This is a genomic window from Chitinophaga pollutisoli (assembly GCF_038396755.1).
Taxonomy (GTDB): Bacteria; Bacteroidota; Bacteroidia; order Chitinophagales; family Chitinophagaceae; genus Chitinophaga; species Chitinophaga pollutisoli.
Genome location: NZ_CP149822.1, coordinates 1787176 through 1844846, shown reverse-complemented (window position 1 = coordinate 1844846; position 57671 = coordinate 1787176). Strand labels below are relative to the sequence as shown.

Below are 57671 nucleotides of genomic sequence, written 5' to 3'. Positions count from 1 at the left end.
AAATGGAATCCGGGCGATCGGCGCAAGCTGTTCTGCCCGGATTACGCTTATTTAAAAATGCTCTTTACGGTCCGGCCGATCCAGCTCTGCGGGGTCTTCAGCCCGAAGATATACGCGATCGTTGCGGCCGTATCGTACGTCATCACACTTTCTTTCACTTCCTGGTTCTTTTTAATGCCTCTCCCCATGAAAATCCAGGGTATTTGCATTTCGACCATCGTTTTCCCGCCATGGCCCTTGTTGATGCCGCCGTGGTCGGAAGATAAGATGATTACGCTGTTTTCCCACATACCGGCGTCTTTTACCGCCTGCAAAATCTTTCCCAGTAAAACGTCGTTTTTATGCACTTGTTCATAATACGGTGGTATGTTATGACCAATTTCGTGCCCAACTCCGTCCGGCTGGTCAAAATGCACGAACAGGAAGTCGGGCCGCTTCTCTTTTATGTATGCAATGGCCGTTTCGGTGGTGGCGCTGTCGGTAGGACAATTCACATCCTTGTTCACGGCTTGTTTCGGGAACAGGTAGCCGATGCCTCCCCAGGAATAGATTACCCCGGTTTCCGCGTTCGGTTTTTGTTCGCGGAGCAGGGTGAAGAGGGAAGGGAAGAGGCCGTATTGGTCCAGCTCCAGGGGCTCCAGTTCCGGCGTTTTGCTGCCCCATTCCGTGAAACCGTGCAGCTCCGGCCCTGCACCCATGATCATCGACGACCAGTTCACCGCGCTAGACGAAGGCAATACGCTGCGGGCTTTAAGCGTCCAGCTTCCCTCGGCCATCATCCGCTTCATAACGGGATTGTCGGCTTTTTCCATGGCATAGGCGCCCAGGCCATCCATCCCGATCAGGATCACGTGTTTCACTCCTTTTACCTGCGCGTTCGCCGCGAACGCCATACACAACAATAATACTAAGTAGCGGGCTTTTTTCATGTTTCGACTAATTTAAAATTTATTTAATGTATCAGCAATGTTGCTTTCTTCACATACTGTGAATGTGGATAAAAGTAGTAAATAACAGCATGGGAAGTTTAATATTTATATACATGGAAGGTGTTTTATATAGCCGGTGTATACAAATGGACAAAAAAGAAGGGAGGCGTAGCCTCCCGGGGGTGAAAATATCAGCTGTTAAGTCCGGCTTCGGCGCCTTCGCGTATCGCGCGGACGATGGGGGCCTGCGTCACCGGAATTCCGTATTCGGGCACGCCGGGGATGCCACCCATGCTCACGTCGGGATTGCGGTACACCATGCCGCTTTCCACGTAATCGCGGGCGGTGGAATGGTACTCCGGCGCCCCGGAGGCTTTGGCGAGGGCTTCGGCGTTATGGGGGCGCAGGCCGGAGCCTGCCATGATACGGATACGGCCGCCCGCTTTGTCCACCAGTTCGCGGATGAGAGCCGCGCCTTCCATGGCGGTGTTGCGCTGGCCGGAAGTGAGAATGCGCTCACAACCGCTGGCAATTACGTCTTCCAGCGCCTGTAACGGATCGTCTGTCATATCAAATGCCCTGTGAAACGTAACCCCCATAGGTTTTGCGAGGTTTACCAGCTCGGTGGTGCGGGGCAGGTCTACTTTTCCGTCAGCCGTCAGCAATCCGATCACGACGCCGTCGCAGCCCAGTTGTTTGCAGGTTTCGATGTCGCGTTTCATGATATCGAATTCGGCGTCGTCGTAGAGAAAGTCGCCGCCGCGCGGGCGGATGATCGGGTAGATTTTCAAATTACACTTTTCCCGCACCGCGGCGATCATGCCGTAACTGGGCGTGGTGCCGCCTTCCAGGAGATTGTCGCAAAGCTCGATGCGGTTGGCTCCGCCTTCTTCAGCGGCAACGCAGGATGCCACAGAAGTGGCGCATATTTCAAGTGTGATGGTTTTCAACGTACTGATTTTGTGCAAAAATAAGGATCGGCTACCAGCAAGCGCCGATAGCCGATCTAGTAATTTGATGATAACTTATTGAAAGTAGTATTTCCCTTTGATGAGGACTTCTTCCTTTTCACCCACGCCGGTGGTGCAGGCATAGCTGAACCCGGGATGCAGGCAATATGCGCCATGCTCGCCTTTTTTGTTGAGCGCCAGGAACCCGATCTGGATTTCTTTCGCCTTGGCGGGTTTTTTCTTTACAATGCGCATCACCGCTTCTTTGCAGGCGGCTTCGGGCGGGTAGCCCTGGCGCATCAGTTCCACCACCAGGAAGCTTCCCACCACGCGGATCACTTCTTCGCCGACGCCCGTTGCCGTGGCGGCGCCTACTTCGTTATCCACATACAATCCCGCACCGATGATAGGTGAATCGCCCACACGCCCGTGCAGCTTGAACGCCATGCCGCTGGTGGTGCAGGCGCCGGACAGGTTGCCTGCGGCATCGAGCGCCACCATACCGATAGTGTCGTGGTTCCAGGCGTTGCCGGGGAGGCGCAGCGGGTTGTACGCCGTGGCGCCGGTGCCCTTGCCTTCGTACGACTGGTTCTCGATATTGATGACGGGTTTATATTCCGCTTTCTTCAACCACTCTTTCCAGGCTTTTTCGGATTCGGGGGTGAGGAGGTTTTCTTTTTTGAAACCGTTCTCCAGCGCAAACTGCAGCGCGCCGTCACCCACGAGCATCACATGCGGCGTTTTCTCCATCACCTTGCGGGCCACGGAGATCGGGTGTATGATGTGCTCCAGTCCGGCTACGGAACCGCAGTTCCCCAGCTCGTCCATGATGCAGGCGTCCAGCGTTACGTGGCCGTCGCGGTCGGGATAACCGCCATAACCTACGGTCACGTTCTTCGGGTCGGCTTCGGGCACATGCACGCCGGCTTCCACGGCATCCAGGGCACGCCCGCCTTTGGCGAGCACTTCCCACGCTGCACGGTTGGCGGCGATACCGAAGTCCCAGGTGGATACCACGATCGGCTTACGGCCGGTACCGCGGGCTGCGGCCGCTGCGGGGATACCGTCCAGCGAAAGCGTGGCAGCGCCCAGTGCGGCGGTTTTTAAAAAGTTCCTTCTGCTTTTCATACTACACAAGATTATTCGGTATTAATCTTTCATTTCCCAGGCCATGGCGCTGGCGCCGAGGATGGCGGCGTCGCTTTCCTTCAGTTCGGAGAACAGCAACTTCACTTTATTCTGGAATATGGGCAGCAGGTTGGCTTCCATGTGCTCGCGAACGGGGCGCATGATGAGGTCGCCTGCCTGGGTAAGGCCGCCGAACAGCACGATGGCTTCGGGGCTGGAGAACATCACGAAGTTGGCCAGCGCTTCGCCGAGCACCTTGCCGGTGAACTCGTAGATCTCGATCGCCAGTTTGTCGCCTTTGATGGCGGCTTCGTAGATGAGCTTGGAATCGATCTCTTCGCGGGTGTGGTCGCGCAACATGGATTCCAGTTCGGGATGCGCTTCCAGCAGTTCCAGGGCGGTATTGGTAACGCCGGTGGCGGAAGCGTAGGATTCGAGGGAGCCGCGCGCGCCGGTTCCGGGATGGAGGCGGCCGCCGGGCACCACGATCACGTGGCCCAGCTCGCCGGCGAAGCCGTCGTGACCGTAAATCAGCTGTCCGTTTGCGACGATGCCGCTGCCTACGCCGGTGCCGAGGGTGATGGTGATAAAATCTTTCATGCCGCGGGCGGAGCCGTAGGTCATTTCACCAAGGGCGGCCGCGTTGGCATCGTTGGTCAATACGGTAGGGAGGCCGAAAAGGTCTTCCAGCATTTGCGCAAGGGGCACGATGCCTTTCCAGCGCAGGTTGGGAGCGTATTCGATGTTACCGGTATAGTAGTTGCCGTTGGGGGCGCCTACGCCGATACCGCGTATGTTTTCAATGCCGCCGACCTGTACGATCAGCTTGGAGAGCCGATGGTGCAGCTCTTCAAGAAACATGGTAACTTCTTCGTGTGCTTTGGTTGACATGCGGTCCTGGCACAGGATGTTGCCACGACGGTCTACAATACCGAATTTAGTGTTCGTTCCACCGATATCAATGCCCACCGCTAGTTGCTGACTCATAGTCTATTCCTTGGGAGTTTAAAATTGATTTTACACGTAATGCGAAGAATGCCAGGTAAGCGAAGCAAACCACGGGCACAATATAAGACATATGGATGCCGATGCTGTCGGCGATGCCACCTTGCAAGGGGGGCACCAGTGCGCCGCCGAGGATCATCATGATGAGGAAGGAGGAACCCTGGCCGGTATATTTACCGAGGCCGGCAATGGAGAGGCTGAAGATGCAGGGCCACATCACGGAGCAGAACAGGCCGCCGCTGATGAAAGCGAAGGTAGCTACCACGCCGGTGGTGAACAGGCCGATCACCATGGCCGCCACACCCATCACGCCGAAGGTGAGCAGTGTTTTGGTGGGTTTTTCCTGGCCGTAAAAGAAGCCCGCAATCTGGATCACGATGCAGATCGCGAAGGGATAGAGCGCAGTGATATCGTTGCCTTTCCAGGCGTTGGCGCCGAGGATCACGCCGTAGGCGATGAAGGGCACTACTACAGACAGCACCTGGCGGGCGGTTTTGGAAATGTTGAATACGGAGATGGCGCCTGTCCAGCGGCCGATCATCAGGCCGCCCCAGAAGATGGAGATATACGGGCTGATTTCGGATTCATGCAGGCCTTCCAGGGTGAGGAAGCCCGGTGTTCTCAGGAGCTCGCCGAGGTTGGAGGAAGCGCTCACTTCCACGCCTACATACACGAAGATGGCGATCATCCCCATGATAAGCTGCGGATATCTCATGGCGCCCCAGCCTTCGCCGTTGCCGCGCGCGCTGAACTGGCTGTAGAACAGGATCACCAGGATGCCTACGATGCCCGCGATGAAGTAGGGGAGCGGGTGCGTGGTTACGCCCGTTCCGATCGCGATCACCACGAACATCAGCGTGATGCCCAGCAGGGAGCGGGTGGCCTTGGGGGAAGATTCGAAGTGATCGTCTTCCGTGCCCTTCGGCATTTTGGTGGCTGCGAAGATACCCGCGGCAGCCAGGAAGAGGCCAACGAGGGTAAGGTATAATACGTTGATCTTGGAGATATCGGTGTCGCCTTCGGCGCCGCTTACTTTAGCCGAACCGAAAAGCAGGATGCTCACGATGATAGGCCCGATGGTGGTGCCGAAGGAGTTCACGCCGCCCGCGAGGCTGAGCCGGTGCGCGCCGCCCGCCGGATCGCCGAGGAGCACGGCGAAAGGGTTGGCCGCGGTTTGCTGCAGCGAGAAGCCCAGGGCCACGATGAAGTAGGCGCCGAGGATGAGATAGAAAGCGGCGGTTTTGTCGGTCATGCCCAGTCCGAGGTTCACCGCGCCGATGGTGGCGGCGGCGCCCACGCCGGAGATGAGCAGGCCGTATATAATGCCTTTTTTAAATCCGATGCGGTTGAGGATATCCACCCCTTTCATGGCGGAAAGGAGGTAGAGGATGAGAGATCCTACGAAATAGGCGCCGTAGAACGCGAAGTCGATCAGCTGCGATTGGATCTGCGTCAGCTCGAAGTGCGATTTACAGAAGGGGATGAGTATACTGTTGGAGGCCGCTACGAAGCCCCAGAAAAAGAAAACTAATACCAGTACGGAGAACGATGGGTGCGTACCCTGTTTGCTAGGCGTGGACATATACCGTTATATTTTGGTAAAATTTAGGGTCTAAATGTATAATTATTTTTTTGAGAAAAGGGCAAAAAGAAACGGGATGACCGTATTTTTTTACATTGCTCAAACGTTTTAGCTAATATATTTATGAATTTAGCGAATTGTTCATTATGTTCGTGGCTCATCTTTGAACAATCAACCTTTGCAGCTCATGAGTAGCCAATCTATTCCAATGACCGCTCCGCAGGAAGGAGGGTACAAACAAGCCATGCTAATTATTGGCGGACTTTTCGCAGTATTCGGGTTCGTGACTTGGCTGAATGCATCCCTTATCCAGTTTCTGCAGCTTTTGTGCGATTTGACTGATTCCCAGGCCTTAATGGTGACTTTTGCTTTTTACATTCCCTATTTCCTCTGGTCGTTGCCCTCTTCAGTGGTATTGAAGAAGCTTGGATTCAAGAATGGCATGGCAATCGGCTTGGTAGTGATGGCCATGGGCTCACTTGTGTTTATTCCTGCGGCCAACAGCCATAGTTTCATACTTTTCCTGGTGGGACTGTTTATCCAGGGCGCTGGCCTTTCACTGCTCCAAACAGCTACCAACCCTTATGTGAGCATCCTCGGACCAATCGAGAGCGCGGCGAAGCGTATCTCTATCATGGGTATCTGCAATAAATTGGCCGGTGTGATCAGCCCCCTAATCCTTTCGTCTATCCTCCTGAAAAACGCGACAGAAGTTGAGGAGAAAATCAAAACTACGACTAATGCCGTGGTGAAAAGCCAATTGCTCGACGAACTGGCTGGACGTGTAATCATGCCTTACATCGTACTTACCCTCTTTCTTCTGGTAGTAGCATTCCTTATCCGCCGCTCCAATTTGCCCGAAATCGAAGCGGAAGAAACCGACGCTTCCGGAGCTTCAGTTCCGGCCCGCAGTTCTCTCAGCAAGTATCCTTACCTCTGGCTGGGCGCTCTCTGTATTTTTGTATACGTAGGTGTGGAAGTTATGGCCGGTGACGTAATTGGAACTTACGGTAAAAGTGTTGGTCTGAGTGCCGATGCTGCTAAATACTTTAGCTCGTTCACCCTTGGTTCCATGCTGGTGGGTTATGTTATAGGTATCTTTACGATTCCAAAATTGATTTCCCAGGATATGGCACTCCGGGCTTCCGCTGTACTCGGCATCCTTTTCACGCTTGGCGCTTACTTTACCGATGGCTCGACTGCGGTGACGTTCATTGCACTGCTCGGTTTTGCAAACGCCCTGATGTGGCCCGCTATCTTCCCGCTTGCTATCGAAGGTCTAGGTAAATATACCAAGATAGGCTCCGCCATTCTCGTTATGGGTATCGCTGGCGGTGCCATCCTGCCACAGATTTACACAGGTCTGTACGAAGAGAATTCCTTGCTCGGTTTTGCGTTGCATTCCGACGGAGTGACATTCAAATCGGCTTTCCTTTACGCAATGGTACCCTGCTATGTTTATATCTTGTTCTTCGCCCTTAAAGGGCACCTGATCGGTAAAACACGTGCTGCTAAATAATTTGATCCGTATAACACCAATAATAAAAGACCGGCATTGACGCTGGTCTTTTTTTATTGGTCAAGTCGGATGAACATGTGACCGTATGGCGAGAGAATCCGCAAAGGGCCGTCAGCAATGACGGCCCTTTGCTTTAATAACACTTCTGAGAATATACTATTGAAATCGGCCTGTTCGCCTTTCGCCCATCCTTCGTCCATCCTTCGTTCATCCTTCGTTTGCCTATAGGTAAATACGGACTTTGAACGAAGGATGAACGAAGGATGAACGAACAATCAGTTAACTGTCAATATGTTGTGTAAGCGGTGAAAACCGGCCCAAATCGAGGGTTTTGATAGTAAATTAACGTGTAGAATACCCGCCGGTTTACACTACAACTTTTTGTTTCCTCCGGTTTTTTACTATTTTTAGGTGTAAAATTTACCCTTATAATGATTTCCACAGCCATAGCGGAGTTTCGCAAGCGTTTCAACCGGGAGCCACTGATCGTGAGCTCGCCGGGCAGGATCAACCTGATCGGGGAACACACCGACTACAACGAGGGCTTCGTATTGCCCGCCGCCATCGATAAGCGCATTATCTACGCCATCGCCCTCAACGGCACCGATACCTGCAACGCCCACGCCCTGTTCAGCGGCGAAACCGCTTCCTTTGCCCTGGAAAATATCGTTCCCGGCGGCGACTGGATCAATTACCTCAAAGGCGTGGTGTTCCACTTGCAGCAAAAAGGATACGAAGTGAAGGGGTTCGACTGCGTCATCACCGGTGATATCCCCATCGGCGCCGGCATGAGCAGCTCCGCCGCTGTGGAAGGAGGCCTGGCCGTAGGGCTCAGCCATCTCCTCGGTTTCAATATCTCCCGCATGGAAATGGCCCGCATCGGCCAGCTGGCCGAACATACCTTCCCGGGTGTGAAATGCGGCATTATGGACCAGTTCGCGAACCTGCACGGTAAAAAGGACAGCGTCATGCTGCTCGATTGCCGCAGCCTGGAATACCAGTATTTCCCCTTCCGCTTCTCTGAAGAAGTGAAAGTGGTGCTCGTCAACTCGATGGTCCACCATTCCCTGGCTTCTTCCGAATACAACGTCCGCCGCGAACAATGTGAGGAAGGCGTGAAGCTCCTCCGCGCGGTGTACCCCGGCATCAACAGCCTGCGCGACGTCACCTCCGCGCAGGTACAACAGCAGCAACACTTGCTGCCCGCCAAAGTATACGACCGTTGCCTCTATGTGACCCAGGAAAACGAACGCGTGGAAAAAGCCTGCGCGCACCTGCAGCGTAACGAACTGAAAGCAGCCGGCGCGCTCATGTTCGCATCGCACCAAGGGCTGAGCAAATTGTATGAAGTTTCCTGCCCGGAGCTGGATTTCCTGGCCGAGCTGGCCTCCCAACGCCCCGAAGTAGCCGGCGCGCGCATGATGGGCGGCGGATTCGGCGGATGCACCATCAACCTCGTGGAAACCGGGAAAGTGGAGGATTTCTGCAATTTCGTGCAGGAACAGTTCCGCCAGCGATACGGCGTTGTCCCGGAAATCTATATCACTTCCATTGAAGACGGCGCCAAAGTGGAACTCGCCACCGAAGCCGTTGCATAACGTATTTACCGAACGGAAAAAGCCGGCTGCAATCGCGCCGGCTTTTTCATTTTAGAAGCAATTATCCCGTTATCGCTGCGCTGCAAGATCGACGGTGAGGCCGATGCGCAGGGTGTTTGACAGCGGATTGCGGTTGGCGCCGCTGCCGGTGGGCACCATATACGAAAGGTTCATCGCCACCATGCGGTAACGCCCGCCGATCCCGGCTGTCATCTCCTGTATCCTGCCTTCCTGCCGGTTGCCGGAAACGTATCCCAGCCGCGCGCTGAAAGCATTGCGATACGAATATTCCATTCCGCCCGATGCGCGCCAGGTATTGTGGCTGAACGACTTGAACCAGGCCGCCATCGCGCCCGTTTCATAATATTCCTTCACATCCTTCATCTCCGGCACCATCAGTTTATTCCCTTCCACACCCAGCATCAGCCGGTGATCTTCCTGCATGACGAATGTGTATGCCACACCCAGCCCGAAGTTGGCGGGCAGGAATTCTTTCTGGTCGGAATCGCCGCGATAAGCGATGCGTGAGCCGAGGTTGCTCAGCGCCAGGCCTGCCGTCAAACCCTGGCCATCTTCATTCAAACCGGAATAATACATCGAAATGTCGCCGGCTACGGCTGTGGCGGGTTTGTAGCGTACCTCGTTGAGGTTGCCCCGCACCAGGCTCGAATGGATGTACCGGAACGCCACGCCGATGCCGAACCGGTCGGTCAGCTTGCGGGCATAACCGATATCGAACGACATCTCCCGGGGGTAGGAGGTTTTGATGAGCTGGCCGTTGTAATCCGTCAGCGGCAAATTGCCCAGGCTGAAATACCGGATATTAGCCGAAATCGCCTGCTCGTCCCCGAGTCTGTAGTACCCGCCGGCATGCAGCAGGTAAACGTCTTTGGTGACATCCCGCATCCAGGGGCTGTAATTCACCGCCAGCGAACCGGTGCTGTCGGCGAAGGGCGTTTTGGAAAGGTTCCAGAGACCGCTGTTGGCATCCGGACTGGTGGCCAGCCCCATGTTGCCCATGCCCGCCGCGCGCGCGTCGGCAGGGATGCGCAGGAACGGAACGGCGGATGAAGTGATGTTCACGGGTTCGGTGGTTTGTCCGCTGGCGGCGCCTGCGCTGGTCAGCAGCATGACGGCGATGGAAGCGCGGAACAGGTAAGTCTTTTTCATGCGTATCTTTTTGAAGCCGGGCCACGCGGGCCCGGCTATTATTTTTAGTTAATCGCTATGTTTTGGGAAAGTTTGGTTTTGTCGCCGTTGATATGCAGGATGTACATACCTGTCGGGATGTTCGACACGTCAATCTGGATGGTGTTGCTCCCTGCGTTCAGCTGGCGGAAGAAGGGCGAAACCTGCTGGCCGGAAGTGGTGTACAGGAAGATGTTCGCCCTTTGCGCCTCCATCACGAAAATCCTTACCTGGAGCGTGCTGCGGCTGCTGCACCAGGCTTTCACGTTGTCGGTGATTTTCGGGGTTACGGTCAAAATGCCGTTCACATAGCGGAAATGATAGTTGGCCGCTGCGCCTCCGCCGGGGATAATGGGATATTTACCCGGACGGCTGTATTCGTTGGCGGGCGAGGTAAACGTAACATCCCGCGTGAGCACATGTGCCGCCTCATTCAACACGAAACCGGTAATGGCAAGGGAGAACTGGGGATTGGGGGTGCCCGCTTCTTTTGTTTTGTTGTGCGCCGTAGCGGTCAGCCAGGCTTTTTCCACGGTGAATGTGCGGCTCACCGGCGCTGCGGCCAGCCAGTCGTTATTGCCTGCCTGCCGCGCGGTAATGGTGGTGGTACCCGCACCAACGATATGGATATTCCCGTTTACGATACTGGCCACATCCGGGTTCGAACTGGCGTAGGTAACGGCGAGGTTAGATGAAGCGCTCGCGCCCGGTGCGAAATCCGCTGCGCCGTAAGTGCGCGCGGCCAGCGCGGGGAATGTAATCGTCTGGGGCTTCGTCTGTACCGCGGGTGTCACGGTGAGCGTGCCTTTCACATATATAAAGCGGTAGTTGTCCGCGGTTCCGCCGGCAACCGTGATGTCGTAATTACCCGGTTGCGAATTGCGTGTAGCCGTTGTGGTGGCCAGCGGCTGCGTCTGGATATCGCCGGCGTCATCACCGTTCACGAAACCGGTATAACGCAGGGTGAACGCCGGGTTATCGGTTCCTTCCACACGGGTTTTGTTGTCGGCCGTAACGGTCAGCGGCGCCTTACTGATATCGAAAGCCCGCGTAACAGGAGCGGCAGCCTGCCAGTTATTGTTGCCGGCCTGCGTTGCGCGGATGCTCGCGCGCCCGGCTTTGAGGATGCGTACTTGCGTGCCGGTGATGGTGATGATATCCGGCGTTTCGTTGACGTAAGTCACCGCCAGACCGGATGCTGCGGTGCCCGCAAGCGCGAAATCCGCATCGCCGTATTGCTTGCCGGCAAGCGCGTCGAATGTGATGGTTTGTGAGCGGGGCGTAATGTCCAGCTTGCCTTCGCGGAAGCTGAACTGGTAATTTTCATCCGTTCCCCCCGACAGCCAGATCTCATAATTGCCCACGTCTGATGTAGCAGTGGCGCGGGTATTGACCACAGGCGGCGTCTGGATATCCGCGGCATCGTCTCCGTTCACAAAACCGGTATATGCGATCGTGAACACCGGGTTCGGATCGCGGTAAACTTTCGACTTGTCGTCGGGTTTGGCGTTCAGCGTGGCTTTGTTGATCACGATGTTGCGCGACACGGCCGTAGCGGGCCGGTAGTCGTTGTTGCCGTCCTGTTCGGCGCGGATGGTGGCCGTGCCTGCTTTCAGGATGTGGATTTGCCCGTTGATGATCGTGGCTACCGCCGGTGTGAGGGAAGTGTAACGTACCTCCAGCCCGGAAGACGCCTGCGCGCCGCCCGCAAAATCGCCATCGCCGTAAGTTTTGGCGGCGGGTTGCGGGAATGTGATGGTTTGCGCCTGGCGCGGCTTCGCCGTTACCGTCAGCTTTCCGTTCACATAGTTCATCGTGTAATTGGCGGCGGCTGCCGATCCGGGGAAGATGTCGTATTCACCTGCCGGAGTGGATTCGGTAACGGCGGTGGTAGGTGTGGCGCGTTGGGTGAGCACGCTTACCGTTTCACCGTTCACAAAGCCGGTGTAAGTAACTGTCAGCGTGGGGTTCGCCTGTCCTTCGACTTTCGTTTTATTGTCCGCTTTTACCTGGAGGGGAGCGCCCTGCACGGCAAAGGTCCTGGTGACTTCCGGCGCGGCTTCATAATCGTTGTTGCCTGCCTGGCTGGCGGTTACGGATGCGTTACCTGTTCCTACAATCTTCACCCTTCCGTTCACGATTTCCACGACTGTGGGCGTTGTTGTGTGGTAGGCAACGGTGAGTGTTGAAGTGGCGGTGGCGCCGGGAGCGAATAGCGCGTTGCCGTAAGTTTTGCCGGTGATCGCCGGGAAGTCGATGGTTTGCTGCAGTTTGGGCCGCGGCAATACGGTCATCGTTCCTTTCACGAACGTGATGGCGTAGTTCGGCGATGTGGCGCCGGTGATGGTGATGTCATATTCTCCCGGCAGGGAATTGCGCGTGGCGGTGGTGGTGATACGCGGCTGCGCGGTGAGCACGTTTTCCTGTTCGCCGTATTGGAAACCAACGAATCGCAGGGTGAGCGCGGGTAACACATCGCCCTGCGTCATCGATTTATCGTCTGCGATGATGCTGAGATCGGCTTTGTTGATGTTGACGGTAATTTCCACGGGCGGTGCATCTTCCCAGGTCTGATCGCCAGGGCAATACGCCGTGATTTTTACCGTGCCGGCCTTCACGATCTGGATCTGCCCGTTTACCACCTGCGCGATGGCGGTGTTGGAACTTTGGTAAACGATTGGCAGGTTAGATGTGGCGCGGGCGTTCAGTGTGGTGTGGCCCATCCCGTAACGGAGGTCTGCCAGCGGCGGGAAGTTGATGGTTTGCGGTGTGCGCGGCGGCGGCTGGATGGTCAGGATGCCGGATGCGTGTGTGATATCGTAGTTGGTGGCGGTGGCGCCGGTGATATTGATGGTATAGTCGCCCGAGGGGTCGCCTTTTTTCGCGTCGGTGCTCAGCGTGGGTAGCTTGCTCAATGCCGCTTCCGTTTCTCCCAGCACAAATCCGTCATAAGTGGCGGTGAGCGCCGGGATATCGTCGCCGAAGGCGATGGTTTTATTTGCTGCGCGGATGGTCAGCGCTTTTTTTGCGATGGTCAGATCCTTCGAAACGGGAGTTGCCGGTGCGTAGATGGCATCGCCGGGTTGGCGGGCCGTAACGGTGACGGTTCCGCTCCGGATGATATGGAATTTGCCGTTCACGACTTCCACATAATTGCTGCTGAAGTCATACGAAATGGGCAATCCTGAACTGGCCTGCGCCGGCAGGTCGAAATCGGCGTCGCCGTATGTTTTGGCAGTGAAGTCGGGGAAGGTGATCGTTTGCGTGGCGCCCGTGGTGGTGGTCTGGCCTCTTAACGGATCGGGTGTATAGAAGTAATACGTGGGCGTGATTTCATATACCGCGAAGTGGTAATTGGTACCCGCGGTAAGGCCTGTGGCCGTTAACTCGTCGGACGTCGTATATCCCGCCACGATATTGCCGTTGCCTAAAGCTGATCCGGCGCCATATCCGGCACCGTTAGCGGGGTTCGCGTCCACGGGCCCGCCGGCTTTATAGATTACAAGCCTTCTCGTGCCTCCGCCTGCGTCAAATTTCAGTTTGACGGATGTATGTTGAATCTCCGGGAATGTGAGGTTGCTGGCCTGCGGCCGGGCGTAATCGATGGTGCTGCCGCTGCCGTCTGTCATCGGATCGGCAGTGTAGTAGAAAGGTTCGCCGTTTACTTCGTTGTAGTTAATCACGCGGAAGTGATAGGTGGTGTTGGGTTCGAGGTTATTTACCGTCGGCGCGTTCCAGGTGCCGGAATGGATCACGAATTCGCCGGGTGCGATCTCATCTCCGTCTTCAAATTTCCAGCTGCCGGTGTAGATTTCCTTGTCTACGGGGACTGCCGTCACGGGGGAACCTTTCTTCCCGATAACCAATAGTTTCGTGCCATTCCCCATATTGCAATACACCCGCAGCGAGTTGATCATCCTGCTGTCGATGCTCAGGCTGTTCGGGTGGGTGGTGGGTTTTGGATTGGTGGTGGCGCTGGCGGTGATGCCGGGTTTCAGGTACATGGGGGCTACGGAGCCGTTGGCCTCCAGCAAAGCGAAGTGATAGGTGACGCCCGCTGTCAGCTGATAAATCGTTACCTGGGTTTGATTGCCTTCTGACAATACAAAATTGCCGTTCCCGATTTGCGCGCCGGTGCCAAAATTACCGCTGGCGGAATAAGCTTTAAAATCTTCAGGGGTAATGTCTACTGGGCCATTTGCTTTGCCGATGAGTATCCTGCTGTTACCGTCTCCTTTATCCCAATTGGCAGTCATCTGGAACGCCCGGATGTCGGAGAGCTGCAGGATTGTGGGGCTTGCAGTAGGTGTGGTGAGGGTGGTGGCGGAGCCTTCGCTGAAAGCGGAGGTGAGATAATCCGTTGTATTGGCTTCGTTATATTCGAATGTCCGGAAATGATAGGTGGTGCCGGGTTCCAGACCGGTAATCAGTTTCAGCCATTCTGTTCCTGCATATACGACGAATTCATCGGTACCCAGGCGAGTACCCTTGCCAAATTCACTATCGGCCGTATATACGGTGCCGTCTGTAGGAACGGAGGTGACAGGGCTACCCTTTTTCCCGATCACCAGGCGATGGGTGCCATCGCCCGCGGGGAACAGCATCCGGAACTGCCGGGTGTCGCGCGAGTCCGAATACATGGCGCCGGGAGGTTTGGACGGTTCGGAAGGCGTGTTGAAAGTGGCCGTGGCGGCGGGCCGCGTAAACGCGGGGCCGTTCCAGCCGTTGAATTCGTATGCGGCTATATGATAGGTGGTGCCGTTCTTGAGCCGATATACCGTTTGCGTGGCGCTGCCGCTGTACCAGTTGTATACGACGTAATTGCCGGTGCCGATCTGGGCGCCCACCCCGAAGTTGGCGTTGGCGTTATAGTTCACGAATTCTGTGGGCTGCGCATCCACCGGACTGCCTTCGCGCATTACGAGCAGTCGGCCATAGCCGTTCCCGTTCGTCCACTTTATTGTGGCTTTGCTGCCGGTGATGTCGCTGATCTGGATGTTTGAAACCTGTGTCACCGGCGGTTTCTCCGTAGCCTTGTTGGCGGTCATGAAGGCGGTAGTCAGGTACTCGGTGGTGGCGTTGTCACCATTGAACTCGAATACGGCGAAATAATATGTAACGCCGGAAGTAAGGCCGGTGGTGGTCAGCTGGCTGAGGTTGCCGTAGCCGATTACATATTCGCCGGCGCCTACTGCTTCGCCCTGGCCGAAGGCCGGGTTGGGCGTGTACGTTCTGCCATTCACTGGCCTGGCCTGTACTGGCCCGCCGGCTTTCGCGATGACGATGCGCTTCGCGCCATCGCCTCTCGTCCAATAGAAACCTAGATGATTGCCTTCCACCGTGTTGAATGTAATGCCGGAAGAAGGAAGCGTTGGGGTGGCGGCCCTTGCGCCCCTGATACCGCACAGCAGTAAAAAGAGCCAGGGCAAAATCCGTAGATAATGCTTCATGAGAGATGGTATTTGTATGTCTGGGGTTATGGCAGAAGGCTGCACAGTGGCAGCCTTCTGGTTATTCAAGATTTATCGCAATTGCTTATACACCTTGCTCGGAAAGCGGGATAGGTAATTGCGGGAAGATATCGTCGTCTACACGGTCGATAGGCAGCGTATTCAGCCTGTTGTACCGGCGGACGTCGATCCAGCGGTGGCCTTCGCCCCAAAGGGAGTAGCGGCGCTGTTTCAGGATTTCGTCGATCAGCTTGTCTTTCGTATCCAGGTCCAGCCGTGCTGCCAGGCCATGCCGGGTGCGGATGAGGTTAACAGCATCAGCAGCGGCGGGAAGCGCATTGTTTTGTGCACTTGCTTCGGCGAAAATGAGGATCAGCTCTTCGTTGCGGATAATTGAGAACGGAGACGTCTGACTGTTGAAAATGCGCATTTCATGTGTGCCGGGCAAAGTGGGTATGGCAATCCCGCCCGGGCGCAGACGCGCTTTATTGATCCGGTCGTCGCCGGCTTCGATTTCGGTGATGTACAGCGGATGAGCCATCTGCAACTCGTCTGTATTATCGGGTTCCAGGAACAATTGGTTTGTCTGGTCGTTGGTGGCCAACGAGAAGATATGTTTGGGCCCGAGGTACAGGTCAGCACCCGCAGCCTGTGAAATGAAACTGCCCTGCAGGAAGGTCAGCGCTTCTGCCCAGCGTTCACGATAAATCGCGACGCGTGCTGCGATAGCGCGGTTAAATTGACGGAAACCAGCGGGATTGTTGAATCCGGCAAAACCTTCAGACAATGTGAAACTGAATGTTGCATCATCGAGCAGCGCATCCGCATCATCCAGTAGTTTGGCGATACCCTCGAGCGCGGTCGCGCGGTTTACGATCGGGCCCGGTTTTAAGGGATCCGAAACATCGAGCCTTATGCCATTGTCATGCGTGCCGGTCAGCACCAGCAGCATCTGGTAAGCTTTAATGGTATTGGCGAAAGCGATGTAACCGTTTTTTGCATTGGCGTTGGGGAGGAATTTTGACTTATCTACGCCTTGCAGCAGGAGGTTGCAGTTTTTTACCACATTGTAGCGGGCGTCCCAGGGTATGGTCGCATAGAAACCGCCCGCGGGAAGCGTGGTGGCCGCGCCGGATCCCAGGATGGCGCGCCTCCACCGGGGATCAGCGCCGGAATGGCGGTAATATTCACGGCCCAGTGTACTCACGACATCGATGTAGATTTCCATGCGTGTGCGCATACTGCTTTCCGTACCGGTTACAAGGCTGTTCAGCTGATTGATTGTCGGATTTTTGATAAGCTCCTCCATCGAAGGCGCGTTAGGATTGGCGATTGGTTCGTTCTTACAGGAAGCCAACATCCCTAATCCTGCTATGGCTATAATTGTACTTGCTATTTTCAGATTCATTTTCTGCTACTTTAACGGATTAAAAATTCACGGACAGGTGGAACTGCAGGCGTTTGGTCGCAGCATACGGCGCTACGTCGATTCCGGTGCCGAAAGTGGAACCGAAGTTGGAAACTTCCGGATCATAACCGCTGTATTTCGCCAGTGTGAAGTAGTTGTTTGCGGATACGCCGATCTGGATGTTGCTGATACCGCGCGGGCGAACCGGAAGCTGATAGAACAGCGCCACTTCGCGAAGACGGAGGTAAGTAGCATCTTCAGTGTACTGTGATACGTCGTTTCCGCGTGCTTCCGCCAGGTATTCCCCTTTATCGTTTTTGTCGCTGAAGTCGGAAGAAAGTCCGCTGCCATCACGCAGGTACCGGGTGAGGTTCACGTTGGCACCGCCTTTTTTGTAATGCAGCATGGCGCGGAAGGTCCAGTTTTTAAAGAAGTTCACATCGTTGAACCAGCTCAGCTGGAATCTCGGTTCAATGTCGCCCAGTACGCGTAATCCTGCCGCTTCTTCGATAACCAGTTGTGTCGCAGATTTTCCTTCTTCGATCCAGATAGTACCGAGGCCGGCACCGAAGCTGTCGCCCTGGTCAAATGCGGGAACATTAAGCTTCAGGACTTTAGAACGGTTCAGCCAGTAGTTGACAGTCGTATTCCAACGAACATTGCGGTTGTTGAAAGGCGTAGCGCGAAGGCTCAACTCCACGCCGCGGTTGCGCAGCTCGCCGGCGTTCACCCACCTGCTGTTAAAGCCTGTAGAGCCCGGCCAGTCAGCCGCAACCAGCAGGTCCCTGATTACTTTATTGTAAACGGTGGCTTCGAAATTCAATTTTCCATTGAACAAACTCAGGTCGAATCCACCTTCCAATTCAGTTTGACGCTCGGATTTGATATTGGGATCTCCGAGAGAAAGGCTAACGATAGATCCGGGAAGGCCGCCGATAACGGAAGGCGCCATGTTGGTGAAGCGGGAGTTGAACGTCGGGAAGCCGCTGCTCTCGCCATAGGCGATGCGGAATTTCAGGTCGTTAACGAGCGCGCCGTCCCACTGGCCCATTTTGGTGATGTTCCAGGATGCGTTCGCTTTCGGATAGATGTTGAATTTTTTATAGTCGCCGTTGTTGGTGGACCGGTCGAAACGTGCGCCAACCGTAAAGTTCAGGAACTCCTTGTAAGCGAGCTCTTCCTGGAAGAAGAGGCCGTCGTTACGATAAGAACTGCGGGTCTGCGTCACGCGGATCGCAGCCGCCTGGCCCTGGCTGGTTTCGTCACCAACAAGACGGGATGCAATATTCAGCAATTGGTCGTAGTCACCCGCCTCATGAGTGATACCGCCGGTAGTGGTGAATGTGAGGTTCCCCTGGCCGGGTGTGAACGTGTTAACAAGGAAACCTGCCCAGCTGGTGTTCATTTCATATGTATTGCCACGGATGTTCCGTCCGCCGGTTACTGCTTCGAAATGCAGCATGGCAGGGAAAAGCGCCAGTGATTTGGTATGATAGAAATCCAGGCCGGCACGGCCCATCAGGCGGGTAGTGGAGGTGGGGGACTGCTGTAAGACGAACTCAGCGGTACCGCCGGTCAGCACGCGGTTTACTTTTTCGCTGTTTTCTGAATGCGCGATGGTTTGAAGGATGTTCGCACCATTACGGGGATTGGGATAAATACCGTTCGCGTCAGGATGCAGATCGATCCAGGGCGAAGTAGCGATGATGCCATAACCTACCGTGTTGCCGGAGTTCTCGTTGCCGAACAGCCCGCGGTCGGCATTGGTGTTCATGTAAGCGCTGGTGAAACCAAATTTCACGCGGTCGGAAACCTTGTGGTTGAGGTTCAGACGCACATTGGCATTGGAGTACCCTGTATTCCTTACAATTCCTTCTTCGTCTTTCAGGCCGGCCGACAAGTGGAAAGTAGTTTTTTCGCTGCCGCCGTTCATGCTGACAGTCGTATTGCGGAGAAATCCTTTCCCGCCAAATACTTCTTTTTCATAATCGAAAAACTTGCCGCTCGCCTGGGCTGCGCGTACGGTAGGGATATCCCAGTCTCTTGCCTCAAGATCTTCGTCGGTGAGGTCTTTTTTCATACCGAGCAGTTTCCTGGCGGTAGCCACGCCGAGGTCCTGGTTAACGGCAAAAGATGTTTTACCGGAACGGCCTTTCTTGGTGGTGATGATCACCACACCAGCAGATGCCTGGGAGCCATAGATGGCGGAAGCGGAGGCGCCTTTCAGGATTTCTACGTTCTCGATGTCGTTGGGGTTGAGGTCAGCGATACGGGAAGCAGGGTTATCCTGCCCGGAAGTGGCATTGGTAGGGCCGCCGGCCTGAGATACCACGTTGATACCCGTGGAGGTTGCTCGGTTGGATACGATCACGCCATCAATCACGAACAACGGCTGTATGGTACCGTAAATGGACGATACGCCGCGCAGTTTGATGGAAAGGCCACCACCCGGCGCGCCGGAGTTGGCCGTGATGTTTGCGCCGGTGATCTTGCCGCTCAAAGCAGCGTCGAAGGTTTGGGCAGGCGCGGCGCCTGCCAGTTCCTTGGCGGAAATGGTGGCCACCGAGTTAGCGGCGTTCCTTCTTTTTACCGTGGTGGCCAGGCCGGTCACGATCACTTCATCCAGCTTGGCGATGTCATCTTCCAGCACGACCTGCAGCGGAGCGGAAGGGTCGGCGATAACGGTGGCGGATTTGTAACCCGTAAAGTTGATGGTGAGTTTAGTGCCGGGCGCCACATTAATTTCGAACCGGCCTTCGGCGTTGGTAACGGCACCGGTACGCCCTTTCTGCACGGCGATGCTGGCTCCCGGGAGCGGATTTCCGGTCACATCCGTGACCCTTCCCTTAACGGTTTGATTTTGTGCTTGCATAACAAGCGGAAGTAACAGGCATAAGAGTGATAGGATGCCTTTGAGCTTTTTTCTCATTTGCGTTTTTTTTGATTGAAGCGATGAATCGTGTACCAGTGTATGGTATGTGTGATTGCATTATTTATCAGGAAGCATGGTCCTTTCGAATTGGCTGATATTTTATCCTTCAGGGTCAGATTAGATGTAAATGTAATCTCTGCCCTGCCTACGGGAATTTCAATGGTATTCGAGTTGCGCGATGTGCTGACTGAAGCGGCGGATTTCATGGCTGAAGGGAACGGAAGGAGCAATGAGATCGGAGCCAGCACCGTTTCGGGGTTGAAATCGACGGGTTTGCGTTAATAAAACATCGTTTTATGGGATGAACGGTACTTCAGAAGTCTGATTTTCATAGTATTTTAACTTTGATTCACAGGATATTGACAATGTTCGATAAATGGGCGGCAGGTTAGTATTTTACGATCCTCACGTCTACAAACGCAACTATGAAAAAAGTAATTCTTCTCGCACTCCTGCTGGCCGGGAGCAAAGCATGGGCACAACCGGAGATCAAACCGGTGGGCGCGCTGCCGTCGGCCGCGCAGGTGAAATGGCAGCAGCTGGAATATTACATGTTCATCCACTTCGGTCCGAATACCTTTACGGATAAGGAATGGGGGCATGGCGACGAGGATCCCAAAGTCTTCAACCCTTCCGAGCTGGACGCGCGCCAATGGGCCCGTACGGCGAAGCTGGCGGGGATGAAAGGGATTATCATCACGGCCAAGCACCATGACGGCTTCTGCCTCTGGCCCAGCGAATACAGCAAGCACACCGTGCGGGAGAGTGCCTGGAAAAACGGGAAAGGCGATGTGCTGGCGGAACTATCCGCCGCCTGCCGCGAATACGGCCTGCTGTTCGGTGTATACCTTTCGCCCTGGGACCGCAACCACCCCGCATACGGCACGCCGGAATACAACCAGGTGTTCGCCAACCAGCTGCGGGAAGTGCACACCAAATACGGTGACGTGTTCGAACAGTGGTTCGACGGCGCCAACGGCGAAGGCCCCAACGGCAAAAAACAAGTGTACGACTGGGACCTCTTCGAGGGAACGGTGAAAAAATACCATCCCAACGTCATCTTCTTCAGCGACGCCGGCCCCGGCTGCCGCTGGATCGGTAACGAAGAAGGATATGCGGGCACCACCAACTGGAGCACGCTCAACCGCGCGGACTTCAAACCTGGCATGGGCGGTATTACCCAGATCCTCAACAAAGGGCAGGAAGACGGTACGCACTGGGTGCCCGGTGAAGCCGACGTGTCGATCCGGCCGGGATGGTTTTATAGCGCTTCCACCGACAATAAAGTGAAAACGCTGCCCCATCTGCTGGATATCTACTACGGTTCCGTTGGACGCAACGCCAACCTGCTGCTGAATATACCGGTCGACCGCCGCGGGCGCATCCACGCCACGGACTCCACGCGCCTGATGGAGCTGCGCCGCGCGCTGGATGAGGATTTCAAGCTGAACCTGGCGAGAAAAGCGCGGATCGCGACCACGAATACCCGTCAGAACAACCCCATGACGAGCGCGGTGTACCTCACCGACGGCAACTATAATACTTACTGGGCAACGGAAGAAGGCAAAACCACGGGCGACATCACCCTGAGCTACGCCAGTCCGGTGACGTTCAACCGCATTTCGGTGCAGGAGTTTATTCCCCTGGGCCAGCGGGTACGTTCTTTTACGGTGAGCGTGCTGGAAGGCAAGGAGTGGAAGGAGATCGCGCGGGAAACGACGGTGGGCTACAAGCGCATCCTGCGCCTGCCGATGATCACGGCCAAAAGCATCCGCGTGAGTATCCTGGACGCGAAGGCGAGCCCGGTGATCAGCGAAGTGGCGCTGTACCAGGCGCCGGAACTGATTGCCGACCCGATCATAACGCGGGATAAGGAAGGGATGGTGAGCATCAAAACGGAATCCCCGGATCCGGTGATCCATTACACGACCGACGGTTCTGCGCCTACCACGGCTTCCCCGAAATACGACAATCCGTTTGCCTTCCCGGCAGCCGGCACGGTGACAGCCCGCGCATTCGTGAACAACGGGCAGAAGGCCAGCGCCACGATCATCCGGAAACTCGGCATCGCGCCGGTGGGCTGGAGGGTGCTGACGCCGGGCGCCGAAGCGGCGATCGACGCTACCCCCCGTGCCTGGACCACCAAAGAAAACGCGTATCCGGCGGAACTGGTGGTGGACATGGGGAGGGAGCAACCGGTGAAAGGGGTGTCTTACATCCCCAATCCCCGCGGCGGCATCGTGTACAAGTACGCGGTGTACCTGAGCGCCGACGGGAAGGAGTGGGGCAAGGCAGTGGCGGAAGGAACTTTCGCCAATGTTCAGAATAATCCGATCGAGCAAAGCATAAATATTTCATCTTCAGCCAGTTATCGCTTCGTGAAGTTCGTAGCTCTGGCACCTGCGAATGCGGAGGATACCCGGGTTTCGGTGGCGGAATTGGTGGTATACTGACAGCGCTGCCGGAAGACAATGAATTTAGAAGGGAAACGCAGGCCAGGCCTGCGTTTCCCTTCTTGTTTTCAGGTCAAAAAAAATCGGTTGCATAATTAAATATGTTATAACTTTGCATTTACTTTAAAACTAAAGACACTTTTTTATCACAATTTAACGTCGAACTGAAGTTGGAATATATCGCAACCCATACCAACGTTTTCGCTTTTCATCCTTCTCTTGAAGAGGGTGTTCATGCTATTGGGTTTCCTGTCTTTAGATATCTTTCCCGACGACCACGCATTTGATAGCGGCCACCCCCGTCATATAACCCAACCATGACTCCCGTCGTGGGCCTATCCCGGCAATGGGATTACCAATTCAATTTATTGCATCACAATTTTCAATTGTAAAAAGTTGGAAAATAAAGATATCATCGTTCGGGCAGCTACTGCCGACGATAAGCACTATGCTACCACCATCACCGACGAGATGGAAGCTTCTGCTAAAGCGCGTGGAACGGGCATTGCCAAACGTTCCCCCGAGTACGTGCAGCTGAAAATGGACGAAGGAAAGGCCGTGATCGCGCTTACCACATCGGGAGAATGGGTGGGATTCTGTTATATCGAAGCCTGGGGGCACGACAAGTTCGTGGCCAACTCCGGACTCATCGTCAACCCCGCATTCCGGGGCCACGGGGTGGCCAAAGCCATCAAGGAGAAGATTTTCGAACTGTCGCGCACCAAATACCCCGACGCAAAGATTTTCGGCCTCACCACCGGCCTGGCTGTCATGAAAATCAACTCCGACCTGGGATATGAGCCGGTTACCTATTCCGAGCTCACCGACGACGAGGAGTTCTGGAAAGGCTGCCGCAGCTGCGTGAACTACGAAGTGCTCATGTCCAAGAACCGGAAAAACTGCCTTTGCACCGCCATGCTGTACGACCCGGTGGAGAAAGCGAAGGAGATCGAGGAAAGAGCCGCCAAACTGCTGGCCGCCAAACAACCGCAGCCCGCAGGTACTGTTGCTGCTGTGGCCGTGGAGCCCGCATCCCGGAAACGGAAATTTAAAGGAAACTTTTCCCTCTTCGAGCGGTGGATGCGGTATAAAAAATACATATTGCTGAAAGCTGCCCGCAAATCCGGCAGCGGCGGAGCAGGCGCCTCCCGGAAAAGGTTCTTCCTTTTCAGCTGGCTGTAATCAATCAGAAACTATTTACGAATTACCAAATACAAGTAAAAATTACCATGAGAAAAGTTGTACTGGGTTTCAGCGGAGGACTTGATACATCGTACTGCGTTAAATACCTGTCCGAAGAAAAAGGTTACGAAGTGCATTCCGTAATCGTGAATACGGGCGGTTTTACTGCGGAAGAACTGCAGGAGATCGAGAAACGCGCCTACAGTCTGGGTGTGAAAAGTCACAAGACCGTAGATGCGGTTCGCTCTTATTACGATAAAGTGATCCGCTACCTCGTATTTGGTAACGTACTGAAAAACAACACCTATCCCCTCAGCGTGAGCGCCGAGCGCATGAGCCAGGCCCTCGCCATCGCCGAATACGTGAAGGAGGTAGGCGCCGACGCCGTGGCGCATGGTTCCACCGGCGCGGGCAACGACCAGGTTCGCTTCGACATGATCTTCCACATCATGATCCCCGGTGTGGAAATCATCACTCCCATCCGCGACCTCAAACTGAGCCGCGAAGCCGAAATCGCTTACCTGCAGTCCAAAGGTGTGGAAATGAACTTCGCCAAAGCGATGTACTCTATCAATAAAGGCATCTGGGGTACTTCCGTGGGCGGTAAGGAAACGCTGACTTCCAACGGCATGCTCCCCGAAGAAGCCTGGCCCACGCAACTCACCAAAAACGATCCCGAGCAGGTGGTGCTTTCTTTCGAGAAAGGCGAGCTGACCGGCGTCAATGATAAAAAATTCGATCACCCGACCGACGCGATCGTGTACCTTCAAACGCTGGCCGGCGGTTTCGCCATCGGCCGCGACATCCACGTGGGCGACACCATCATCGGCATCAAAGGCCGCGTAGGTTTCGAAGCCGCCGCGCCCATGGTGATCCTCAAAGCGCACCATGCACTTGAAAAACACGTGTTGAGCAAATGGCAGCTCACCTGGAAAGACCAGCTAGCTACTTTCTACGGCAACTGGATGCATGAAGGCCAGATCCTCGACCCCGTGATGCGCGACATCGAAGCGTACCTTCAACACAGCCAGGAAAACGTAACCGGCAAGGTGTTTGTGAACCTGATGCCGTACCGTTTCCAGGTAACGGGCATCGAGTCTGCCTACGACCTGATGAGCAGCAAATTCGGCAAGTATGGTGAAATGAACAGCGGCTGGAGCGGCGAAGACGTGAGAGGCTTCAGCAAGATTTTCGGTAACCAGACCATGATCTGGAACCAGGTTAACGAATCCAACAAAAAATAAAGGCATGAAAACGAGAAAGGCAGGCATTATCGGCGGGGCGGGATATACAGGCGGCGAAGCCATCAGGCTGCTGCTGAACCACCCCGATGTGGAACTGGCGTTTGTTCATTCCCGCAGCAACGCGGGCAATCCGCTCCATGCCGTCCACGGCGACCTCCTCGGCGAAACGGACCTCCTGTTTTCCGGCGAAATCGATAACACCGTAGACGTGATGTTCCTTTGCCTCGGCCACGGCGAATCCAAAAAGTTCCTCGAACAGAACGATATCGCCGCCTCCGTGAAAGTGGTGGACCTCAGCCAGGATTTCAGGCTGGGCGAAACCGTGAAAGACCGCACCTTCGTGTACGGCCTTCCCGAAGCCAACCGCGATGCCATCAAAGAGGCGTCCAACATCGCCAACCCCGGTTGCTTTGCCACGGCTATCCAGCTGGGCCTGCTGCCGCTGGCGAAAGCGGGGCTGCTCGGCGAAGTGCATACCACAGGCATCACCGGCTCCACCGGGGCGGGGCAGAGCCTGCAGGCGACTTCGCACTTCACCTGGAGGGCCAACAACATCTCGACTTATAAAGTACTGCAGCACCAGCACCTGAAGGAAATCCGACGAACCCTGCAGGCCATACAGCCTGCTTTCGGAGGAGGCATCCACTTCGTGCCCGTTCGCGGTGATTACCCGCGCGGCATCTGGATCACTTCCTACCTGGACTGCAAACTGTCGCTCGACGAAGCATACGCCTTGTATGAAGCGTATTACGAAGGGCATCCCTTCACCCACGTCAGCCGCAAACAAATTGATCTCAAACAGGTAGTCAATACCAATAAAGTACTCGTACAGCTGGAAAAGCAGGGCGACAAGCTTGTGATCCACTCCATCGAAGACAACCTGATCAAAGGCGCCTCAGGGCAAGCGGTCCAGAATATGAACCTGATGCTCGGCCTCGACGAAACGGCCGGCCTCAAACTGAAATCCATCGTATTCTAAATTGACAAACAACAACAAATGAAACTTTTCGACGTATATCCCGTAAATGATATCACCATCACCAAAGCACAGGGCTCGCATGTGTGGGACGATGAAGGTACCCAGTACCTGGACCTCTACGGCGGACACGCCGTGATCTCCATCGGCCATACGCACCCGCATTACGTGCAGCGGCTGACGGACCAGCTGAATAAAGTAGGCTTCTATTCCAACTCCATCCACATTCCTTTGCAGCAGCAACTGGCGGAGAAGCTGGGCAAGGTATCGGGCAAGGAAGATTACCAGCTGTTTCTCGTGAACTCCGGCGCGGAGGCCAATGAAAACGCGCTGAAGCTCGCGTCTTTCTACAACGGGAGAAAGAAAATCATCGCATTCAAAAAAGCGTTCCACGGGCGGACGTCGCTGGCGGTAGCCGCAACCGACAACCCGAAGATCGTGGCGCCGGTGAATGAGACCGACAACGTGGTATTTCTTCCCTGGGAAGATCTTGCCGCACTGGAGGATGCATTCAATAAGTATGAGGTATCGTCCGTGATCATTGAAGGGATCCAGGGCGTGGGGGGCATCAACGTCGCTTCTCCCGCTTTCCTGCAGAAGATCCGGAGCCTCTGCGACCAGCACAACGCCGTGTTCATCGCGGATTCCGTACAGTGCGGGTATGGCCGGAGCGGTAAATTCTTCAGCCACGACCATGCCGGCGTTAATGCGGATATCTACACCATGGCCAAAGGCATGGGCAATGGTTTCCCGATCGGCGGCATCATCATCGCCCCGAAATTCAAACCTGCATACGGCATGCTCGGGACCACTTTCGGCGGTAACCACCTGGCCTGCGCCGCTGCGCTCGCCGTGCTGGAAGTGATCGAAAAAGACAACCTCATCGCCAACGCCGAAAACGTAGGCAATTATCTCATGGAAGAACTGCGGAAATTCCCGGAAGTGAAGGAAGTGAGAGGCAAGGGCCTGATGATCGGGATCGAACTGCCAGAGGAGCTGTCGCACGTACGGAGAGAACTGCTCTTCACTTATAAAATCTTCACCGGCGAAGCCAAGCCGAACGTGATCCGGCTGCTGCCTTCGCTGGCGCTCACGAAAGATCACGCCGATCAGTTCTTAACCGCATTCAAACAAGCTTTAAAACCGGTTCACGCTTAATGAAACAGTTTATTTCCGTTGAGGATGTGCCCGGCGTGCCACAGATGGTGGATATCGCACTGGATTACAAGAAAAATCCTTTCAAAGAAAAAGGCCTGGGTGAAAACAAAACCCTCGGCATGATATTTCTCAACCCCAGCCTCCGCACCCGCCTCAGTACGCAGGTAGCCGCGCGCAACCTGGGCATGGAAGTAGTCGTGTTCAATATCGATAAAGAAGGTTGGGCGCTGGAAATGAACGACGGCGTTGTCATGAACGGCAACACCACCGAACACGTGAAAGAAGCCGCCGCTGTGATGGGGCAGTATTTCGACATCCTGTCCATCCGCACCTTCCCCGGTTTGAAAAACAAAGAAGAAGACTACACGGAAAAATACATCAACCAGTTCATCAAATACGCCGGCAAACCCGTGATCAGCCTGGAAAGCGCCACCCTGCACCCGCTGCAGAGCCTGACCGACGCCATCACCATCCGCGAACAATGGCAACAAACCCGCAAACCGAAAGTGGTAATGACCTGGGCGCCCCATGTTAAACCGCTCCCGCAGGCCGTTCCCAACTCCTTCGCGCAGTGGATGAACGCCTGGGACGAAGTGGACTTCTCCATCGCGCACCCCGAAGGTTACGAGCTGGACCCGAAATTTTCCGGTAACGCGAAAATCTATCATAACCAGCAGGAAGCCCTCGAAGGAGCGGACTTCGTGTATGTGAAGAACTGGTCGTCTTACACCGACTATGGCAAGATCCTCAACTCGGACCCGGCCTGGATGGTATCAAACGACACGCTGAAAAATACGAACACCGCCAAAGTCATGCACTGTCTGCCCGTTCGCCGCAACGTGGTGATCGCTGACGAAGTGCTCGACGGGCCGCAATCGATCGTGATCCCTGAAGCGGGCAACCGCACCTGGGCCGCGCAGGCGGTGATCAGTGAAATCTTAAAAAACCGCTGATGGCTGGTAAAGACAAAGTTTTTGTAGTGAAAGTGGGCGGGAATGTCATCGACAATCCCGCCCTCCTCGATACTTTCCTGGCCGACTTCGCGGCGGTTCCCGGCAGGAAGATCCTTATCCATGGCGGCGGCAAGATCGCCACGCGGATGGGGGACAAGCTGGGCATCGAATCGAAATACGTGAACGGCCGCAGGATCACCGACGCGGAAACGGTAGATGTGGTAACGATGGTGTATGGCGGGCTCGTCAACAAACAGATCGTTGCGAAGCTGCAATCGCTGGGTGCGAACGCCATCGGGTTGACAGGCGCGGATGCCAATATCATCCCGGCAGTGAAGCGCCCGGTGAAGGAGATCGACTACGGATTCGTGGGCGACATTCCCGCCGGGAATGTACAGACCGCTCCGCTGCAATTGTTGCTGGACGCGGGCCTCACGCCTGTGATGTCGCCGCTCACGCACGACGGGAAAGGACAGATCCTCAATACCAACGCCGATACCATCGCGTCTTCGCTTGCCGTGGCCCTGGCTGCGCTTTATGATGTACGCCTGATTTTCTGTTTTGAAAAGAAAGGTGTGCTCCGTGATGCGGCGGACGATGATTCGGTGATCAACTTGATCAACCAGGAAGTGTACCAGCAGCTCATGGCGGCCGGTGCGCTGTCTGACGGTATCCTCCCCAAACTGGAAAACGCTTTCGCGGCTATCGGTAACGGGGTGAAGGAAGTGCTGATCGGCCATGCGGACGATCTGCGCCGCAACACCACCGACGCGGTGGCCGGTACCTTAATATGCTGAAATATGTGGAATCAACAACGCTATGAAGACGCCGTACAGCTGTTAAAAATGCTGATCAGTACGCCTTCCTTTTCCAAAGAGGAAGACGGCACGGCTGCTATCCTGGCGAACTTTATGGAACAACATGGGGTACAATACAATCGTCACCTCAACAATATCTGGGCCCTCAACCGGCATTTCAATCCGGCGAAGCCTACCATCCTCCTGAACTCCCATCACGACACCGTTAAGCCCAACCCGCAATATACCCGCGACCCATTTGATCCCGCAGTGGAAGACGGCAAACTTTTCGGCCTCGGCTCCAACGACGCCGGCGGCTGCCTGGTGAGCCTCATCGCGGCGTTCCTTCATTTTTACGAAACCGAAAATCTTCCTTACAATATCGCCATCGCGGCAACGGCTGAAGAGGAAATCAGCGGAGTGAATGGCATCGAAAGCATCCTGCACCTGTTGCCGCAGATCGATTTCGCCATTGTTGGCGAGCCAACGAAAACCGATCTGGCCGTGGCCGAGAAAGGGTTGATGGTGCTGGATTGCGTAGCACACGGGAAAGCGGGTCACGCTGCGCGTGACGAAGGAGATAACGCTTTGTACCATGCGCTGGACGATATCAACTGGTTCCGCAATTACCGTTTTCCGAATGTGAGTGATACGCTGGGACCGGTGAAGATGAGCGTAACCGTAATTCATACTTCCAATAAGGCGCACAACGTGGTGCCGGCAGAATGCTCTTTTGTAGTGGATTGCCGGGCTACGGATCAATATACGCTGGAGGAAATGCTGGAAACGATACGCGCGAATGTTAAATGCGACGTGAAGCCCCGCTCCATGCGCATGCGGCCATCTTTCATCCCGAAAGAGCATCCACTGGTACAGGCGGGCATCGGGCTGGGGAAACAGTTGTATGGTTCGCCGACTACGTCGGACCAGGCGCTTATCCCCGCTACCTCCGTGAAAGTAGGCCCCGGCGACAGCGCGCGTTCGCATTCGGCCGATGAATTCATCTACCTGGATGAAATCCGGCAGGGGATTGATACGTATATCCGCCTGCTGTCTGTAGTGAATGGCGTACTTTAGTGCATGAATTATTAAAATGATTGACGATGAAACTTTGGCAGAAAGATAAAACCTCCCTCGCTGCAGTGGAACAGTTCACCGTAGGGCGCGACCGTGAAATGGACGCTTACCTCGCACCGTTCGACGTGCTGGGGTCGCTGGCGCACATCACCATGCTCGAATCGGTAGGCCTGCTGCCGGCGGAAGACCTCGCCGTGCTGCAACAGGAACTCAAGAAGATCTACCGCGAAATTGAAGCAGGGGATTTTGTGCTGGAAGAAGGAGTGGAGGATATCCACTCGCAGGTGGAATTGCTGCTGACGCGCCGCGTGGGCGAATCCGGCAAGAAGATCCATAGCGGCCGGTCGCGCAACGACCAGGTGCTGGTAGACCTGAAGCTGTTTCTCCGCCACGAGCTGGAAACGATCGTTCATGAAACGAAAGCCTTATTCGACCTGCTGCAACAGCAGAGCGAGCAATATAAAAACACCCTTTTACCGGGATATACGCATTTGCAGATCGCGATGCCGAGTTCGTTCGGGTTGTGGTTTGGCGCGTATGCCGAAAGCCTGGTCGATGATCTAATCATGCTGCAGGGCGCCTACCGTGTCGTGAATAAAAACCCGCTGGGCTCTGCGGCCGGTTACGGATCTTCTTTCCCGCTGAACCGCACGATGACCACGCAGCTCCTGGGTTTTGAAGCGTTGAACTATAATGTTGTGTACGCGCAGATGGGCCGCGGTAAAACGGAGAAACTGGTGGCCTTCGCGTTGGCCGGCATCGCCGCTACCGTGTCGAGAATGGCGATGGACGCGACGTTGTTCATGAACCAAAACTTCGGTTTCATCGGTTTCCCGGATGAGCTGACGACCGGTTCTTCCATCATGCCCCACAAAAAGAACCCCGACGTGTGGGAACTCATCCGCTCGCATTGCAATAAACTGCAGGCGTTGCCCAACGAGATCGCCATGATGACGGTGAACCTGCCTTCCGGCTACCACCGCGATCTGCAGTTGCTGAAAGAAAATCTTTTCCCGGCATTCAGCACCCTGCGCGACAGCCTGCGCATGAGCCGCCTCATGCTGGAGAACATCCGCATCAGGGAAGATATCCTCAAAGACGAAAAGTACCGCTATCTCTTCAGCGTGGAAGTGGTGAACCGTCTTGTGCTGGAAGGAACGCCTTTCCGGGAAGCCTATAAACAAGTGGGCCTCGACATCGAAAGCGGCAAATTCGAACCGGATACCGACATTCGCCATACGCACGAAGGCAGTATCGGCAATTTGCAGAACGAAGCCGTGAATGCGCAGATGGATACGGTGATTGCGTCGTTTCCTTTTGCGAAGGTGCATGCCGCGATCGACAAACTGGTTAAATAATGTACACGCGAATTTTTCCATAAAAAAGGGACGCCCGGTAAAGGCGTCCCTTTTGCTTTTTGACGGATGGTCCGTCAGGCTGTGGCGGGGCTGCGGAGCCCTTTCTGCTGGAGGATGGCCATCGCGCCTACCCAGAGCGCCACGCCGGCGATGAGCAACGTGCCGATGCCGGAAATGGCGGAGAAGAGGGCGAAGATGGCGGCGGCGCTGCCGATCACCCAAATTGTATCCAACGCAATGATCCATTTCACGGCGGAAGGCGCAGGCCGCTGCGCGACGAATAATACCCCGGATGCAAAGACCACCAGGAAGAGGCCGGTGGCCAGGAATGGAGCGGTGGCGGTTACGCCGAAGATATCCGCGGTTACGCCGGGGAAAATGGCCAGCAATAGGCCGGTAGCGAGGGAAGAAATGCCGTTGATGCGTAAGGTGGTGGTTAAAGGTATCATGGTGTTTGTGTTTTGATTTGTTGATACAAAAGTAGAACAGCCTCTTCCTTCCGGAATTATCCGCAGGCGACAATCCATTGTCATTTTGCGACAGCTGTCGTAACTTCCCGTATCGCCGTCCTAATTTTGATGAAAACTTCCGCCATGCAGGATTATCAGCAACAACTTCTTCGCGCGTTACTGGCTTATGCGGGCCAGCGCGGCGCCGATCCCCGGCGCCTGTGCGCTCTTTCCAACATCGACGCGCGCATTTTGCAGCAGGGGCATACGGTCGGCGTTACCTGCGCCCAGGTAAACAGTTTGTGGAAGAATGCGGCCCATGCCACGGGGGATCCGCTTTTCGGCCTTCACTTCGGCGAATCCATGCAGCTGGCGGCTTTGGGGGTGGTTGGGCAGATCATCCAGATGAGCAACACCGCGGGCGAAGCGATTGCCCATGCCGGCGCGCTGACACCGCTGTTGACTGATATGTTCCGCATGCAGGTGCATCACGGTGCAAAACAATTTTCCATCAGTTTTGTGGCTGATCCGGAGCAAGCGAAAGAAGCACCTTATACCTTCCGGCATTTCGGAACGTTTGTGGCTGTTTTTTCCGTGCATGAACTGGATGGATTGCTGATGAGGCGGCTGGCCCCGGTATCCGTGCAGCTGCCTTATGAGGTGTTGGAATCCGCCGAATATGAGCGCGTGCTGCGGGCGCCGCTGCGCAAAAAGGGGAAGGATATTACCGTTACTTTCGATAATACCTGGCTGCACCAGGAAATCCTGTCCGCCAACTATGAATTACAAAATATCCTGCTCAAACAGGTGCACGCGCTGCAAGCCGGTGCGCAACCTGCCGGGGATTTTCATGCCCGCATCTATCAATTCCTTCTTTCCAATTCCTACCTCTATTCCGCCTCCCTCGAAGCCGTGGCCGCCAATTTCAGCATGAGCACACGCAGCCTGCAGCGCAAGCTCCGCGACGAAGGCGTTTCCTTCCTCCAGATCCAGGACGAAGTCCGCAAAGCCCTCGCGATGGATTATCTCCGCTCCGGCCATCATTCCGTCAAAGACATCGCTTACATGCTGGGCTACAACGAGTCCAGCGCATTCCTCAAAGCTTTCAAAAGATGGACGGGCAAAACACCAGGGGAGGTGCGCCGCGCCTGAAAAAATGAAAGCCGGCGTTGTGGCGCCGGCTTATTGATTTTTATTTGGATATGGGTCAGAGACCGATTTTCACACCGGCCATAAAGTTGATTCCCGCCATGGGGAAGTAAGTATTGATCGATTTGATGCTGCCGCCTTCCAGGTAGCCGTAGGTATAGCCATTGGGCGCATACTTCCGGTCGGTGAGGTTATAGGCGATGAACTGCAGCCCCAGCCCGCGGAAGAACCGCTGCGGTACGGTGTAGTTCAGGCGCAGGTCGGTAACGGCGTAGCTGTCGAGGCGGCGGGCCTTGTCGCCCGAGTTGTCGAGATGCTGCGGGCCCACTACTTTCTGCACTACGTCGGCCGAGAAGCCGTCGAAGGGGCGGAAGGTGAGCGTGGCGTTGCCGACAAACGACGGGGAGAAGGAAATTTCGTTATCGGAATAGGACTGCGGTTTTTGTCCGCCATTATCCCAGTCGTCGAGGTATTCAGTGTAATCCATGATGCGGTTGCGGCTGAGCGCGGCGTTGGCCTGTACGGTGAACCAGGAAACCGGTGTGTACTGGCCTTCCACTTCCAATCCGAGGCGGTAGCTTTCGGGAATGTTTACCCGTTCGTAAGCGCCTACGTCGTTGATGCGACCGGTCAGCACCAGCTGGTTGCGGTAGTTCATGTAGTACACGTTGGCGGAAACGCTGGCATTGGAACGGCGCCAGACATAACCGGCTTCCACGTTGCGGAGCGTTTCGTGTTTAGGGGGCGCTGTCAGGCCTACTTCAAAATCGTCGCGGTTCGGTTCCTTGTTGCCGATGGCGTAAGAGGCGTAGATATGTTGCTTATCGTCGATCATGAAAGTGACGCCGCCTTTGGGGTTGAAGAAGTCGTACTTTTTATGTTGACGGATATCCTGGTTTTTGCGGAAGCCGTTCAATTCATAGCTGACATGCCTGTATTGCATGTCTGCAAAGAGTTTCAGCTTCTCCGTAACGGCGTATTCGCCTTTCCAGTAGATGTTGTAGTCGGTTTTGAACGCGGTAAGGTTGTACCATTTATAGTCTTTGGCGAACCCGCCGTTTTCGTCGAAGATTACTTTGCCGTAGTGTTTGCCGTCGTATTTGCTCCAGCCACCGCCGAGGGTGTAGGTGAATTTTTCCAGGTCGTGGCGGAGGGAGAAAACGCCGCCATAGAAGTGGTTGTCGAGCCAGAGCTGGCGCACGAGGTCGGTGGTTTCCAGCGGGTTGCCGTCGCGGACGGGGCCGGTGATGCCATAGTCGGCGTAGTAATCGTCTTCGCGCCAGTTTTCATAATAACCGCGGCCGCGGGTGTAATGCAGTGCGGCGTTGAAATGAAGGTTGGGACGGAAGGCGTGGTTGAAGAGGAGTTGGTAATGATCCTGCTGGTAGTTATCGGTTTCGTTGTCGTAGAACCCGCCTTTGTCCATTTTCCCGTTGGGATTATAGGTGCGGCCGTATGCCTTGATTTCTTCGTCGGTGGCGCCGGTCCAGGCCTGGTAGGTTTTTTCCTTGCCGGAGAAAACGTTGAAGCGGAGGGAGGATTTGTTGGCGATATAGGCGAAGGAGGTGTAGAAGGATTTGAGGTCGGAGGAGGCGCGGTCGATATACCCGTTCGACGAGATTTTCGACAGGCGGGCATCCACCGTAAAGTGATTGTTGATGAGCCCGGATCCTGCGCTGACGGTGGTTTTCCAGGAATCGAACGAGCCGTAGGAGGCGTTGATTTCGCCGTAGGCTTTATCGCGGAATTCGTTGGTGGAAAGGTTGAGGGAAGCGCCGAACGCACCGGCTCCGTTGGTGGAGGTGCCTACGCCGCGTTGCAGCTGGATGCTGGACACGGAGGAGGCGAAGTCGGGCATATTGACGAAAAAGGTGCCTTGTGATTCGGCATCGTTAACGGGTATGCCGTTGACGGTGACGTTGATGCGGGTGATATCAGAACCGCGGACGCGCATGCCGGTGTATCCGATGCCGGCGCCGGCGTCGGAGCTGGTGGTTACGGAGGTGAGTTGGTTGAGGAGGAGGGGGAGGTCTTGTCCGAGGTTTTGTTTGGCGATGTCTTCGCGGCGCATGTCCGATTTGGTGAAGGGGGCGTTGGCGCCGGCGCGGAGGGAGGTGACTTCCACGGGTTTGACGAAGAGGCCGGTTTCGGTGAGCGCGAAGCGGATATTATCGGTGCCTTTGGCGAGGGTATCGATGATGGAGGCGTACCCGATGAAGGAAGCCTGGACGATGATAGCCGAGTGTTTGGGCAGCGGGATGGTGAATTTGCCGTTGGCGTCCGAGATAACGGAGGGGCCGTTGAGGACGGAGATGGTGGCGCCGGGGAGTGGTTGGCCGGTGCGGGCGTCGGAGGTTTGTCCGGAGAGGGATCTTTGGGCCAGTGCGGCGGTGGAGCAGCAGAGGAGTGCAAAGAGCAACAGATGTTTCATGATCGGTTCCTGTTTATGACTTGTTTAGCGTTCAGAATAATAGGCGGAGCGGGGCCATGGCGGCCGCACCGGAATACTATCGCAATAAAAAAACAGGTAAGTAGGAAAATTGCCGCTTACCTTTCCTGGTCAGCATTACCTGGTCAGGTTCAACGGGTGTGATCTCAGCCTGATAGTAAGGCACCCCGAGGTGAAAAGGGGCCGCAGTGCGGGCCCGGATTCTGGGGCAAAGGTAGTTAATAAGCTGAGGAAAAACACTGAAATAATTTTTTGTGTCGGGAAAATTGCTATATTGGTATTGTTGTTAACTCTTTACGATTCATGTTTCTATAATTCCGCATAGCCAACTTTTTATTTGTTAACCTAAAACAGAAACAATGATCAAGATCCAATTAATCGGACATCTGGGTAAGAATGCTGTCTTGCATGACGTGAACGGCAAGCAGGTATTGAATTTCAGTGTGGCGCACAATGAGCGTTTCAAGAATGCGCAGGGCGTTACGCAGGAGCGGACGATCTGGGCGGAGTGTGCGTTGTGGGCGCCGAATGCGGTGGGAGCTTACCTGCTGCAGGGGACGTATGTATTTGTGGAGGGTGTTCCCTTCCTGGATTTGTACACGAGCCAGAGTGGAGCGCCGGCGTGTGCGTTGAAAGTGCGTGTGACGAACGTGCAGTTATTGAGCCATGGTCCGAGGCCGGAGGGGAAAACTCAGGACGAGGGAGTTGTGGAAGGATCCGCTCATCTTGCGGGGGTGCCGGAGGATGTTACGGAGGAGTTACCGTTTTGATGCGGTAGATAATCAGATCCCATTTACATGATGATAAGCACAGGCAGCCGGCTGGAACGGCGCGGCTGCCTGTATCCTGTCCCGCGGCGGAGCTTTTCTGCCGGGGAAGGGGAGGTGTGTGCGTTGGCGTGCCAGGCCTGGGATGCTGGCGCTGCGGTGGATTTGCAGTGTCGAAAAGCAGGGGTGAAGAAAATGAAATTTGAGAATAAAAAGATACCCGGTGCGAAGCTGTTGGATTCAGTCAGAGGTAAGGACATGTATAGTATTCTGGTATCCTGTAAAAAAAACAGTTTAAAATGGAATGTTCATTTTGTAATCAAGGCGTGATGGGAGAAGGGCTGAAAGACATTGTGCTGCAAAACGGGAATGCAGTAATCGTCGTTCACGGCATACCCGCGATGGTTTGCAGCCATTGCGGGCATTATGATTTGCCAAAAGAAGTGCAGGAGGAACTGGAAAAAATAACCAGGGAGATCCTTCAGCGGGACGCGCACATGAAAATGTTCCGGATGCGGAAAGGCGAGGCGTGATCGTTGCGTTGCCCTTGGTATGGGGACTTGTTTACGGAATCACAAAGGTGTCATAGCAGCATGCTCCCTTCAGTGTACTCTTTGCATGCCAGCAAGAGGCACGCGGTTGAATTTGGGTTGTCCCACCGTATGGGATCCTTGTTTGCGATGATCTTACTAAAGGAGGCATGTAAGATGCCTCCAACAGGAAACTCATTGTGTGCCATCAACAGGCACGCAGTTTAATTTGCGTTGTCTTACTTATGTAAACTTGTTCGTCTTGCATTTTTGATAAAAATAAATACAGGATGAAACCGGCTGTGGTAAAAGGTTTTGTTGATGGGCGTGAAAATATTTGTGAAGTTTTTGAAAATAAACTTCGCAATGCGAACTTATTTCCCTTACATTTGCACCCACATTGCGAGGTAGAGCAGAGGTAGCTCGTCGGGCTCATAACCCGAAGGTCAGAGGTTCGAATCCCCTCCTCGCTACTCAACGACAAAGGCTTTCAGGAGAACCTGAAAGCCTTTTTTTTGTATCACACAAAGAGAACCCCGACGTATGGCATTACAAATTTGTTCCGCTTGCCAAATCGAATCTTTTATATGGACGTATGACGACGGGGACTGACCTCCTACCACCTGGCATTGTTATCATTGTGGATATAACGCCCAGGAAGACGAATCTTTGGAACGACAGTGTTCTGCAATAAGGTAAAAGACGTTGCCGACCATCTATAATCATGCATGAGATATAACTATGGAATGAGGATTATTGACTTCCTCCGCACTTAAACAATCAGCATTACACTGATTCTTAACAGGTAATAATTACGCCATATTTTCGCCCTTACATACAGCGAACTCACAATTCCGTATACCTTGTAAATATTTTTTATCTCCCCGTATCCCAATCCGGCAGCGGGTTTCCTACGGCCGTTCCACCCCTTTATATATTGATTCTCAAAAAATATTTGTCAGCAGAAATATTTCCCTTACCTTTGCAACCACATTGCGAGGTAGAGCAGAGGTAGCTCGTCGGGCTCATAACCCGAAGGTCAGGGGTTCGAATCCTCTCCTCGCTACAAAAGAAAGTCAGAATCCCGCTCCCAGAGCGGGATTTGCTTTTTTATAAACCATCGGACATACGCGGACGGATAACCGGAAAAGGCGCCACCCTTTGAAACTTGCCGAAGCTCTTCGGCTTTTTTTATTTGTGCTACCTTTGCTCCCGGATCCCGGGCCTTCATCCCCCGCTGCCGTCCAACGAATTAAAATACATTATGATGCATCGCGCAGGATTTGTCAATATTTTCGGGAAACCGAACGCCGGGAAGTCAACCCTTCTCAACGCCATCCTCGGCGAAAAACTCGCTATTGTCTCCCCGAAAGTACAAACCACCCGCCACCGCATTACCGGCGTCCTCACCGAACCCGGCTACCAGATCGTATTCTCCGACACCCCAGGCATCATCGACCCGAAGTACAAAATGCACGAGAAAATGATGTCCGCCGTCAAATCCGCCCTGGAAGACGCCGACGTTGCCCTGCTCCTCATGGATGCACGCGACAACCTCGACGAATGCCTCGAACTCTTCGCTTCACTCAAGCTCAAAGGAACCTCCATCCTCGTCATCAACAAAATGGACAACCTCGAAGCCTCCACCATTGAAGCCCTCAGAGAAAAATGCATCGCCTGGGGCAAAGCAAAATCCGTCATATTTATCTCCGCCATACAGAAGAAAAATATCGACCTCCTCAAAAAGGAAATCGTTCAGCTCCTCCCCGAAAGCGAACCCTTTTACCCGGAAGACACCCTCACCGACCGCTCCACCCGATTCTTCGTGGCCGAAATGATCCGTGAACAAATCTTCCACCTCTTCGAAGACGAAATCCCCTACCACACCGCCGTAGTGGTCACCCTCTTCCAGGAAAAACAAACGCTGACGAAAATCTCCGCCGATATCGTCGTAACGCGCGAAACGCAAAAAGGCATCATCCTTGGCGAAAGAGGCCGCTCCATCCGCGAAATCGGATCCCGCGCCCGCCAGGAAATCGAGAAATTCCTCGACCGGAAGGTTTTCCTCGAACTGCATGTCAAAGTGCGCGACAAATGGCGGGACAACGATAAGTACCTCCGTGAATACGGATTGCTTTAATCAACGAATTTAAAATCAGAACAATATGCCAGGGTTTACTGTAGCCATCGTAGGCCGCCCGAACGTTGGGAAATCCACCCTCTTCAACCGCCTCCTAGAACAAAGAAAGGCCATCGTGGACGACGTCAGCGGCGTTACCCGCGACCGGCAGTACGGCATCGCCGACTGGAACGGAAAAACCTTCAACGTCATCGATACCGGCGGGTTCGTCGCCAAGTCGGACGATGTCTTCGAACGCGAAATACGCAAACAGGTGAAAATCGCCATGGAAGAAGCCAATGTGCTTGTGTTCATGTGCGACGTTACCACCGGCATCACCGACCTCGATGCCGACGTGGCCGACCTGCTCCGCCGTTCCTCCAAACCCGTGTTCCTCACCGTCAATAAAGTCGATAACCCGCAACGCCAGCTCGAAGCCGCCGAATTCTATTCCATGGGCTTCGAAAACATCCACTTCCTCTCCTCCATGACAGGCAGCGGCACCGGCGAACTGCTCGACGAGATCGCGGCCCTCATCCCCGACGAAGAACAGGCTACCGACGAAAACGAAGGCATCCCCAAAATCGCCATCATCGGCCAGCCGAACGTGGGTAAATCTTCCCTCCTCAACGCCCTCGTCGGCGAAGAGCGCAACATCGTTTCTGATGTCGCCGGCACCACCCGCGATACCATCCATACCCGCTACCGCCTCTTCCAGAAGGATTTCATGCTGATCGACACGGCTGGTATCCGCCGGAAAGCCAAAGTGCACGAAGACCTCGAATTCTATTCCGTGATCCGCGCCATCAAAGCCGTGGACGAAGCCGACGTTTGCCTACTCGTTCTCGATGCCGAAAAAGGCATCGCCGGACAGGACCTCAGCATCTTCAGCCTCGCCGCCCGCAAAGGCAAGGGCCTCGTGATTTTCGTGAACAAGTGGGACCTGGTGGAGAAAGAAACCAACACCGCCCGCGACTACGAAAAAGAGCTCCGCAACCGCATCGCGCCGTTTACTGATGTGCCCATCATCTTCGGCTCGGTGATCGAGAAACAGCGCATCTTCAAAGCCGTGGAAACCGCCCTGGAAGTATACGATAACCGCCAGCGCAAAGTGCAGACCTCGGTCCTGAACGATATCATGCTAAAGGCGATCGAGGCGCACCGCCCGCCGGTGGTTCGCGGAACAGCTATCAAAATCAAATACGTGACGCAGTTGCCGACGCACACGCCGGCATTCGCGTTTTTCGCGAATCTGCCCGACGATATCAAAACGCCGTATAAAAATTACCTGGAGAACAAGCTGCGTGAACACTTTAATTTCCAGGGTGTTCCGATCCGGATTTTCTTCAGAAAGAAATAAAATGACCGGATTACATTATAATTTATTTTGTAATACAGGATTTTTGAATACCTTTGCGGCGTTTTAAAACAAACATCAACATGAAAAAATTATTCGTACTCGCTATCGCCGTTGGCGCCTTCGTAGCTTGCAACAACGCAGCTTCTACTTCTTCTGACTCTACTGCAGTTGCAACTGATTCCCCGGTTGTTGCTCCCGTTGAAGCTGCTCCCGTAGTAGCTGATTCCGCTGCTATTGTAGCTGATTCTGCTGCTGTTGCCGCTGATAGCGCTCACAAACACTAATTAGCGTTTGATGAAAGTATATGGTCCTTCCGGTGCAAACCGGAAGGATTTTTTTGTTTGGCACAGTCATTGTTCCGATATGGGAGTATTAAACCATAAAAAACCATATCTCAGATGAAAAAGTTATTTCTCCTTGCATTTGCCGCAGGACTTTTCGCGGCTTGCAACAACAACTCAGCTACCAACGAAGATTCTACTGCTGTTCCCACGGAAGCGCCCGCAACAATGGAAGAAACCGCGCCTTTGCCGGATTCATCCATGGCAACGGATTCAACCAACCTGAACCCCGGCGCGCCCAATCCGGCCCCTACTCCTGGCACCGATAGCGCCACTGGTCCCCGCTAACACCGTAGTATCTACGTCAATGCATATAAATCCTTCCGGCCCGGCCGGAGGGATTTTTGCTATTTGGCACAGCAATTGTTCAGATGCGTTACCCATTAAAACGCACCTTCGCCATGAAACGAAGCCTGATCACCGTGATGCTGCTTTGCAGCCTGTATGTGTTCGCCACCGCCCAAAACGACCCTGGCAGCTACGTATTCCGTTTTCCCGGGACGGATCTCCGCGGCCTGGCACAGCTCCCGCAACCCACACGGGACAGTATCCTCACGGCTTTTTCCCGTTTCGATCCCGCCACGCTCGATTTTTCGCAGGCTTCCCCGCAACATGGCGAAACCCTGCGCACAGTGCTCGTGGATATGATGGAAACCGTGCGCACGGTGATCCGTAATCCCGCCACGGTAGCGGAAATGGATAAAAAAATGACCGTTTTGCAGCAGAAGATGGACGCCGTGCAGGAAGATATCATCGAGGAAGATGAACTGCGCCAGCTGAAGGAATCGTATGAGCACGACCGCGCCCGCCGGACGCAAGAGTTCGAAAAACGCAACTACGGCAGCGATAAAGAGCAGAAAATCGCCAAGCGCCAGCTGGAACAGGAATTGCGCGACCTCCGCCGCGATTACGAAGAAGAACGGGCGCGCCTCCGCCACCGTTGATTCCCCCTTTCATGTCATAGGCCCGGTGCCGGGGATGCCTTACTTTTGAGGCAGAATACACCCTATAACCGAACCTGAAGCCTATGAAATCCACCCCCTTCTGGTATGCCCTGCGCATATGGCTGGCCAGCGTGGCCATTTCCCCCATTATTTTCACCATCTCCATTTTCGAACGGATGCCGGGTAACCTCGCAATTGATGCATTTTTGCTCCTCCTGCTGATATCCGCCTCCGTACTTTTCGGTCTTCCGTCGCTGCCTGTTTTTAGCTACCTCGTCATGCGAAAATTTGCTACCGGGGCGGATGACGACGCTTTGCGACATCACGCCGCACGATGGGCGCCCATTATTCTGGCGCTGAATTTTGGGCTGGTATGGGCGATTTTGCGATCGGATGTGCTCGCCGATGCCTGGTTTTACCTCCGGCTGGTGGGGGCCTACCTGCTCACGACGATGTGTTGCATCCGTTATATGCGGCTCGCACCAGCGATAAGTCAATAGTCGATTTCGTGCCGGTGGACGTAGAGGTAAGAATTAAAGGATGTTAAGGCTGCTTTTTCTTTTTGTCTGGCAGCAGGATGTAAATAACGTAGATCGCAATGATGATGCGTAGAATATAGGGAAACATCGTCCCGCAAAATAATAAAAAAGCCGGAAGGGACAGATCCGTTCCGGTATAAAAGACGGCCGGTGCGGGAAGCGCCGGCCGTTTGTATTTGCTAATTATTTTCTGTGCTCAATTTTTTTATCGCCGCTTCAATGGCGGGGTCGCCGGCGTTGGAGACTTCATAGAAACCTTCGCTGCGCCAGCGCTGCCTGGCCAGGAGGGCTTTGATGCGGAGGCGGATCTCCTCGTTGTCTTTCGCCGTTGCGCGCGACATATTCACGCCTTCTTCAGCAGCGAGGGCGCGGAAACCAGCCATCATCGCGTCGCTCACGTTCCATTCGCGGTTGAAGGCGGACGCGTCCTTAAAGCCGCTGAATTCCGTGGCATTGGCGGTATAATATTGATACACGTAGTCGCCAAACACGTTCCGGTTGTATAAACCGGTGAGTAGTTCGGAATAACGGGTGGTGTCAAAAGGAATGAATACATCCGGGGTGATGCCACCGCCGCCGTACACAATAGCGCCGCTGGGACCGGGTTTCCGGAACTTCAGGCTGGAATCCACCGGGCGGATGCTGTCGCCGTTCAGGAATTCGCCATGGTTATAGCGGTTAGCGATGTCTTCGTCGTATGCCTCACGGCCGTTGTCGTAGCTCTTCTGGATGCTGCGGTTGGAGGGAAGGTAATAGCGGGCGATGGTCAGGCGAAGGGTAGCGCCGTTGTCGAGCTCGAAAGGCTCCTGTACCAGGCCTTTCCCAAAGCTGCGGCGGCCGATGATGATGCCGCGGTCCCAATCCTGCACGGCGCCGGCCAGTACTTCACTGGCGGAAGCGGAGCCTTCGTCGATCAGGATGGCCAGGTCCCCTTTCTCGAACACGCCGGGGCGGGAGCAGGTGTAGTCCTGGCGCGGGGAGTTCTTACCCTGCGTATACACGATGAGTTTATTACCATCCAGCACCTCGTCGGCCAGCCGGGTGGCGGCGTCGAGGAGGCCACCGCCGTTCTGGCGGAGGTCGATCACCAGCTTCTTCATACCCTGTTTTTCCAGTTTGCGCGCGGCTTCGAGGAACTCGGTGTAGGTGGTGGCGGCGAATTTGCTGATTTTGATATAACCGACGCCGGGAGCCGTCATATAGGCCGCGTCTACGCTGTTCAGGGGGATGACACCGCGGGTGATGGTGATATCCAGCTGTTTGGCGCCGCGCAGCATTTGGGTTTTCACCTGCGAATTGCGGGGGCCGCGGAGCAGTTTGCGGATATCCTCGGCGGTGATGTTCTTCCCGGCTACGTTCACGGAGTCGTTCACTTTCAGGATTTTGTCGCCCGTAAGCACGCCTGCCGCATCGGAGGGGCCGCCGGCGATTACGCTCAGGATGTTGACGGTATCGCGGATAATGTTAAACTCTACCCCGATGCCTTCGAAGTTGCCGTCGAGGTCTTCGTTCACCTCCTGCACGTCGGCCGGAGGGATGTAGACGGAGTGCGGGTCGAGGTGGGAGAGGAGGCCTTCGATGGCTTCTTCCTGTATAGTGGCTACGTCCAGCGTGTCTACGTAATTATATTTCAGCAGGTCGAGCACTTCCTGCAGGGAGCTCCTTTTGTTCAGGAAAAAACTGACGGAATCGCTGTTCCGGGCAGCTGGCATCTTGTGCCCCAGGTACATGCCCAGCGCCAGCGCGAAGGCAAACATGAGAGGCAGCCAAACTTTTAATCTTCTGTTGTCCGACATTATGAATATTTAAAACGTTGAGGGGAATCCACCCTTTTGTTTAACTTGTGACAAAAATAACATATTCACAAGCAAAACATCATCATCTCAATCTTAATTTCATAAACCAACGGATATGCCTTCGAAAGTTAAGCTGGTGGCGGATAGTGGGTCCACTAAAACGGAATGGTGCCTGATAGATGGAAAGCGGCGGCAAACCTGGATGACGCAGGGCCTGAGCCCTTATTTTCTGACCAGCATACAGATAGAAGAAGCGATCCGGGCGGAGCTGCTGCCGCAGATGGATGGTATTTTGCCCGAAAAGGTCTTTTTTTACGGTACCGGCTGCAAGGCGGAGAACAATGTGAAACTGGTCCACAAGGCCCTCCATACCGTGTGGCCCCAGGCGAAAATCGAGGTTTCCCATGACCTGATGGGCGCCGCCCGCGCCCTCTGCGGCCACGAGCCCGGCATCGCCAGCATCCTCGGCACCGGATCCAATTCCTGCTACTTCAACGGGAAAGACATCGAAAAGAACAATCCCGGCCTCGGTTTCGTACTGGGCGACGAAGGCTCCGGCGCCTACCTCGGCAAAAAAGTGCTCCAATATTACCTATACGAAACCTTTGACGGAGACCTCCGGTACCGGTTCGACCAGAAATTCAACATCAGCCGCGACGAGATCCTCGACGCCGTGTACCGTCAACCGCTCCCCAACCGCTTTCTCGCATCTTTCGCGCCCTTCCTGGCCGAAAACCGCGGGCATTTCATGATCGAAAACATCCTGGAAGACGGACTCAACGAGTTCTTCTTCAATCATCTTTATAAATACAGCGAAAGCTGGACCGCCCCCTGCACTTTACGGGCAGCATCGCCTTCCACTTCCGCGACGTCCTCCAGGCCCTCTGCGACCTCTACGAGCTCCAGCTGGGAAGGGTGATCAAGAACCCGATGGACGGACTGGCATTATATCACGAAGATCAAGATTAACTTTATGGCATTTACCAAAGTCACAGAGCAGCCGAGCCATTACCGCCACCTGGAAACCATGGCCATCCAGGAAGTGCTGACCAATATCAACAACGAAGACAAAACCGTTCCCCTGGCCGTTGAGAAGGCCATCCCCCAGATTACGAAACTGACTGCCGCTATCGCCGACAAGATGCTGGCCGGCGGACGCCTCTTTTATATGGGCGCCGGCACGAGCGGCCGGCTCGGCATCCTCGACGCTTCCGAGTGCCCGCCAACGTACGGCGTGCCTCAGGGGTTGGTGGTAGGGCTTATCGCCGGTGGCGACTCCGCCATCCGCAGGGCCGTGGAAAATGCGGAAGACGACCGCGAGCAGGGCTGGCGTGACCTCCAGCAATGGAACATCACCGATAAAGACGTGGTTGTGGGCATCGCGGCGAGCGGCACCACTCCATATGTAATAGGCGCCCTCAAAACCTGCCGTGAAAACGGTATTGTCACGGGTTCCATCTCCTGCAACCCCGGGTCCCCGGTTTCCGAACACGCCGACTTCCCCGTGGAAGTGGTGGTAGGCCCCGAATTCGTGACCGGTTCCACGCGGATGAAATCCGGAACGGCGCAGAAGCTCGTGCTCAACATGATCTCCACCACCGTCATGATCCAGTTGGGAAGGGTGGAAGATAATAAGATGGTCAATATGCAGCTGAGCAACGAAAAGCTGGTAGACCGTGGCGTGAAGATGGTGATGGAGCAGCTCCAGCTGTCCGACTACGAAACGGCGAAAGGGTTGTTGCTGGAATACGGCAGCGTGAAGCGCGCGGTGGAAAGCAGAAAATGAAAAATTGCATAAATTGCCGGCATGCATGAGATAGAACCCTTTTATAACTGGCGGCACCTGTACACGGCCGAGGAAGATGAACTGTCGCCCTTTTACGGACGTGAGTACAGCGAGTTCGAATTCACCAACACCGTTTATAATTATTATATCCATCCGCAGTGGGACGACTTCGGCGCGCCGAACCTGTACATGAAGATACTATTCGCGGATTATCAGTTCAACTATGCGATTATTGAGCTGATCGGGGAATGGAACGACGCGGTGGAGAACAACATCATGACGCTGAAGCGGGATGTGATCGACCTGCTGGTTTCACATGGTATCAATAAATTCATACTGATTGGCGAGAATGTCCTGAACTTTTATTCCTCCGACGACTGTTATTATGAAGAGTGGTGGGAGGATATCCGGGACGACGGGGGCTGGGTGGTGCTTTTGAACCTGCCGCAGCAGACGCGGGAGGAGTTCGAGAACGCGCGGCTGGACAATTATGTACACCTGATGGACGAGCCGAAGTGGCGAACCTTTCTGCCGCAACACTTGTTTAATCTCGTGGACAACTGGATGATGAGGCGTCTGGAATAAGCTTTTTTCGTGACATTTATCATTTGGTTTTAATTTTTCATGTTATAAATTTGCCCGACATTTCACTTATTTATTCATACTAAAGGAAGCTTAGAACGTATCTTATGAAATGGTCGCAATTCTTTTCAACCTCCATTGGTAAAAAACTGCTGGTTGGTGCCACCGGCTTTTTCCTGTGCACATTTTTGATCGTGCACCTGGCCGGCAACCTGTCGTTGATGAAAGACGATGGTGGTCAGGCCTTTAATTTGTATGCGGATTTCATGGGACACAATCCCCTGATCCAGACGTTGGCCTGGGGGCTTAAAGTGGTGATCCTTATCCACGCTTTCCTCGCCATTCAGCTGACAATCCGAAACCGGGCAGCCCGTCCGGTGAAATACGCAGTTAAGCCGGGTAATTCTACCTCCTCGTGGTATAGCCGTCAGATGGCGGTGATGGGTAGCCTTCTCCTTATTTTCCTTGTGATCCACCTTGCCAATTTCTGGTGGAAGATGCACTTCGGTTCGCTGGACAGTGCCACTTATGAAGGCAAGGAAGTGGGTGATCTGTACAAGGCTGTATGGTTTGCCTTTGAGAACATCGGGTTGGTGGCATTGTACGTGATCGGCATGATTGCGCTGTCTTTCCACCTGATCCACGGTTTCAAAAGCTCGATGCAGACTTTCGGCTGGAACCACCCGAAGTACAACGGCATGATCAATTTCATCGGCCTCTGGCTGTTTGGCATCCTGATCCCGCTGCTCTTCGCCGTGATCCCCGTGTACATTTACATTAAACAAATCTGATAAAGCTAAAGCAAGGATATTATGTTGAACGCAAAAATTCCTGCTGGCCCTCTGGAGACCAAATGGAGCCATTATAAAAGCACTGTTAAGCTGGTAAACCCGGCCAACAAGCGGAAACTCGAGATCATCGTGGTAGGGACCGGTCTGGCCGGCGCCTCCGCCGCCGCAGCGCTCGGCGAGCTCGGGTATAAAGTGAAGGTTTTCTGCTTCCAGGACTCCGCCCGCCGCGCGCACTCTATCGCCGCGCAGGGTGGCATCAACGCAGCCAAGAACTATCAAAACGACGGTGACTCTGTTTTCCGTCTTTTCTACGATACCGTAAAAGGTGGTGACTACCGTGCCCGTGAAGGCAACGTGTACCGCCTGTCTGAAGTGAGCGGCAATATCATCGACCAGTGTGTGGCGCAGGGAGTTCCTTTTGCCCGTGAGTACGGCGGATTGCTTTCTAACCGGTCTTTCGGGGGTACCCAGGTACAGCGTACCTTCTACGCCGCCGGCCAAACGGGCCAGCAGCTGCTGCTCGGGGCTTATTCCGCCCTGGAGCGCCAGGTTGCCCTCGGTAACGTGAAGCAATACACCCGCCACGAAATGCTGGAAGTGGTGAAGATCGACGGCAAGGCGCGCGGCATTATCGCCCGCAACCTGGTTTCCGGCAAGATCGAGCGCCATTTCGGCCATGCCGTGCTGATCTGCTCCGGTGGATACGGCAACGTGTTCTTCCTGAGCACCAACGCTATGGGTTCCAACGTAACTGCCGCCTGGAAGGCCCACAAAGCGGGCGCCTTCTTCGGCAACCCCTGCTTCACGCAGATCCACCCGACCTGTATCCCGGTTTCCGGAGACCACCAGTCGAAGCTCACGCTGATGTCTGAGTCGCTCCGTAACGACGGCCGCATCTGGGTACCCAAAAAACAAAACGACGAACGCAAAGCCACCGATATTCCCGAAGAAGAGCGCGACTACTACCTGGAGCGCCGCTATCCCGCCTTCGGTAACCTCGTTCCCCGCGACGTGGCCTCCCGCGCCGCCAAGGAAAGATGCGACGCAGGCTTTGGCGTAGGCACTTCCAAAATGGCCGTGTACCTCGATTATGCCGACGCGATCAAACGTTATGGCAAGATCGAAGCAGGTAAACGTGGCGAAGATCATGCTTCGGAAGAAGAGATCATCAAAATGGGTAAAGCAGTGGTAGCCGAGAAATACGGCAACCTGTTCGATATGTACGCCAAGATCACCGGTGAAAACCCGTATGAAACCCCTATGCGCATATACCCCGCCGTGCACTACACGATGGGCGGCTTGTGGGTAGACTACGAGCTGATGACCACCGTTCCCGGCCTGTACGCCCTCGGCGAAGCGAACTTCTCCGACCACGGCGCTAACCGCCTCGGCGCGTCCGCCCTCATGCAGGGCCTGGCCGACGGTTACTTCGTGATCCCCTACACCCTCGGCAACTACCTCGCAGGAGATATCCATACCAAAGCTATCCCCACCGACCACCCCGCATTCGTGGAAGCGGAAAACCGGGTAACGGAAACGCTGAACAAACTCATGAACATCAAGGGCAAGCATTCCGTGGATCACTTCCACAAGGCGCTCGGGAAAATCATGTGGGACAAATGCGGTATGGCGCGTAACGCCAAAGGGCTGGAAGAAGCCATCAAGGAAATCCAGGCGCTCCGCGAAGAGTTCTGGAAAGATGTGCGCATCCCCGGCGAAATGAACGAAATGAACCCCGAACTGGAGAAAGCCGGCCGTGTGGCGGACTTCCTCGAACTGGGCGAGCTCATGTGCCGCGACGCCCTGCAACGCAACGAATCCTGCGGTGGCCACTTCCGGGAAGAATACCAGGATGCCGAAGGCGAAGCACAGCGCGACGACCAGAACTTTGCATTCGTTGCCGCCTGGGAATACAAAGGCCAGAGCAACTACGAACTGCATAAAGAGCCACTGGAATTCGAGATCGTTCATCCGACCCAGCGCAGCTATAAATAAGTTTGATAAGGGATATAAAACAGCAAATTATGAAGCTCACATTAAAAGTTTGGCGTCAAAAGAACGCACAGGACAAAGGCCGCTTCGAAAGCTACGAAGTTTCGGACGTTTCGAAAGACATGTCTTTCCTGGAATTGTTCGACGTCCTGAATGAGCGTTTGATAAACGAAGGAAAAGAACCGATCGCATTCGACCACGATTGCCGCGAAGGCATCTGTGGCATGTGCTCCATGTATATCAACGGCCGTGCGCATGGCCCGTGGGACCAAACCACCACCTGCCAGCTGCACATGCGTGCCTATAACGACGGCGACACCATCGTGGTGGAACCCTGGCGCGCGGCGGCTTTCCCTGTAATCAAAGACCTGACGGTAGACCGCACCGCGTTCGACCGTATCATCCAGGCCGGCGGTTACATCTCCGTAAATACCGGTAATGCGGTAGACGCAAACGCGATTCCCATCGAAAAACAGGATGCAGACCTTGCCTTCGCCGCTGCTGCCTGCATCGGTTGCGGCGCTTGCGTAGCTGCCTGCAAAAACTCTTCCGCAATGCTCTTCACCTCGGCCAAGGTTTCCCAGCTGGCACTGCTGCCGCAGGGGCATCCCGAGCGCACTTCCCGCGCGGAAGATATGGTGATGCAGATGGACAAGGAAGGGTTCGGTTCCTGCACCAACACCGGCGCCTGCGAAGCCGAGTGCCCCAAAGGCATCTCGATCAGCAATATCGCCCGCCTGAACCGCGAGTTCTTCAGCGCAGGGTTTACTTCCTGATCGCATCAGTAACATTGACTATAAGGCAATTGCAAAAGCCGGCCCGGGGTATCTGCTCCGGACCGGCTTTTCTCTTTCCCGCCGGGCCGCCGCTCACCAAACCGTACGGCCACTGATCCCGGCTTGTTGTTTTTCCTCCCGTGCTTTCCTATCTTGGACCTATGGCAAATAATTCCCGTCGCAAGTTTTTACGTGACCTAGGCAGCACCGCCGCCCTTATCGGCGCGGCTCCCCTCGCCGGTTTGGCAGCAGCATCCGGCCGGAGGGTCCTCCTTCAACCTGAACAGCGCGTAAGCGCTAACGATAAAATCCGTATCGCCGGCATCGGCATGGGCATCATGGGCTTCGGCGACGTAACCTGCGCGCTGAAAGTACCCGGCGTTGAGCTTGTTGCCGTGGCCGACCTGTACGACGGCCACCTTGAAAAAGCCAAATCCGTGTATGGCAACCACATCCAGACCACCCGCGACTACCGCGAGATCCTGGAACGTAAAGACGTTGACGCCGTGATCATCGCCACGCCCGACCACTGGCACGATACGCAGGCCATCGCCGCGCTGGAAAAAGGCAAAGCCGTTTACCTTGAAAAGCCCATGACCCAGCAGATCGAGGAAGGGCATAAGGTGATCGCCACGCAGCAGCGGACCAAAGGCATCCTACAGGTAGGCAGCCAGCGTGTGAGCAGCGTGGCCCTCGCCGAAGCGAAACGCCGTTACGAAGCAGGAGATATCGGGCGGTTGAACCTCGTGGAAGCCAAGATCGACCGGCATTCCGCCCTGGGCGCATGGCAATATTCCATCCCCACCGATGCTTCGCCTTCCACCATCGACTGGAACACATTCCTGAAAGATACCGCGAAAATGCCCTTCGATCCGGTGCGCTTCTTCCGCTGGAGGAACTACCAGGCCTACGGTACAGGGGTTCCCGGCGACCTGTTCGTGCATCTCATCACCGGGCTGCACTTCATCACCGGCTCCAAAGGCCCCAACCGCATCTTCGCCAGTGGCAACCTCGTGCAGTGGCAGGATGGCCGCGACGTACCCGACCTGATGGTAGCCATATTCGAATACCCCGAAACCCCCGAACACCCGGCATTCCAGGTGCAGCTGCGCGTGAACTTCGCAGACGGCGGCGGCGGTGGGGAATACACCCGCCTCATCGGTACCGAAGGCGTCATGGAACTCGGTTGGAACGACTTCACCATCAAACAGCACAAACTGCCCAAAGCCCCTGGTTACGGCGGATGGGATACTTATAACACCTTCACCAAAGACCAGCAGGAAGCCTTCGTGAAAGATTATATGTCCAAATACAGCGAAGCCGACCGCAAACAGGAACGGAGGGAAGATATCAAGTATTCGGCGCCGAGAGGGTACGACGACCGGTTGGACCACTTCACCAACTTCTTCGAATCCATGCGCAGCGGCAAGCCGGTTGTGGAAGACGCCACTTTCGGTCTTCGTGCCGCAGGGCCAGCCCTGGCTGTAAACGAAAGCTATTTTAAAAAGAAGCTCATCAACTGGGATCCGGTAAAGATGAAAATCAAATAGTTACAAAATCGGGGCCCACGCGGCCCCGATTTTATTTGTTTTCCTTATATTCATTGATGCTAAACCACTCATATGCGCCTCCTGCCCCTTACCGCCTGCGCCGCCGTGATGTTCTCGGCCTGCGCCCAAAAAGATAAAAAAATGGAAAAAGTGAACGTGCCGCCTCCCGTGGCCGAGAAGATCAAGCATGAAATGACGATTCACGGGGATACCCGGAATGATGAGTATTACTGGCTCAACGAACGCGAGAATCCGAAAGTAATCGCTTACCTGGAAGCAGAAAACAAATACACCGACACGATGCTGTCGCCCGTGCGCGGCTTCCGCGACAAGCTATTCGACGAACTGAAGGCCCGCATTAAGGAAAAAGACGAAAGCGCCCCGGTTTTTGAGAACGGTTACGTGTATTACACCCGTTATGAAGAAGGAAAGGAATACCCGGTATATTGCCGGAAGAAAGGAGCAGACACGGCGCCGGAAGAAGTTTACCTGAACGTGAACGACCTGGCCAAAGGGCATGCCTACTTCCAGGTGGGGAGCATCGACGTGAGCCCCGACAACCGGCTCCTCGTATACGCGCAGGACACGGTGAGCCGCCGCCAGTACGACCTGCGGATCAGGAATCTGGAAACAGGCGAGCTTTATCCCGAAACCATTCCCAACGCCGACCCCGGCATCGCCTGGGCGAAGGATAATAAAACTTTCTTCTACGGCTCCAAAAATCCGCAAACACTGCGCGTCGAAAAAATCTATCGCCATGTACTTGGAACGGATCCCGCCAAAGATGTCATGATCTTTCACGAAGCCGACGAAACCTTCTCCACCTGGGTAGGCCGCACCCGTTCCCGCGATTACATCACCATCAGCAGCGAAAGCACATTGTCGTCCGAAACGCGCATCCTTGACGCATCCAAACCCGACGGCGCTTTCCGCGTGATCCAGCCCCGGCAGAAGGACATGCTCTACGAAATCGACCACCGCGGAGATAAATTTTATATCAAAACAAATCTCAACGCCAGGAACTTCCGGTTGATGGAAACACCCGTCGGCAAAACGACGATGGACAACTGGAAAGAAGTGATCCCGCACCGGCCGGACGTATTACTGCAGGGTTTCACGCTCTTCAACAACTTCATGGTGATGAGCGAAAGGAAAAACGGGTTGTCGCAGGTGCGCATCATTCCCGAAAACGGGCAGGAGCATTACCTGGACTTTGGCGAACCGGCTTACGTGGCTTCCGTCATCTCCAACCCCGAGCTCGATACCAAGGTGCTGCGCTACAGCTATACTTCCCTGACGACGCCGGCATCCACCTTCGAATACAACATGGAAACGAAGGAGAAAACGCTGCGCAAGCAACAGGAAGTGATCGGCGGGTACGATCCGAAGAATTATGTGACGGAGCGGGTTTTCGCCACGGCGGACGACGGGACGCGGGTGCCGATTTCGCTGGTGTATAAAGTGGGCTTTGAAAAGAACGGGCAGGCGCCGTTGTTGCTGTATGGTTACGGATCTTACGGCGCGAGCATGGAACCGGGTTTCAGCTCCAGCCGCATCAGCCTGCTCGACCGTGGTTTCTGCTACGCCATCGCGCATATCCGCGGCGGTCAGGAGCTGGGCAGGCAGTGGTATGAAGACGGGAAGATGTTCAAGAAGAAAAACACTTTCACGGATTTCATCGACTGCGCCGAGTTTCTCATCGAAAATAAATTCACCGATACTTCGCATCTCTTCGCTATGGGCGGTTCCGCCGGCGGATTGCTGATGGGCGCGGTGGTGAACATGCGCCCCGAGCTCTGGAAAGGTGTGATTGCGGCGGTGCCTTTCGTGGATGTGGTAACTACCATGCTCGACGAAAGCATTCCGTTGACGACCGGTGAATTTGACGAATGGGGGAACCCGAAAAACAAAGATTCCTACGATTACATGAAATCGTATTCGCCATACGATAACGTGGAAGCGAAAGTATATCCCAACATGCTGGTGACCACCGGTTTGCACGACTCCCAGGTGCAGTATTTCGAGCCGGCCAAGTGGGTGGCGAGGCTGCGCGAAAAGAAGAAAGGCGACAACCTCCTGCTCCTCGAAACCAATATGGAAGCCGGCCACGGCGGCGCGAGCGGAAGGTTCAAGGCGCTGAAAGACGTGGCGCTGCAATACGCATTCATGTTCTACCTGCTCGGTATCGAAAAATAAACGCATTCACTGCATACAGAAAGGGCCTTCCGAAAAACGGGAGGCCTTTTTTTATCCCTATGCATACAAGCAAACCTTTATCAGGCGTGTTTCCCATGTTGATTTTCGTAGCTCTTGTGGACTTTCCGCAGCCGGAAGCCCACCGAAAGGAGGAAGACGCCCAGGAACAGGGCGTAAAAGCCGAGATACCAGGCTAAAACGACCACGCCAACAACCGGCTGCATAAACAGCAATATGCCGAACACAACCGACAGGATCCCCGCCAGGATGAGCATCCATTCGTTTGTAAGCTCCTTGCGCAGGCGGATGGCGACAATAATTTCCAGGAGCCCTGTCACAACGGCCCAGATAGCTACCAGCGTTACCAGGAAAATCGCCGTAATACCCGGCATAAAGAGCATCAGCCCGCCAGCGATGATCCCCATGAGGCCAATCAGCAGGAAGGTCCACCAGCTTTCGTCCTTTTTCATGATCTGGAAACCATGGATGATGGAAAATATCCCGTCGACCAGGAAATAGGCCCCCAGGAAGATCACGAGGACCGACAGGGTGAGGGCTGGCCAGATGAAGGCGAAAATGGCGAAAAGGATAGCGATCACGCCGCGGAAAACAATATATCCCCAGTATTTGGATAGTTCGTGGATCATGGTAATATGATTTGATTGTCCTTGATAACAATACATATCCCTAAAATGTTCAATAATGGGGTTTTGCAGCTGTTACAGGAGGCATGGACTTATGCCCGGGATTTCGTATCTTTGCGGCTTCAAATTTATTCAGCCAGGTATGATCAGTGTAAAAAATGTCACGCTTTCTTTCGGCAAAAGGGTTTTGTTCGATGAAGTGAATATCAACTTTACGAAAGGCAATTGCTACGGAGTGATCGGCGCCAATGGGGCCGGCAAATCCACTTTCCTCAAAATCCTGTCCGGCGAGATCGAGCCGAACAAGGGTTCCGTGGAAATTACCCCCGGCGAGCGCATGTCGGTTCTGAAACAGAACCACTATGAGTTCGACGAGGTAACCGTACTCAACGCGGTGCTCATGGGCAACAAAAAGCTCTGGGACATTGCGCATGAGCGCGACAGCATTTATGCCAAGGAAGACTTTACCGAGGAAGACGGTATGCGTGCAGGCGAACTGGAAGCGGAATACGGTGAGATGGGCGGCTATACGGCCGAATCCGACGCCGGAGTGCTCCTGGGCGACCTGGGCGTGAAAGAAGAACTGCATCAAACCCTGATGAAAGACCTGAGCGGGGCCCTCAAAGTAAGGGTGCTGCTCGCACAGGCGCTCTTCGGCAACCCCGACATCCTGCTGCTGGACGAACCCACGAACCACCTGGACGTTGAAACCATCGGGTGGCTCGAAAACTTCCTGGCCGATTATGAAAACATCGTGATCGTCGTGAGCCACGACCGTCACTTCCTCGACGCCGTATGTACGCACGTGGCCGACGTAGACCGCGCCAAGATCAAGATCTTCACCGGTAACTACTCCTTCTGGTACGAATCCAGCCAGCTGATCGCCCGCCAGATTTCCGACAAGAACAAGAAGATGGAAGACAAGCGTAAAGACCTCATGGACTTTATCGCCCGCTTCTCCGCGAACGCTTCCAAATCCAAACAGGCTACTTCCCGTAAGAAAGCCCTCGATAAGCTGGTGATCGAAGACATCGAGCCCTCCAGCCGCAAATATCCCGGCATCATCTTCAAGCAACAGCGCGAAGTAGGCAACCAGATCCTGAACGTTGAAAAGCTCGAGAAATCCATCGACGGCCGCAAGATCTTCAGCGACGTGACCTTCTCCGTGAATAAAGGCGATAAAATCGCTTTCCTTTCCAAAGATCACCTGGCCCTCAGTACCTTCTTTGATATCATCAACGGCGACCAGCAGGCCGACGGCGGCAAGCTCGAATGGGGCACCACCGTTACCAAAGCCTACCTGCCCGACGATAACGCCGCTTTCTTCAAAAGCGATTACAACCTGCTCGACTGGCTCCGCCAGTACGTTCCGGCACACGTTACCGATGTAGACGAGCCCTTCCTCCGCGGTTTCCTCGGAAGAATGCTGTTTTCCGGTGACGAGATCATGAAGAAAACCTCCGTGCTCTCCGGTGGCGAAAAAGTACGCTGCATGGTAAGCCGCATGATGCTGCAAGACCCGAACGTGGTGATCCTCGACGAGCCTACCAACCACCTCGACCTGGAATCCATCCAGTCTTTCAATGAAAGCATGAAGGATTTCAAAGGGATCGTGCTATTTACCACGCATGACCACACGTTCATGCAATCCGTGGCCAACCGCATCATCGAGATCACGCCCGCGGGCATCATCGACCGCCTCTGCACGTTCGACGAATACCTGTCCGACGAGCGCGTGAAAACCCTGCGCGCCGAGATGTACGGCGAGCCGGTGAATGCTTAATCAGAACTTAACCTGGATATAAAATAAAAAGAGCGGATCATGTCCGCTCTTTTTTTATGGGTTACTTTTTTGGGTATTAGCTCTCTGGCGTTCAGAGATATTCTTCGATTACTTTCATTTTGTGTTTGTCGAGCGGTTTGGTGATGTAGGCCATCAGCTCGGGGGTTCTTTTCACTTTCTCCATGTCCTGGATGTTCATGGAAGAGGAACACATGATTATGGGCACATCTGTGGTGAGCCGCGTTTTGAGTTCCCGGAAAGCTTCGATGAAATCCCAGCCGTTCATCCGCTGCATGTTCATGTCAAGAATGATGAGGCAGGGGAGGCGCCGGGCCGCGAAATCGTTCAAATCCTCAATCGCGTCTTCGGCAGATAAAAAGGAATTGACCCTCACGTCCCATCCCTGCAAACCAAACATCTTCTTTACAATAAAGTGGAAAATCTCATCGTCGTCGATTACATAAACTACTTTATGCTTTGCCATGTCAATTTTATTGTCGAATTGCTTCATAAAATTTCGTTTTCTGTCCGCAATTCCATTTCCGTTAGCATAGGTATTTACCGAGAAGGGCTCCACAAAACATTCTATCCAGGCCGCTTCGTAATTTCACCGCAAAGAAAGTTAATTTTATTTTAATATTAATATTTTTTAATCTGGAATAACCAAATTTTAACAACCGGGGGTAAAAAGAAAGGGTATGACCGGAGCCATACCCTTTTTCTATGAATGTTGGATTGTCTATCGTTCTTTTTAGAAGAGGCCGCCTTTTTTCAGGTTTACTTTGCCTGCGCCGATTTTAAAGCCGTCCTGGTAGATTTCTACCGCGTAGTCGCCGGGTTTGAAATCGGAATTCTGTTTCCAGTCCATGCTAACGGGTGTGATGCCGCCGGATTGGTAAGAAACGGTTTTCTTCACGGTGTAGAGCTTCTCGGTGCCATCTTCCAGGGTGAAGCGGCCGCTGCCGAGGGCTTCCACTGCGAGGGGGGAACCGTCAGGCGCCGTAATGGAAACGTAAATTTCCTTGTCGCCGGTGGTAGCGATGCGGTTATCGAGATCGAAAGACACGCGCATCATATCGGCGCGTTTGGCTTTGGTCGTCACTTCTTCCTTGCCGTTTTTACGCACGTTGATGGGCGACAGCTTGATATTGGATGCATGCAGCACAGAGCCGAGATCCACCCGTTTGCCAAGGCTGTCTTTCACCGTGGTTACGGAGTCGCGCTCCTTGCGGGCGTAATCACGCTCGCCTGCCAGCACGATTTTCTCGCCTTCGAGGCGTTCGATCGTCTGCACATAACCTTCGGTTCTGGATTTCAGCTCTTCGATCAGCCTGCGCGCTTCCGCCAGCTGGGCGGCGGTGGCGTTTTTGTTGCTGAGAATGCTGGTGATACGGCCTTTCATGTCCGCGATTTCTTTATCCTTGCTTTTCACGAGACTGTCCATCCGGCTATTTTGGGAGATCAGATCATCCAGCCGGGCCTGGGCGGCGTCGTATTCCGCCTGCAGCTCGTTACGGGAATTGGTAATCGTGTCCAGCTGGTTTTCTTTGATAGCGATCTCCTTGCTGGACTGGCTCTTGTCATAATACATGTAACCCCAGGTGCCTACGAGTGCAGCGATGAGGATACCGTATATGAGGCCGTTCTTGTTGCTTTTTGGTTTTTCAGGCCCGGGATTGGGCGTTCCAGCGTTAAAGGTGTTTTCCGCCATAGTGATTGATGTTTTTGATATTAGATTGTTATATGGGTAAAATTTTTCCCTCGAAATTGAAACGTTAAAATTTAACTAAATTACACGCTTATAAAAATTGTAGGCTGTGTTATATACCGTTGCGCTCGACCAGTTATTATTGCTTGACATAGAAACCACTCCGCTAACATCTTCGTTGGATCAGCTCCCGGCCGAGTTGCAGGCGCTATGGTTAGAGAAGAATGCAAAAACTTTGCCAGATTCTGAAAATCCCGCCGCCGACTATTTCGAAAGAGCGGGGCTGACGGCCGAATTCGGCAGGATCGTATGTATTTCCGTCGGGTTCTTTTTTACGGAAAATGGTCAGTATCAATTGCGTATAAAATCTTTTTATGGAGACGACGAGAGAGAAATCCTCGCAGGATTTCTTGATACCGTTTCGCGATTCCATCAAAAAATGCAGCGCTTCCAGTTCGCAGGGCATAACATCCGCGAATTCGATATTCCCTATATTTGCCGCCGCGCTATCATTAACGGCCTCGCCCTCCCGG

45 protein-coding genes, 2 tRNA genes and 1 riboswitch (1 of these 48 running past the window's edge) are annotated in these 57671 nt (G+C 54.4%); of the genes, 32 read left to right on the top strand and 15 right to left on the bottom strand.

Annotation, left to right across the window (positions count from 1 at the left end; genetic code table 11):
* Positions 1–47 precede the first annotated feature (47 nt).
* From WJU16_RS07515 to WJU16_RS07495, 5 genes are all read right to left on the bottom strand, one after another.
* Complete coding sequence (locus WJU16_RS07515; RefSeq protein ID WP_341837707.1) at positions 48–929, bottom strand: alkaline phosphatase; 882 nt, start codon at positions 927–929, stop codon at positions 48–50.
* Between the two features lie 191 nt (positions 930–1120).
* A complete protein-coding gene (locus tag WJU16_RS07510; protein WP_341837706.1) occupies positions 1121–1879 on the bottom strand; it encodes a copper homeostasis protein CutC in 759 nt (252 codons plus the stop codon).
* 75 nt (positions 1880–1954) lie between these two features.
* Positions 1955–3007 carry a N(4)-(beta-N-acetylglucosaminyl)-L-asparaginase gene (locus WJU16_RS07505; RefSeq protein WP_341837705.1) on the bottom strand — a complete coding sequence of 351 codons (1053 nt, stop codon included), beginning with the start codon at positions 3005–3007 and terminating at the stop codon, positions 1955–1957.
* 21 nt (positions 3008–3028) lie between these two features.
* The gene (locus tag WJU16_RS07500; RefSeq protein ID WP_341837704.1) at positions 3029–3994 is read right to left on the bottom strand and encodes an ROK family protein; all 966 of its coding nucleotides are present in this window, start codon (positions 3992–3994) and stop codon (positions 3029–3031) included.
* Positions 3966–5594 (bottom strand): MFS transporter, encoded by a 1629-nt coding sequence (locus WJU16_RS07495; RefSeq protein ID WP_341837703.1) that lies wholly within the window; start codon positions 5592–5594, stop codon positions 3966–3968. Before WJU16_RS07495 ends, WJU16_RS07500 begins: the two co-directional genes overlap by 29 nt.
* A gap of 187 nt (positions 5595–5781) precedes the next feature.
* Here WJU16_RS07495 and WJU16_RS07490 point away from each other — a divergent pair, with 187 nt between their 5' ends.
* Positions 5782–7113: a sugar MFS transporter gene (locus WJU16_RS07490; RefSeq protein WP_341837702.1), complete on the top strand. Its 1332-nt coding sequence runs from the start codon at positions 5782–5784 to the stop codon at positions 7111–7113.
* Between the two features lie 431 nt (positions 7114–7544).
* Positions 7545–8711, top strand: coding sequence for a galactokinase (gene galK / locus WJU16_RS07485; protein WP_341837701.1), 1167 nt, complete (start codon positions 7545–7547; stop codon positions 8709–8711).
* A gap of 69 nt (positions 8712–8780) precedes the next feature.
* Here galK and porV read toward each other — a convergent pair whose 3' ends face one another.
* The 4 genes from porV to WJU16_RS07465 form a co-directional block, all read right to left on the bottom strand.
* Entirely contained in the window at positions 8781–9881 is a 1101-nt protein-coding gene (porV, locus tag WJU16_RS07480) for a type IX secretion system outer membrane channel protein PorV (RefSeq protein WP_341837700.1), read from the bottom strand.
* 44 nt (positions 9882–9925) lie between these two features.
* Positions 9926–15349, bottom strand: coding sequence for an MBG domain-containing protein (locus WJU16_RS07475; RefSeq protein WP_341837699.1), 5424 nt, complete (start codon positions 15347–15349; stop codon positions 9926–9928).
* An 85-nt stretch (positions 15350–15434) separates the two neighbouring features.
* A complete protein-coding gene (locus WJU16_RS07470) occupies positions 15435–16709 on the bottom strand; it encodes a RagB/SusD family nutrient uptake outer membrane protein (protein WP_341837698.1) in 1275 nt (424 codons plus the stop codon).
* 67 nt (positions 16710–16776) lie between these two features.
* Complete coding sequence (locus WJU16_RS07465; protein ID WP_341837697.1) at positions 16777–19629, bottom strand: SusC/RagA family TonB-linked outer membrane protein; 2853 nt, start codon at positions 19627–19629, stop codon at positions 16777–16779.
* A 485-nt stretch (positions 19630–20114) separates the two neighbouring features.
* Here WJU16_RS07465 and WJU16_RS07460 point away from each other — a divergent pair, with 485 nt between their 5' ends.
* The 9 genes from WJU16_RS07460 (at position 20115) to argH (ending at position 30887) form a co-directional block, all read left to right on the top strand.
* Entirely contained in the window at positions 20115–22142 is a 2028-nt protein-coding gene (locus WJU16_RS07460; RefSeq protein WP_341837696.1) for an alpha-L-fucosidase, read from the top strand.
* Between the two features lie 396 nt (positions 22143–22538).
* Positions 22539–23324, top strand: coding sequence for a GNAT family N-acetyltransferase (locus WJU16_RS07455; protein WP_341837695.1), 786 nt, complete (start codon positions 22539–22541; stop codon positions 23322–23324).
* 47 nt (positions 23325–23371) lie between these two features.
* Positions 23372–24568 (top strand): argininosuccinate synthase domain-containing protein, encoded by a 1197-nt coding sequence (locus WJU16_RS07450; protein ID WP_341837694.1) that lies wholly within the window; start codon positions 23372–23374, stop codon positions 24566–24568.
* Between the two features lie 4 nt (positions 24569–24572).
* A complete protein-coding gene (argC, locus tag WJU16_RS07445) occupies positions 24573–25547 on the top strand; it encodes an N-acetyl-gamma-glutamyl-phosphate reductase (protein ID WP_341837693.1) in 975 nt (324 codons plus the stop codon).
* Between the two features lie 18 nt (positions 25548–25565).
* A complete protein-coding gene (locus WJU16_RS07440) occupies positions 25566–26702 on the top strand; it encodes an aminotransferase class III-fold pyridoxal phosphate-dependent enzyme (RefSeq protein ID WP_341837692.1) in 1137 nt (378 codons plus the stop codon).
* The gene (locus WJU16_RS07435; protein WP_341837691.1) at positions 26702–27655 is read left to right on the top strand and encodes an acetylornithine carbamoyltransferase; all 954 of its coding nucleotides are present in this window, start codon (positions 26702–26704) and stop codon (positions 27653–27655) included. Before WJU16_RS07440 ends, WJU16_RS07435 begins: the two co-directional genes overlap by 1 nt.
* On the top strand, positions 27655–28452 hold the full coding sequence (gene argB / locus WJU16_RS07430; protein WP_341837690.1) for an acetylglutamate kinase: 798 nt from the start codon (positions 27655–27657) through the stop codon (positions 28450–28452). Before WJU16_RS07435 ends, argB begins: the two co-directional genes overlap by 1 nt.
* A gap of 3 nt (positions 28453–28455) precedes the next feature.
* Positions 28456–29529 carry a M20 family metallo-hydrolase gene (locus WJU16_RS07425; protein ID WP_341837689.1) on the top strand — a complete coding sequence of 358 codons (1074 nt, stop codon included), beginning with the start codon at positions 28456–28458 and terminating at the stop codon, positions 29527–29529.
* A 26-nt stretch (positions 29530–29555) separates the two neighbouring features.
* A complete protein-coding gene (argH, locus tag WJU16_RS07420) occupies positions 29556–30887 on the top strand; it encodes an argininosuccinate lyase (protein WP_341837688.1) in 1332 nt (443 codons plus the stop codon).
* Positions 30888–30961: 74 nt separating this feature from the next.
* On the opposite strand, the gene WJU16_RS07415 is transcribed toward argH, so the two are convergent.
* Positions 30962–31336 carry a hypothetical protein gene (locus WJU16_RS07415; RefSeq protein WP_341837687.1) on the bottom strand — a complete coding sequence of 125 codons (375 nt, stop codon included), beginning with the start codon at positions 31334–31336 and terminating at the stop codon, positions 30962–30964.
* Between the two features lie 144 nt (positions 31337–31480).
* Between WJU16_RS07415 and WJU16_RS07410 the strand changes: the two genes are divergently transcribed.
* Positions 31481–32488 (top strand): AraC family transcriptional regulator ligand-binding domain-containing protein, encoded by a 1008-nt coding sequence (locus WJU16_RS07410; protein ID WP_341837686.1) that lies wholly within the window; start codon positions 31481–31483, stop codon positions 32486–32488.
* A gap of 55 nt (positions 32489–32543) precedes the next feature.
* Here WJU16_RS07410 and WJU16_RS07405 read toward each other — a convergent pair whose 3' ends face one another.
* Positions 32544–34916, bottom strand: coding sequence for a TonB-dependent receptor domain-containing protein (locus tag WJU16_RS07405; protein ID WP_341837685.1), 2373 nt, complete (start codon positions 34914–34916; stop codon positions 32544–32546).
* Positions 34917–35021: 105 nt separating this feature from the next.
* Positions 35022–35114: riboswitch (TPP riboswitch) on the bottom strand.
* Positions 35115–35293: 179 nt separating this feature from the next.
* On the opposite strand from WJU16_RS07405, the gene WJU16_RS07400 reads away from it, so the two are divergent.
* From WJU16_RS07400 to WJU16_RS07355, 10 genes are all read left to right on the top strand, one after another.
* On the top strand, positions 35294–35704 hold the full coding sequence (locus tag WJU16_RS07400; protein ID WP_341837684.1) for a single-stranded DNA-binding protein: 411 nt from the start codon (positions 35294–35296) through the stop codon (positions 35702–35704).
* A 296-nt stretch (positions 35705–36000) separates the two neighbouring features.
* Entirely contained in the window at positions 36001–36234 is a 234-nt protein-coding gene (locus WJU16_RS07395) for a type II toxin-antitoxin system MqsA family antitoxin (protein WP_341837683.1), read from the top strand.
* 398 nt (positions 36235–36632) lie between these two features.
* Positions 36633–36704: transfer RNA gene (locus WJU16_RS07390), tRNA-Met, on the top strand.
* A 521-nt stretch (positions 36705–37225) separates the two neighbouring features.
* Positions 37226–37297 (top strand) — tRNA-Met (locus WJU16_RS07385).
* 198 nt (positions 37298–37495) lie between these two features.
* Entirely contained in the window at positions 37496–38371 is an 876-nt protein-coding gene (gene era / locus WJU16_RS07380) for a GTPase Era (RefSeq protein ID WP_341837682.1), read from the top strand.
* 25 nt (positions 38372–38396) lie between these two features.
* The gene (gene der, locus WJU16_RS07375; protein WP_341837681.1) at positions 38397–39710 is read left to right on the top strand and encodes a ribosome biogenesis GTPase Der; all 1314 of its coding nucleotides are present in this window, start codon (positions 38397–38399) and stop codon (positions 39708–39710) included.
* A gap of 80 nt (positions 39711–39790) precedes the next feature.
* Positions 39791–39994, top strand: coding sequence for a hypothetical protein (locus tag WJU16_RS07370; RefSeq protein ID WP_341837680.1), 204 nt, complete (start codon positions 39791–39793; stop codon positions 39992–39994).
* Positions 39995–40108: 114 nt separating this feature from the next.
* Positions 40109–40339, top strand: coding sequence for a hypothetical protein (locus tag WJU16_RS07365; protein WP_341837679.1), 231 nt, complete (start codon positions 40109–40111; stop codon positions 40337–40339).
* A 113-nt stretch (positions 40340–40452) separates the two neighbouring features.
* Positions 40453–40995: a hypothetical protein gene (locus WJU16_RS07360; RefSeq protein WP_341837678.1), complete on the top strand. Its 543-nt coding sequence runs from the start codon at positions 40453–40455 to the stop codon at positions 40993–40995.
* An 83-nt stretch (positions 40996–41078) separates the two neighbouring features.
* Positions 41079–41495: a hypothetical protein gene (locus tag WJU16_RS07355; protein ID WP_341837677.1), complete on the top strand. Its 417-nt coding sequence runs from the start codon at positions 41079–41081 to the stop codon at positions 41493–41495.
* A gap of 218 nt (positions 41496–41713) precedes the next feature.
* On the opposite strand, the gene WJU16_RS07350 is transcribed toward WJU16_RS07355, so the two are convergent.
* Complete coding sequence (locus WJU16_RS07350; RefSeq protein WP_341837676.1) at positions 41714–43330, bottom strand: S41 family peptidase; 1617 nt, start codon at positions 43328–43330, stop codon at positions 41714–41716.
* A gap of 115 nt (positions 43331–43445) precedes the next feature.
* Between WJU16_RS07350 and WJU16_RS07345 the strand changes: the two genes are divergently transcribed.
* The 8 genes from WJU16_RS07345 to WJU16_RS07310 all read left to right on the top strand — a co-directional run bounded on the left by WJU16_RS07345 (position 43446) and on the right by WJU16_RS07310 (position 53003).
* Positions 43446–44249: an N-acetylglucosamine kinase gene (locus WJU16_RS07345; RefSeq protein WP_341837675.1), complete on the top strand. Its 804-nt coding sequence runs from the start codon at positions 43446–43448 to the stop codon at positions 44247–44249.
* 54 nt (positions 44250–44303) lie between these two features.
* The gene (gene murQ / locus WJU16_RS07340) at positions 44304–45116 is read left to right on the top strand and encodes an N-acetylmuramic acid 6-phosphate etherase (RefSeq protein WP_341837674.1); all 813 of its coding nucleotides are present in this window, start codon (positions 44304–44306) and stop codon (positions 45114–45116) included.
* A 21-nt stretch (positions 45117–45137) separates the two neighbouring features.
* Entirely contained in the window at positions 45138–45701 is a 564-nt protein-coding gene (locus WJU16_RS07335; RefSeq protein WP_341837673.1) for a hypothetical protein, read from the top strand.
* Between the two features lie 104 nt (positions 45702–45805).
* Positions 45806–46489, top strand: a complete 684-nt coding sequence (locus WJU16_RS07330; RefSeq protein ID WP_341837672.1) for a succinate dehydrogenase cytochrome b subunit — start codon at positions 45806–45808, stop codon at positions 46487–46489.
* 21 nt (positions 46490–46510) lie between these two features.
* Entirely contained in the window at positions 46511–48484 is a 1974-nt protein-coding gene (locus WJU16_RS07325) for a fumarate reductase/succinate dehydrogenase flavoprotein subunit (protein WP_341837671.1), read from the top strand.
* 29 nt (positions 48485–48513) lie between these two features.
* A complete protein-coding gene (locus tag WJU16_RS07320; protein WP_341837670.1) occupies positions 48514–49257 on the top strand; it encodes a succinate dehydrogenase/fumarate reductase iron-sulfur subunit in 744 nt (247 codons plus the stop codon).
* A gap of 161 nt (positions 49258–49418) precedes the next feature.
* Positions 49419–50807, top strand: coding sequence for a Gfo/Idh/MocA family oxidoreductase (locus WJU16_RS07315; protein ID WP_341837669.1), 1389 nt, complete (start codon positions 49419–49421; stop codon positions 50805–50807).
* A gap of 72 nt (positions 50808–50879) precedes the next feature.
* Entirely contained in the window at positions 50880–53003 is a 2124-nt protein-coding gene (locus WJU16_RS07310) for a S9 family peptidase (protein WP_341837668.1), read from the top strand.
* An 80-nt stretch (positions 53004–53083) separates the two neighbouring features.
* Here WJU16_RS07310 and WJU16_RS07305 read toward each other — a convergent pair whose 3' ends face one another.
* Positions 53084–53650, bottom strand: a complete 567-nt coding sequence (locus tag WJU16_RS07305) for an HdeD family acid-resistance protein (RefSeq protein WP_341837667.1) — start codon at positions 53648–53650, stop codon at positions 53084–53086.
* A 139-nt stretch (positions 53651–53789) separates the two neighbouring features.
* Between WJU16_RS07305 and WJU16_RS07300 the strand changes: the two genes are divergently transcribed.
* Complete coding sequence (locus tag WJU16_RS07300; protein ID WP_341837666.1) at positions 53790–55430, top strand: ATP-binding cassette domain-containing protein; 1641 nt, start codon at positions 53790–53792, stop codon at positions 55428–55430.
* A gap of 91 nt (positions 55431–55521) precedes the next feature.
* On the opposite strand, the gene WJU16_RS07295 is transcribed toward WJU16_RS07300, so the two are convergent.
* Together WJU16_RS07295 and WJU16_RS07290 are read right to left on the bottom strand one after the other, a co-directional pair.
* Positions 55522–55941 carry a response regulator gene (locus tag WJU16_RS07295; protein WP_341837665.1) on the bottom strand — a complete coding sequence of 140 codons (420 nt, stop codon included), beginning with the start codon at positions 55939–55941 and terminating at the stop codon, positions 55522–55524.
* Positions 55942–56181: 240 nt separating this feature from the next.
* Complete coding sequence (locus WJU16_RS07290; protein ID WP_341837664.1) at positions 56182–57141, bottom strand: hypothetical protein; 960 nt, start codon at positions 57139–57141, stop codon at positions 56182–56184.
* Positions 57142–57247: 106 nt separating this feature from the next.
* Here WJU16_RS07290 and WJU16_RS07285 point away from each other — a divergent pair, with 106 nt between their 5' ends.
* A protein-coding gene (locus WJU16_RS07285) for a 3'-5' exonuclease (RefSeq protein ID WP_341837663.1) crosses the window boundary here: on the top strand, positions 57248–57671 show its 5' portion. It continues 302 nt past the right edge of the window; the window shows 424 of its 726 coding nt (coding positions 1–424); it begins with the start codon at positions 57248–57250; its stop codon lies beyond the right edge, outside the window.

Bases quoted from the DNA above. Each gene is read 5' to 3' on its own strand.
- WJU16_RS07515 (WP_341837707.1), bottom strand. From the start codon at position 929: ATGAAAAAAGCCCGCTACTTAGTATTATTGTTGTGTATGGCGTTCGCG.
- WJU16_RS07505 (WP_341837705.1), bottom strand. From the start codon at position 3,007: ATGAAAAGCAGAAGGAACTTTTTAAAAACCGCCGCACTGGGCGCTGCC.
- WJU16_RS07500 (WP_341837704.1), bottom strand. From the start codon at position 3,994: ATGAGTCAGCAACTAGCGGTGGGCATTGATATCGGTGGAACGAACACT.
- WJU16_RS07495 (WP_341837703.1), bottom strand. From the start codon at position 5,594: ATGTCCACGCCTAGCAAACAGGGTACGCACCCATCGTTCTCCGTACTG.
- WJU16_RS07490 (WP_341837702.1), top strand. From the start codon at position 5,782: ATGAGTAGCCAATCTATTCCAATGACCGCTCCGCAGGAAGGAGGGTAC.
- galK (WP_341837701.1), top strand. From the start codon at position 7,545: ATGATTTCCACAGCCATAGCGGAGTTTCGCAAGCGTTTCAACCGGGAG.
- porV (WP_341837700.1), bottom strand. From the start codon at position 9,881: ATGAAAAAGACTTACCTGTTCCGCGCTTCCATCGCCGTCATGCTGCTG.
- WJU16_RS07475 (WP_341837699.1), bottom strand. From the start codon at position 15,349: ATGAAGCATTATCTACGGATTTTGCCCTGGCTCTTTTTACTGCTGTGC.
- WJU16_RS07470 (WP_341837698.1), bottom strand. From the start codon at position 16,709: ATGTTGGCTTCCTGTAAGAACGAACCAATCGCCAATCCTAACGCGCCT.
- WJU16_RS07465 (WP_341837697.1), bottom strand. From the start codon at position 19,629: ATGCAAGCACAAAATCAAACCGTTAAGGGAAGGGTCACGGATGTGACC.
- WJU16_RS07460 (WP_341837696.1), top strand. From the start codon at position 20,115: ATGAAAAAAGTAATTCTTCTCGCACTCCTGCTGGCCGGGAGCAAAGCA.
- WJU16_RS07450 (WP_341837694.1), top strand. From the start codon at position 23,372: ATGAGAAAAGTTGTACTGGGTTTCAGCGGAGGACTTGATACATCGTAC.
- argC (WP_341837693.1), top strand. From the start codon at position 24,573: ATGAAAACGAGAAAGGCAGGCATTATCGGCGGGGCGGGATATACAGGC.
- WJU16_RS07440 (WP_341837692.1), top strand. From the start codon at position 25,566: ATGAAACTTTTCGACGTATATCCCGTAAATGATATCACCATCACCAAA.
- WJU16_RS07435 (WP_341837691.1), top strand. From the start codon at position 26,702: ATGAAACAGTTTATTTCCGTTGAGGATGTGCCCGGCGTGCCACAGATG.
- argB (WP_341837690.1), top strand. From the start codon at position 27,655: ATGGCTGGTAAAGACAAAGTTTTTGTAGTGAAAGTGGGCGGGAATGTC.
- WJU16_RS07425 (WP_341837689.1), top strand. From the start codon at position 28,456: ATGTGGAATCAACAACGCTATGAAGACGCCGTACAGCTGTTAAAAATG.
- argH (WP_341837688.1), top strand. From the start codon at position 29,556: ATGAAACTTTGGCAGAAAGATAAAACCTCCCTCGCTGCAGTGGAACAG.
- WJU16_RS07415 (WP_341837687.1), bottom strand. From the start codon at position 31,336: ATGATACCTTTAACCACCACCTTACGCATCAACGGCATTTCTTCCCTC.
- WJU16_RS07410 (WP_341837686.1), top strand. From the start codon at position 31,481: ATGCAGGATTATCAGCAACAACTTCTTCGCGCGTTACTGGCTTATGCG.
- WJU16_RS07405 (WP_341837685.1), bottom strand. From the start codon at position 34,916: ATGAAACATCTGTTGCTCTTTGCACTCCTCTGCTGCTCCACCGCCGCA.
- WJU16_RS07400 (WP_341837684.1), top strand. From the start codon at position 35,294: ATGATCAAGATCCAATTAATCGGACATCTGGGTAAGAATGCTGTCTTG.
- WJU16_RS07395 (WP_341837683.1), top strand. From the start codon at position 36,001: ATGGAATGTTCATTTTGTAATCAAGGCGTGATGGGAGAAGGGCTGAAA.
- era (WP_341837682.1), top strand. From the start codon at position 37,496: ATGATGCATCGCGCAGGATTTGTCAATATTTTCGGGAAACCGAACGCC.
- der (WP_341837681.1), top strand. From the start codon at position 38,397: ATGCCAGGGTTTACTGTAGCCATCGTAGGCCGCCCGAACGTTGGGAAA.
- WJU16_RS07370 (WP_341837680.1), top strand. From the start codon at position 39,791: ATGAAAAAATTATTCGTACTCGCTATCGCCGTTGGCGCCTTCGTAGCT.
- WJU16_RS07365 (WP_341837679.1), top strand. From the start codon at position 40,109: ATGAAAAAGTTATTTCTCCTTGCATTTGCCGCAGGACTTTTCGCGGCT.
- WJU16_RS07360 (WP_341837678.1), top strand. From the start codon at position 40,453: ATGAAACGAAGCCTGATCACCGTGATGCTGCTTTGCAGCCTGTATGTG.
- WJU16_RS07355 (WP_341837677.1), top strand. From the start codon at position 41,079: ATGAAATCCACCCCCTTCTGGTATGCCCTGCGCATATGGCTGGCCAGC.
- WJU16_RS07350 (WP_341837676.1), bottom strand. From the start codon at position 43,330: ATGTCGGACAACAGAAGATTAAAAGTTTGGCTGCCTCTCATGTTTGCC.
- WJU16_RS07345 (WP_341837675.1), top strand. From the start codon at position 43,446: ATGCCTTCGAAAGTTAAGCTGGTGGCGGATAGTGGGTCCACTAAAACG.
- murQ (WP_341837674.1), top strand. From the start codon at position 44,304: ATGGCATTTACCAAAGTCACAGAGCAGCCGAGCCATTACCGCCACCTG.
- WJU16_RS07335 (WP_341837673.1), top strand. From the start codon at position 45,138: ATGCATGAGATAGAACCCTTTTATAACTGGCGGCACCTGTACACGGCC.
- WJU16_RS07330 (WP_341837672.1), top strand. From the start codon at position 45,806: ATGAAATGGTCGCAATTCTTTTCAACCTCCATTGGTAAAAAACTGCTG.
- WJU16_RS07325 (WP_341837671.1), top strand. From the start codon at position 46,511: ATGTTGAACGCAAAAATTCCTGCTGGCCCTCTGGAGACCAAATGGAGC.
- WJU16_RS07320 (WP_341837670.1), top strand. From the start codon at position 48,514: ATGAAGCTCACATTAAAAGTTTGGCGTCAAAAGAACGCACAGGACAAA.
- WJU16_RS07315 (WP_341837669.1), top strand. From the start codon at position 49,419: ATGGCAAATAATTCCCGTCGCAAGTTTTTACGTGACCTAGGCAGCACC.
- WJU16_RS07310 (WP_341837668.1), top strand. From the start codon at position 50,880: ATGCGCCTCCTGCCCCTTACCGCCTGCGCCGCCGTGATGTTCTCGGCC.
- WJU16_RS07305 (WP_341837667.1), bottom strand. From the start codon at position 53,650: ATGATCCACGAACTATCCAAATACTGGGGATATATTGTTTTCCGCGGC.
- WJU16_RS07300 (WP_341837666.1), top strand. From the start codon at position 53,790: ATGATCAGTGTAAAAAATGTCACGCTTTCTTTCGGCAAAAGGGTTTTG.
- WJU16_RS07295 (WP_341837665.1), bottom strand. From the start codon at position 55,941: ATGAAGCAATTCGACAATAAAATTGACATGGCAAAGCATAAAGTAGTT.
- WJU16_RS07290 (WP_341837664.1), bottom strand. From the start codon at position 57,141: ATGGCGGAAAACACCTTTAACGCTGGAACGCCCAATCCCGGGCCTGAA.